A 56,825-nucleotide genomic window follows, 5' to 3' on the forward strand; every position below is an offset into this window, starting at 1 on the left:
CCAGACAATCCCACGCCAGAGCCGGCCCCCACATCACATAAGCCCATACAAACAATCCAGCCCCGCACCGAGAACACGGTGCGGGGCTGGAAGAGGTTGTCGTGCAGCTACTTCAGCAAGGATCGGTCACTTCAACGCCGCCAGGTTCGCAACGGATTTCTTGACATCGGTGTCCAGAGCGCGCGCCACCACCGATCCCACTGGACCGAACAGCACACCCCCGCCGAATTTCGCGTCGAGCGTCAGCTCCGATCCGCCCTCGGCCTCACGCACATGGACGGTCAGCGAGATTCGCACCCCGCCCTTGCCGCGTCCGGACATCTCGATCAGCTTGGGCTCGTCGTATTGGGTGAAGGTCCAGTTGATCGTGTTCTTGAAGCCCTTCACCTTCACCAGCGACTCCACTTCGGTGCCCTTGCCGACCTTCTTCGGTGGTGGGCTGCACCACCCACCATGGATGGTCATCCACTCGTCGAAGCGGTCGAGCGCGGAAGCCTTGTCCCACGCGCCCTGCGGATTCTCGGGCATCTGTACCGAGACACTGATCGTCGCCATGAGATCGAGCCTGTCACAACTTGCCCGCAGGTTCTGACGTCGGCCACTAACCTGAGACGATGGCCACGCTCGAGATCGAAGGACGGAAGGTCTCCGTCACCAACCTCGACAAAGTGCTGTTCCCCGACACCGGCACCACCAAGGGCAACATCATCGAGTACTACGTTGCCGCCGCGCATGCGATGCTGCCGCACCTCGTCGGCCGCGCCGTGACCCGCAAACGTTGGCCGAACGGCGTCGACCAGTCCTCGTTCTTCGAGAAGAACCTCGCAGCATCGGCACCCGACTGGCTCGATCGCCGGTCGATGCAACATTCGGATCGCGTGGTCACCTACCCACTGTTCTCCACCGCAGCCGATCTGGCGTGGCTCGGCCAACAGGCAGCCATCGAAGCCCATGTGCCGCAGTGGCGATTCGACGGCACCGAGCCCGGCCCCGCCACCCGCATGGTCTTCGATCTCGATCCCGGTGATGACGTCGACCTCGCCCGATGCGCCGAAGTAGCCTGCGAGATAAGGGATCTGATCGGCGATATCGGCATGACGGCGTATCCCGTCACCAGCGGCAGCAAGGGAATTCACCTGTACGTTCCGCTCGAGAAGCCATTGTCGACGTCGGGCGCGTCCACCGTCGCCAAACGTGTTGCCACGCTGCTCGAAGAGCGCTCGCCGGATCGGGTGACCGCCACCATGGCAAAGGCGAAGCGCACCGGGAGAGTGTTCGTCGACTGGAGCCAGAACAACGGCAAGAAGACGACGGTGGCACCGTACTCACTCCGCGGGCGAGCACTCCCCACCGTCGCGGCACCTCGCACCTGGGACGAGCTGGAAGCGCCTGGCCTGCAACAGCTTCGGTTCGAGGAAGTGCTCGAGCGCCTCACCGATGTCGGCGATCTACTCGCCGACCTGGATCCCGCCGTGAACTCGGACGAGAAGCAACCCCAAAGCGGCACCACCACAGACAAACTCGACAAGTATCGCAGCATGCGGAGCGCCGACCGAACTCCCGAGCCGGTGCCCGAGACCGCCGAGCCGCAGGGCAACAACGACACCTTCGTCATCCAAGAGCATCATGCCCGACGCCTGCATTACGACTTCCGACTCGAACACGACGGCGTCCTGGTCTCGTGGGCCGTCCCCAAGAACATCCCGGACGATCCCAAGCAGAACCGGCTGGCGGTACACACCGAGGACCACCCACTCGAGTACGCGACGTTCTCCGGTCGGATACCGAAGGGCGAGTACGGCGGTGGCGACGTATCGATCTGGGACAGCGGAACCTACGAGCTCGAGAAATGGCGCGACGACGAAGTCATCGTCGTCCTGAACGGTTCGAAGGCCCGCGGCAGGTTCGCCCTGATTCGCACCAAGGGCAACCAGTGGCTGATGCATCTGATGAAGGACGCACCCAGCGCAACGAACGAGGGCGCGACAACCGAGAATCCCCCACCCAAGAACATCTCGCCGATGCTCGCCACCGCCGGCGACATTCTGGGTCTCGGCGACGACGAGTGGTCGTTCGAGGGCAAGTGGGACGGGTTCCGCATCGTCGCAGAACTCACGCACGGGTCCATGACGCTGCGCACCCGCAGCGGCAACGACTACACAGAGAAGTTCGGTGCGCTTCAATCTCTGGCGGACGACCTTTCCGACCACGACGCCGTCGTCGATGGAGAGGTCGTCGTGTTCGACGACAACGGCATCAGCAGCTTCGAGATGCTGCAGAACGCGAACCGTGACGACATCCGTTTCATCGCCTTCGATCTGCTCTACCTCGACGGCACCTCACTGCTGCGTAAGAAGTACTTCGATCGACGACGGCTGCTCGAGCTTCTCACCACCGGACTCGACTCGGTGCTGGTGCCTCCGCAACTGACCGGCTCCGCCGCGGATGCCGTCGCCGAAAGCCGAGAACGGGGGTGGGAGGGCGTCGTCGCCAAGCGAACCGACTCCGTCTACCAACCCGGCAAGCGCGCCCACACGTGGATCAAACACAAGAACTGGCGGACGCAGGAAGTCGTGATCGGTGGGTGGCGTCGGGGCCAGGGTCGTCGCGCGGGCGGGTTCGGCTCGTTGTTGATGGGGATCCCCGACGGCGACGGCCTCCGCTACGTGGGTCGCGTCGGGACCGGGTTCGACGATCGCGCACTCGACACTCTCGCCGCCCTTCTCACGCCTCTCGAGACGTCGGACAGTCCCTTCTCCTCGGCGCTGCCCACCGCCGACAGGAACGGTGCGGTGTGGGTGGAACCGACTCTCGTCGGCGAGGTCCGGTTCTACGAATCGACCGAATCGGGTCATCTACGGCATCCGAGTTGGCGCGGTCTGCGCCCCGACAAGGCACCCGACGACGTCGCTCCCGAATAGCGATACCGTCACGCCCGACACGACGTTCGGCACTTTCGAGAGAAACCGGCACGGAGACCGTTCTTCTGTTGCCATAGAATGTCCGAGTGCGTACCGTTCGTCCTATCGTTTCCGGGGGGAGCGTAACGAGTCACGCTCTAACAGCTATACCGATTTGCGGGCCGGCTCTACGGGGGCTTGCCGGATCATCGGAACGCGCGTCGTTTCGATTCAGGCACGGAGGGGTTTAACACATGCGGGTTCTCAAATTGGCAGGCGCTGCCGGAATGACGGCGGTAGCACTGCTGTGTTCGTCGGTCGTCGGCGCAGGTCAGGCGGCGGCGGAGCCACTGATGCCGACCCCCATCGCGGACGGGTTCGGTGCGCCGCCTGCGGATCTGGACGCCCTCCAACCGGGCGATGTGATCTCCAGCCGACCCATGCCCCCGCCGCCCGGATTCTTCGATATCGACGTGTGGCAGCTGAAGTTCCGCTCGACCGACTCGGCGGGTGATCCCATTGCTGCAATCAATACGATTATGGTTCCGCATAACAAAGCGCCCAACGGCCCATTGCTTTCTTACCAACACATCATCAATGCACTCGGTCTCGAATGTGCACCTTCACAAGCACTCTGGTCCAATGACCCCAATTTGGCGATTCGCGAGGCACCGGCACTGAACGCTGTCCTGCAGCGCGGCTGGACTGTCGTCATCGCCGATCACCTCGGACCGAGAAGCGCCTACGGTGCCGCCAAGCTCGGCGGGCAGATCGTGCTCGACAGCATTCGCGCCACTCAGCGCTTCGAGCCCATCCAGGTTCAGCAGAGCCCGGTTGCGTTGGCCGGCTACTCCGGCGGCGGCATGGCCACGGCATGGGCGGCGGCGTTGCAGAACGATTACGCACCCGAGCTGAACATCGTCGGCAGCGCGAACGGTGGCGCTCCGATGAACCTCGAGCGCATGGCCCGCGATCTCGGTTTCGCCCCGCACCCCATGTTCGGCCTCGCGTTTGCGGCCGCGCTCGGTATCGAACGCGAGTACCCCACCCGCATCCCGATCAGCTCTCAGCTCAACCCGGTGGGTAAGGAGATCGAGAGCAAGATCCAGAACGGGTGCACCAACGACATCATCGCTGCGGGCGCAGGCAAGAGTGCCATGGAGGTCGCCGGCACGCTGGACCTGATCAACAGCCCGGAGATGATCGCCGCCGTCAACGAGAACAGCGTCGAGTTGTATCCCGGAGTGCCGAAGGCCCCGTATTTCGAGTGGCACAGCCCCACCGACGCGTTGATCCCGGTCAGCGCAATCGACAACACGATCGCCCGATACTGCCGCGCCGGGGTGCTGGTGACCGAGGTCAAGGTGCCCAGCAACGATCACCTGACCGCTGCAGTGCTGGGCCTGCCGCAAGCCCTCGAATGGATCGACCAGCGATTCGCGGGTGTGCCTGCCACGACCAACTGCTGATCGCACCACCGACCTATGGCACGTGATCGAAGCCTCGATAGGTCGGTTAGGCTAACCTCGCTCAGTTACTGCGCGAGGAGATCACATGAAGAAGTCTGTCCAGCTCGTCGCCGCCGGTGCCTCAGTTCTGGCACTGGCGGTCGGCTGTTCGTCCGACAACACAACCGCCACATCCGGTGACTCCGGAAGCGAGGCGGGCTTTCCCGTCACCATCGAGCACCATTTCGGTGAGACGGTCGTCGACGCCGAGCCCACCCGCGTGGTGACGATCGGGTTCAACGAGCAGGACTTCACGCTCGCTCTCGGAGTCAAGCCTGTGGCGACGCGCGGCAACCTGAGCTACGACTACCGCCAGCGCCCGTGGGCCCAGGAGGCACTGGGCGGCACCGAGATTCCCGAGGTCGGCAGCACCGACCTCAACCTCGAACAGATCGCCGCGCAGGCACCCGATCTGATCCTCGGGCCGTACTCCTTCATCGATCAGGGCCAGTACGACCAGCTTTCGGGAATGGCTCCGACGATCGCCGACATCGGCGGCTACGACAACGTGCCCGCGGCAACCTGGCAAGAGGAGTTCGCGGTCGTCGGCAAAGCCCTCGGCAAGAGTCAGGAAGCACAGGACCAGACGGCCACGCTCGAGCAGAAGTTCGCCACCACCGAGGCCGAGAACCCCCAGTTCACCGGCAAGTCACTGTCTCTCGCGTTCGTCATGGACGACGGCAGCTACCTACTGCTCGGCAAAGACGACATCCGGGCGCTGTTCTTCACCGACCTCGGCTTCGAGATTCCCGACGCATCCGAGACGATAAGTCCCGAGAACCTCGGGCGTCTCGATACCGACGTACTCGTCATCGCCGGCCAGAGCCGCGAGCAACTCCAGGCGAACCCACTGATCGCGGCCCTCGACGTCGTGAAGCAGGATCGAACCGTCTACATCGGCTCGTTCAGCACGGATCTGCCTTCGGCTCTTGGCTATTCGAGCCCGCTGTCGCTGGACTACGCAATCGACGGATTCACTCCGATGCTCGCCGCGGCAACCGACGACGACCCGTCCACAGTGGTGCCGGCGCCCTGAAGTGCCTGGTCCGACCTGCCCGACTGAGCGAACTGCGTCCGATGCAGCTCCTCGTAGCGGCCTCCCGCCGCGAGGAGCTCGTCGTGCGTGCCTCGCTCGGCGATTCGCCCGTCCTCGATCACCAGGATCACGTCGGCTGCCCTGATGGTCGACAGTCGGTGCGCGATCACCACCGAGGTCTTCCCTTCCAACGCCTCGGCCAACGCCGCCTGCACCGCGGCCTCGGACGTGGAATCCAGTGACGCCGTGGCCTCGTCGAGAATGACGACCCGTGGCTGCGCGATCAGCAACCGCGCGATCGTCAGGCGCTGACGCTCACCACCGGAGAGCCGGTATCCACGCTCACCGACGACCGTGTCCAGGCCGTCGGGCAAGGAGCGTACGAGATCTGCGAGCCGCGCCCTCGACAGGGCATCCCACACTTCGTCGTCGGTGGCATCGGGCCTGGGCAACAACAGGTTGGACCGGATGCTCTCGTGGAACAGGTGACCGTCCTGGGTCACCATACCGACTGTGCCGCGGACTGATTCGGCCGTCAGATCTCGCACGTCGATACCGCCGAGGCGGACAGCGCCGCCGTCGACGTCGTACAGGCGGGCAATCATCTGGGCAATCGTGGACTTGCCGGCACCGGAGGTCCCGACCAACGCCACCATCTGGCCCGGCTCGGCGCGGAACGACACACCGTGCAGAACCTGTTCTCCGCCGCGCGAATCCAAGGTCGCCACCTCTTCCAGAGAGGCGAGCGAAACCTTGTCCGCCGAGGGGTACGCGAACCGGACATCGTCGAGTTCGACGGCCACCGGCCCCGCCGGCAGGGTCTTCGCATTGGGCTTGTCGGTGATGAGCGGAACGAGATCGAGCACCTCGAAGACCCGCTCGAAACTCACCAGTGCGCTCATCACCTCGACGCGCGCGCTCGCCAGCGCGGTCAGGGGAGAGTAGAGCCGCGCAAGCAGAAGTGACAGTGCCACAACCGAACCCGGGTCTAGTGACCCCCGGAGGGCATAGAAGCCGCCCAAGCCGTACACCACGGCCAGAGCCAGCGCCGAGACCAGCGTCAGTGCCGTCACGAACACCGTTTGCACCATGGCACTGCGAACGCCGATGTCGCGCACGCGCCGGGCGCGTACCGCGAACTCGACCGATTCCTGCTCGGGATGACCGAACAGCTTCACCAGCGTCGCGCCAGGAGCCGAGAATCGCTCGGTCATCTGCGTGCTCATCGCCGAATTATGCGCTGCCGCTTCACGCTGCAGCCGCGCGAGGCGTCGACCCATTCGTCGCGCGGGAAGCACGAACACCGGCAGCAGAATCAGTGCGAGAAGCGTGATCTGCCAGGAAATTCCGATCATGACCACCAACGTCAGCGCCAACGTCACCAGGTTGCTGACGACCCCGGACAGCGTGGTGCTGAATGCACGCTGCGCTCCGATCACGTCGTTGTTGAGCCGGCTCACCAGCGCACCGGTACGCGTTCGCGTGAAGAAGGCGATCGGCATGCGCTGGACGTGGTCGAACACCGCGGTCCGCAGATCCAGGATCAAGCTTTCGCCGATGTTCGCCGAGAGCCACCGATTGATCAGACCGACCACGGCGTCCACCAGAGCGATCGCCGCGATGGCGATTGCCAGCAGCACCACCACGCGCAGCTCGCGCCCGTCGACGATGGCGTTCACCACCCGGCCTGCCAGTACCGGCGTGGCCACCGCGAGAACAGCGGAGGCCACGCTCAGCACCAGGAACCCGCCGAGAGCGCGACGATGCGGTGCCGCGAACGTCAGGATCCTGCGGGCTGTCTCCTTCGAGAACGACGACTGGGTATCGGGCCTGTTCATCGACCGATACATCTGGTTCCAGGCGGTCATCTCCATATTCATGCCAGCACCCTCATGTCATCACCCTCATGTCGTCGATCTCATGTCATCACGGTAGAACCTCGACATAGCTCGAGGTCAAGCGCGGCTCCCGTCGCCACGATCAAGCCGCCGCGGACGCTGCCACCGGTTCTAGCGCCAGCGCCAGAATGTCGGCGACGTCGGTCATCGGACGGACGTCCAACGCTTCCAGCACTTCTGCGGGCACGTCGTCCAGATCCGGTTCGTTGCGAGCCGGAATGAACACCGTCTTCAGCCCCGCTCGTTGCGCAGCGAGCAACTTCTGCTTCACCCCGCCGATCGGCAGCACTCGACCGTTCAACGTGACCTCACCGGTCATGCCGACATCCGATCGCACCGGCCGTCCGGTGGCCATCGACACCAATGCCGTCACCATGGTCACGCCTGCCGACGGGCCGTCCTTCGGCACCGCGCCCGCCGGAACGTGCACGTGAATGCTGCGATCGAGCGATTCGGGCGTGACGCCGAATTGTGCTGCGTGCGAACGCACATAGGACAGCGCGATCTGCGCGGATTCCTTCATCACATCGCCCAACTGACCGGTGAGCTTCAATCCGGGATCGCCGTCGGTCGAGGCCGCCTCGATGAACAGCACATCGCCGCCGAGTCCGGTGACCGCCAGACCCGTTGCCACACCTGGCACTTCCGTTCGCTCGTGCGCCTCGGGCGTGAAGCGTGGACGACCGAGGTAGGTCACCAGATCCGGCTCGTCGATCTGCAGAACGTCGGCGGTACCCGCGAGTTTCGTCGCCACCTTACGTAGGGCCTTTGCCAACAACCGCTCCAGCTGCCGCACCCCGGGCTCGCGGGTGTAGTCGGCAGCGATCTTGCGCAGTGCGGCGTCGGTCACCGTCACCTCCTCGGACGTGACTGCAGCCCTGTCCATCTGACGGGGAAGCAGGTAGTTCCGTGCAATGACGACCTTGTCGTCCTCGGTGTATCCGTCGATGGTCACCAGTTCCATGCGATCGAGCAACGGGCCGGGAATCTGGTCGATCACATTGGCCGTGGCGAGGAACACCACGTCGGACAGGTCGAGATCCAGATCGAGGTAGTGATCACGGAACGTGTGGTTCTGCGCCGGGTCCAGCACCTCGAGCAGGGCGGCACTCGGGTCGCCGCGGTAGTCCGAACCGACCTTGTCGATCTCGTCCAGCAGTACAACGGGATTCATCGATCCCGCCTCACCGATGGCCCGCACGATTCGGCCCGGCAGTGCGCCGACGTAGGTGCGACGGTGCCCACGGATCTCGGCCTCGTCTCGAACTCCACCGAGAGCGACGCGCACGAAGGTACGGCCGAGCGCACGTGCGACGGACTCGCCGAGCGAGGTCTTGCCTACCCCGGGTGGGCCCGCGAGCACCATGACGGCACCGGATCCGCGCCCACCGACGGACTGCAGGCCACGTTCGGAGCGTCGCGCACGGACCGCCAGGTACTCCACGATCCGATCCTTCACATCGTCGAGTCCGTGATGATCCGCGTCGAGGACGGCACGCGCAGAATCGATGTCGGTGTTGTCGGTCGTGGTGTTGTTCCACGGTAGGTCGAGCACGGTGTCGAGCCAGGTACGGATCCAGCCCGATTCCGGACTCTGATCACTCGCGCGCTCCAGCTTGCCGACCTCGCGGAGCGCCTGTTCGCGCACCTTCTCGGGCAGATCGGCGGCCTCGACGCGGCCACGATAGTCGTCGGCACCGTCGGGCTCGTCCTCGCCGAGTTCCTTGCGAATGGCGGCCAGCTGCTGCCGGAGCAGAAATTCCTTCTGGGTCTTCTCCATCCCCTCGCGTACGTCGCCGGAGATCTTGTCGTTCACCTCGACCTCGGCGAGATGGGCCTTGGTCCACTCGATCAGCGAATCCAGACGCGTTGCCACATCCGGGGTTTCGAGAAGGTCACGCTTCTGCACGTCGGTGAGGTAGGACGCGTAACCGGCCGTGTCGGCGATGGCACTCGGATCCGTGAGCTTGTTGACCGAGTCGATCACCTGCCAGGCGTCTCGGCGTTGCAGCATCGCCACGACGAGCTGTTTGTATTCGGCCGCAAGGGCTTTGAGGTCATCACTGGCGGCCACGTCTGCGACGGTCTCGGCCTCGACCCACAGGGCGGCACCGGGACCGCTGACTCCGTGGCCGATGTGCGCGCGGCGCGTAGCCTTGATGACGGCGGCCGGTCGCCCGTCGGCCAGGCGGCCCATCTGCACGATCGTCGCGAGGACTCCGTACGCGGCATAGCGGTCTTCCAGACGGGGTGCGACGAGCAGCGTGCCGTCATTGCTCGCCTTCGCCGCATCGACGGCGGCGCGCGCGGCCTCGTCGAGTTCGACGGGCACCACCATTCCGGGCAGGACTATCGGGTCGGTCAGGAACAGTACGGGGACACGAACGGTTTCGGTCACTTCTCCTCCAAAGATTGAGCTATTGGGACTCAACTTCGAAAGCAGTAGTGATGTTCCCGCTGCTGGCCGGTGTTCTCCGTGGGCAGAACACCGGCCGCCACCGTCTTCACATCAGGGCGACTACTTCAGCGCGCTGACCAGCTTCTCCGCGAGCGGACGCGTCGAGGCCGGGTTCTGTCCGGTGTACAGGTTCCGGTCGACGACCACATGCGGCGACCATGCGTCGGCGTTCTCGAACTTCGCACCGTTCTCACGCAACCGGGTTTCCAGGAGCCACGGGGCCTTGTCTGCGAGCCCGGCCTGGGTCTCCTCCTCGTCGGTGAAGCCGGTGAGCTCGTACCCGTCGAACGCCCAGGATCCATCGGAACGCACGGCAGGAAGCAGGGCCGCCGGCGCGTGGCACACCGCGGAGACCACCTTGTCGGCGTCGAGGAAGTCGACCACCAGCGCGCCGAAGCTCTCGGACACGGCGAGATCCTCCATCGGTCCGTGACCGCCGGGAACGAACACGACATCGAAGTCCGACGCCTTCTGCTCCTCCAGAACTGCGGGGGAGGACAGAATGGACTCGATGGACGCGAGGTAGCTCTTCTGATCCGCCACCTTCTGCTCGTCACCGCCGTTGGCGTCGACCGCCAGGCTGCCCTCGTCGACGACCGGCGCCTTGCCGCCCGGTGTGGCTACCGTGACGTCCCATCCTGCGTCGACGAAGGTGCGGTGGGATTCGACGAGCTCTTCGGCCCAGTACCCGGTGGGGTGCTTGCTTCCGTCGTTCAATGTCCAGTGGTCGGCAGCGGTTACCGCGAACAGCAAAGTAGTCATGATCGACGCATGCCACCAAGACCCACTATCGAAACACGATGTGGATCACTACTCGCTTGTCGAACCGATCACCACAACGGCGTCGAACATCTCGGATTCGCTGATACTGGCTGCGAACCCAGCCTCGCGAACGGCCTCCAACGTCGAATTCGCCAGCAGGGCACTGGTTTCGATGAGCAGACTGCCCTGCGGAGCCAGCCACTCGTGGGCGTGCGCCGCTACCCGCCGATGGAGACGAGCACCGTCCACGCCGCCGTCGAGTGCGATGTGCGGCTCGTGAAGTCGCGCCTCTCTCGGCATCAGCCCGATCTCGCCCGTCGGGACGTACGGGGCGTTGACGACTATCGCGTCGAATCTGCCGTGCAGCTCCGGCGGCAGCGCGTCGAACAGGTCGCCGCGGTGCACCGTTCCTCCGACGGCCTCCAGGTTGCGTTCGGCGCACTCCACCGCCGCGGCGTCGACATCGGCTGCATGCAACTCGGTGACGCCCGGAACCGACAGGCCGATCGCACCGGAACCACAACACAGGTCGAGGAGCGTCGAAGGATGCAGTGCTGCAGCGCATTCGACGAGGAATTCGGTGCGGCGGCGGGGAACGAACACACCCGGTTCGACGGCGATGCGTCGACCACAGAACCACACCCACCCGACGACGTGCTCGAGCGGTTCACCGGCGACGCGTCGCCCCAGCAGGTGGGCGAGCTCTGCCGGGTTCGAGGCGGACTCGACGAGGATGCGTGCTTCCTCCTCGGCGAACACACACCCGGCAGCGCGCAGCGTGGACACCACGTCGTCGAACCCTGGTTCCAACGCGCTCGACCTCCTGGATTGCTGTGCGTCCAGCTACCCCGCTGAAATACTGTAGCCCGGTATGTCGCAGTGAAGGAGAGGGCGATGAGCTGGGATGCCACAGTCCGTCGAATGTGCTTGGCGCTGCCCGAGACGTACGAGGAACGGGCCTGGGTCGGTGAGCGCTGGCGAATACGCGGTCGCACGTTTGCCCACCTGCTCGAGATTCGCGACGGTACTCCGCCGGCATTCGCGAAGGCCGCAGGCACCGACGGCCCAGCCCATGTCCTCATCTTCCGTTCTCGCGGAATCGAACTCGACGCATTGTCGAAGCGGGACGGCTTCTTCGCTCCGGGTTGGGGACCCGAGATCATCGGCATGAAACTCGACGGCTCCGTGGACCGCGTAGAACTCGGCGAGCTGATCACCGAGAGTTATTGCAACCGGGCACCGAAGAAGCTCGTCGCATTACTCGATCTACCCGAGTGAATCTCGTTTGACGCTGACGCACGCCGAGGGACACAGTGGACGCATGGCTGCCCCGAGCGAGAACTTGCTGGCCGATTGCGGCAGTTGTTTCGGGCTCTGTTGCGTCGCTCTGCCCTTCGCGAAGTCATCGGATTTCGCAATGGACAAGGCCGCAGGGGAGCCATGCCGCAACCTCCTGGAGGACTCGCGGTGCGGCATTCACTCGTCGCTCCGGGAGAAGGGTTTTCCCGGGTGCACGGTGTACGACTGCTTCGGTGCGGGCCAGAAGGTGTCGCAATCCACGTTCGAGGGACGGGACTGGCGGCAGCAGCCGTCGAACGCGTCGGAGATGTTCGCGGTCTTTCCGGTGATGCGTGATCTGCACGAACTACTCTGGTATCTGGCGGATGCACGTGGTCGGACATCGACCGAAAGCCTGCACACCCGGATCGCCGGCGAGTACGACGAGCTGGATGCGCTCACGTCGGCGACTCCCGAGATCCTGATGTCGGTCGACATCTCCGTCCTGCGCTCGCGAATCAACGACGTGCTGCTCGATGCCGGCGACCAGGTGCGCGCCGAGGTCGTGGGCAAGAAGACGAACTACCGCGGACGCGACATGATCGGCGCGAAGCTTGCCGGTGCCGATCTGCGCGGCGCGAGCTTGCGCGGCACCTACCTCATCGGAGCCGACCTGCGCGGGGCCGACCTGCGACTGGCGGACGTGATCGGTGCGGATCTTCGCGGTGCCGACCTCAGAGGCGCAGACCTGCGCGGCAGCATCTATGCCACGCAGTTCCAGATCAACGCCGCACGGGGTGACCGAGCAACACGGCTACCCGAATCCCTGACCCGTCCGAGTCACTGGGCCTGACCATCAGCCGAGTGATCTACCGGTCTGCTCCAATGCTGCTTGGACGACCGTGAGCGCCTTCGGACCTACACCGTGCAGTTTTCTCAACTCGGCCGCCGACACACCTGCGAGGTCGTCCAGGCACAGGTAGCCCGCCGCGCGGAACGCCCGAGACGCAGGATTTCCGGTCCCCTTCGGAAAGGCCGGATGTTCACCGCTTTCTGCTGTGCTCACGGGCGCATCCTAAAGCAGACCGGTAGCCTGACGCCGTGCCTGAAACCAAGCAGAGACGCGTTGTCATCACCGGAGCGAACACCGGTATCGGCTATTTCACCGCCTTGGAGTTCGCGAACCGTGGCGACCACGTGACGCTCGCCTGCCGTAACCAGGAAAAAGCCGAGTCCGCAGCCGCGAAGATCCGAGCGGAGGCACCGAACGGAACCGTCGACACGGCGAACCTGAATCTCGCCGACCTGGCCTCGGTGCGGGAATATGCCGCGTCGGCTCCCGAGTCGATCGACGTACTGATCAACAACGCAGGCGTCATGATGCCGGCCTCGCGGACCGAGACCGAGGACGGATTCGAGCTTCAGCTCGGCACCAATCACCTCGGCCACTTCGCCCTGACCGGCCTGCTGTTTCCCAAGCTCGCCGACGACGCGAAGATCACCACCATCGCGTCCGTCGCGCACCGTCAGCGCCCCAAGCTCGACTTCGACAATCTTCAGCTCGAGCGGGGCTACAGCGCTCAGCGTGGGTACGCGAACTCCAAGCTCGCGAACATCTTGTTCGCGCTGGAATTGCAGCGTCGGATCGACAAGGCCGGCTCCAAAGTGACCAGCAATGCTGCGCACCCAGGCATCTCCTCGACCGAGCTGTACTCGAGCCCGGACGGCTTGGGCAGCAACAAGATCCTGGCGGCACTGGCACCCATCGGACTGAAGTTCATCTCGCAATCCGCCCGTGCCGGAGCACTTCCCACGATCTATGCCGTCGACGTCGCAGGCGGCGGCACCTACAGCGGCCCCACATCGCTGTTCGAGTCACGCGGCAAGCCGGGCCCGGCGTCGATGACTCGCATGGCGCAGGATCCCGCACTCGCGGCAAAGCTGTGGGACGTCAGCGAGAAGTTGACCGGAGTCGGCTACCCGCTCTGATCCTCCAGCCGCGCCGTTACCGCGCGGGTTCGGGCAGCGGAAGTCCGCGCTCGCTCATGACAGTGCGTACGCGGTCGGAATAGTCGGTGATCAGACCGTCGACGCCCAGGTCCATCAAGGCACGCATCGTGTCGGGGTCGTCGACTGTCCACGGGATCACCCGGATTCCGTGGTCGTGGGCTGAATCGACCATTGCCTGGGTGACGAAGAGCTCGAAGTCTGGGTCGCCGACCTTGCCGCTCTGCGGGTTTCCCTGCACCGGCGAGTAGGCGGACGCTCCGAACGAGTCGATCGCGGCAATCGCGTCCCCACCGAAATCGTCGATGTCGATTCCGCCGAGCCAGGGTGACGAGCCCTCCTGGCCCACCTGCAAGAAGTCACCGTTGGTCAGCGCAACCACCGGCACCTCGGGCGCGGCGTCTCGGACCAGTTTCAGCGCGCCCCAGTCGAAGCTCTGCACAGTGATCCGGTCCAGCATGTCTGCTTCCCTGATCGTCCCCAGCACTGTGTCGACGAACTGCTCGCGTGGAGCGGTTTCGGTAGGGCTGCCTGCCTCGACCTTGGTTTCGACGTTCAGCTTCACGTCCGGCGCGTCGACCGACTTCACCAGATCCAGCACCTCGGTGAGCGTCGGCATGCGAGCACCGGGCACGCGTCGTTGCTCCGGGTAGTCCGCGAGCGGCAACGCACCGCAATCCAGTGTGCGGATCTGCGCGAGAGTCAGTGTGTTGACGAACTTTCCGACGTACGGAAAGTCCGGGTCTCCCGGCATGGATGCACCGGTGTCGATGCACTTCTTGTCGGACACCTTGCGGTCATGCGTGACGATCGCGACGCCGTCCTCGGTGATCTGCGTGTCCAATTCGAGGGTGTTCACCCCCAGTTGCAATGCGTTGCCGAACGATTCGATCGTGCTCTCGGTGACCAAGCCGAGACCGCCGCGGTGCGCCTGCAGGTCGAACGAGCCGAGTGGCGCCGCGCCACCTTCCGTCAATGCCGGGTCTGCGGTCGATTCGGTTCCGCACCCGGCCAGAACCAGAGCCGAAACGCATGACACAGCCATGTATCTACCGAATCGCATGGTCGGCGAGACTACGGGAGGTCGGTGTCCATCGAGTTCCCGCGCAGTGAACGCCCGGCACCCGCGAGGTAGACCGCGATCGGCAGTCTCAGCGCTGCAATGTCTTTCGATGTCCGACGACCGAACACCACGTCGGCAATCAAGCCCTCGCACAGCGAGACGAGTCCGTCGCCGTGGGCGGGTTCCTCGAACAGCTCCCGGGCCAGTTCGAGCGAAAAGAACGAGCGCGCCAGAACGTCTCGAACATCCTGCGCAACAGCAGGATCGAGCATCAGCGCGTAACGAGCCCGCAGCTCGGTCATGCGATGGGTGAGCGCACCGTGGAGATACTGCCCTACCACCGTGGCCACATCGGTCTCGTTGTCGGCAATGTCCACGAACGACGCATGTGACATCTCGACCAGTCTGGCGGCCACCGCAGCGAGCAGGTCGGACTTGGTGCGGAAGTAGTACGAGGTGGACCCGGCCGGGTAGTCGAGCGTCGAGTCGATCGCGCGGTGGGTCAGCGCGCGCAGACCGTCGCGAGCAACGACGACGAGCGCTGCGTCGGCGATGGCGGTTCGGCGATCCATGGGCGTGAGCCTACACACTCCCTCTACAAATGTAGAGCCTGTCGGCGTACGGTTCGGTTTATGAGGCCGACTCCGCCGCGATGCACCTTCGACACCGACTTCATCCTGGACGATGCCCAGCCCGCAGCAGCCGACGCGCTGTCCACGCCCGGCACGAAGGGCCTCTATCTGTGGGGTCCGGTCGGACGCGGTAAGACCTGGCTGCTCGATACCTATTTCGAGAACATCGACGTCACGGCCAAAAAGCGCGTCCATTTCCACAGCTTCTTCCGCGACCTGCACGCGGCGTACTTTCGCCGCAACTTCTCGATCGACGCGGCCATCGACGACATCCTGTCGACAGAATCGTCTCCTGCATCACTGCTGTGCTTCGACGAATTCCACGTCCACGACATCGGCGATGCCCGCCTCATCACCCGCATGCTCGACGCGCTCTTCGCTCGCGGCGTCGTCCTGGTCGTCACGTCGAACTACGCGCCCGACGAGTTGCTGCCGAATCCGCTGTACCACCCGACGTTCCTGCCGACGATCGAGAAACTGAAGGAAGAACTCGACGTGGTCTGCGTCGACGGTCCCGTCGACTACCGTTCCGGCGGCGCCAGCGGATCGCGATTCGCTTCGGGGAGTTGGAGTCTCGAGCCGGTCTTGGGTGGTCATACGTTTGCCGAGTTGTGCTGCGCCGCTCGTTCGACAGGTGACTACCTCCAGATGATCGAGACGGCAACGAGTGTGACGATCACAGAGATTCCGGCTCTTGCGAGTGTCGACGAGTTCGCCGCTCAGCGCTTCGCGAATCTCGTGGATGTCCTGTACGACCGGGACGTACGGACCGACTTCCACGCTCTCGTCCCGCGGCATGAATTTGCCGTCGGGTGTGCCGGTCTCGACACCGATCGATTGGTCAGTCGGCTCAGTGAATTGGGGTCTCCTTAACGCCAGTGCGCGGCGGACAGCGTCCGGATCCCCGGCTCGCAGTAGCTCTTCGCCGCGAGCGAGGAGAACAACCTCGTTGCCGTCGAGCGCGAGCCCGCGGCATGCCAGTCCGGCCCGTTCCCACAGTAGAACGAGCTCGAGTATCAGCCGCGCGAGAGTGGCGTCGGGATTGCGGCCGATGCTCCACGACCAGTTACTGACTCGAATTCCGGCGTCTCGGGCGAGCGATTCACCCAGCCGCGCGCCTGTCATCAACGGGTACGGGTCGTCGATCACCGGCACGAAGGCCGAGACAAGCAACTGCGCGGCAAGATCTCTACGATCCTGCCGAAGCAGTGTCTGCACTTCGATCGCCTGCGTGTTGTCTTTCTTGGACACACGGGCAGCTTAAGTGCCGTCGGGGTGAAACTCAGCCAACGGCGTTCCGCGCTCGGTACGGTCATCGAAGTCGCGCGGCTGTCGCGCTCGGTGTAGTTGCCGCAGCCGCGCGACTGGACTGAAGAACTACTTCAGCACAACTAAGCCAGGGATGTGCCAACGACCATGACGAAAAACGAAGACGCACATGCCGGAAAGCCTGAGGCCGTCGAGGAACCGGGAATCGACTATCTCGAAGAACCCGTGATCGATGGGCCGGAACCTCGGACCCGCGCAGAGTTCGTGCGGGACTCGAAACCGGACTCGAACACGGTGCGACAGCTCCCTCAGCCCATCGGCGAGGAGGGAAGCGCCGGCCTCGGAGATGAGTCGGTGGCGGAGCGCAATTGACCGCCACCGCCGTCGAATGCCCGAACACATCCGACGAGAAGCGAACTGCGCTCTAGTGCGTCCGGGACATCCACCCCGTGGAACACGGGTGCTTGTTCTTCATCGGCTCGGCGAAGCACAACGGGATCGCGACATCGGATACGAAGAGTTGGGCGTGGACCGGTATCTGTTCGTGCAGCGCTTCTGACTCAACGCCTCGCAGTGCGCGTCGGTGCACGCACGCTGAGACGAAGCTATTCCGCAGCAAGCAGTTTGGTCATCACGACTTCGTGCTCATGGGGAGCCAAGGGGTAGGGAACTCTGTCACCGGTGGCGCTGAATCCTCTGCGCCGATAGAAGGCCTGGGCGCGTTGGTTGTGCTCGTGCACCTCCAGTGTCAGCTGGTCGTGCCCGCGTTCGCCGGCCCACCGCTCGATTTCGAGCAGCAACGCTTCGGCCAAGCCTTCGCCGCGCAGGAGAGGCGTCACGTAGACGCCGAGCAGAAACGTCCTACCGTCCTCGACCCGCGCCCGCATGATCCCTACCCACCGACCCGCGTCGTCCACCGCGGCGAAGCCACACGAGAACGCAGAATTGGTTTCGGCGGCTCGCCGCACCCAGTCGTCATCCGATTGCCGCGACGCAGCATCGAGAGTCTCGACGAACGCCTTCGGCGAGTCTGCCAACATCTCGAGCCGAAGAGCGCGGAACAGCGGCCAGGACTCAGCCGTGACGGGAACGATGCGAAACGCCATGACGTCGATGCTAGGGAAAGAGTCAGGCCGAGACGGACCCACAAATTAAGGGAGACACCCACTACTGACGGCGGTCGGGGGCGACAGCAGCAGCGGGTGTCTCATTGACCATTCGGGGCCCGTCACCGGGTGGATGGGTATCGGATGGGAAATTCTTTCGAAGTTTTTTCACCCGCCCGGGCATAGCCTGTGACCATGCCTTTCACAGCAGCGAACCACTACGAGTTCAGTGGCGACGACATCACCGGAACCGTCGACGCCCATCGATCCGCCGGCGTCTGGGCGGCGCAGCTCGTCCTCAGTGGTGAGACGCTGGAATCCACGGACGTCACCCGCTCCGATCTGGGATTCGAGGTGCGCACCCTCGTGAAGACTCTCTCGGACGGCAACCGGACCCACCTACTCATCGTTCTGCCGCGTGTCACCATCGATACGGATGACGGCCAAGACGTCACGTTCACCTCCTACACAGTGCTCTACACCGTGCACGGCGGGTCCTCCGAGCAGCACGGCGCTGCCGAGTCGTACGACGTGCGTTCGCTCGTCGGAACCGCGTCGCTCGTCCAGTAGTCGATACGGAATAGCCCGGACCACGCACCGGTTGTACGACGTAGTCGATGCAAACGCATGAACTTTGTTCGGTAGGAGCGCACCATGCAGTTCGGAATTTTCTCTGTCGGAGACGTCACGACCGACCCCACGACAGGTGTGACGCCCACCGAACACGAGCGCATCCGCTCGATGATCACCATCGCCGAACATGCCGAAGAAGTGGGCCTCGACGTTTTCGCCACCGGCGAGCACCACAACCCGCCGTTCGTGCCGTCGTCGCCCACAACGATGCTCGGCTACATCGCGGCCCGAACCGAGAAACTGATTCTGTCCACGTCGACCACGCTGATCACCACCAACGACCCCGTGAAGATCGCCGAGGACTACGCGATGCTCCAGCATCTCTCCGAGGGACGCGTCGACCTCATCATGGGTCGCGGCAACACCGGTCCGGTCTACCCGTGGTTCGGCCAGGACATCGGTCAGGGAATTCCGCTGGCGCTGGAGAACTACCAGCTGCTCCGACGACTGTGGACCGAGGACGTCGTGAGCTGGAAGGGTAACTTCCGCACCCCGCTCGACGGGTTCACGTCGACGCCGCGTCCACTCGATGGCATTGCGCCGTTCGTCTGGCACGGGTCGATCCGCAGCCCGGAGATCGCAGAGATCGCCGCGTATCACGGTGACGGTTTCTTCGCGAACAACATCTTCTGGCCGAAGGAGCACTACATCCAGCTCATCGATCTCTACCGGGAACGCTACGAGCACTACGGCCACGGCCGTGCCGACCAGGCCATCGTGGGACTCGGCGGTCAGGTTTTCATGCGCAAGAACAGCCAGGACGCGGTGACCGAGTTCCGGCCGTATTTCGACAACGCACCCGTCTACGGCCACGGTCCCACGATGGAGGACTTCACCGAGCAGACGCCGCTGACGGTCGGATCTCCGCAGCAGGTGATCGAGAAGACGCTCGCATTCGCGGACTACTTCGGCGACTACCAGCGTCAACTGTTCCTGATGGACCACGCGGGTCTGCCGTTGAAGACCGTGCTCGAACAGCTCGACATCCTGGGCGAGGACGTGGTGCCGGTACTGCGGAAGGAATTCGCTGCCCGACGCCCCGAGGGTGTTCCGGAGAATCCCCCGACTCACGCGTCGATGCTGGCGGAGAAAGAAGCAGCTGTTGCCGTCTGACACAGAGTTGTCGATCGAGGCCTGGGAGGCACTGTTTCGCTCCCAGGTCGCCCTGATGCGCCGGTTCACGGCCGACGACATCTGGGATCCGATCGGCATGCGTGAGTACGACGTGTTGTTCACCCTGAGTGCCAGTCCGAATCACAGACTCCGATTGCACGAACTCAACGACGAGATCCTGCTCAGCCAACCGTCGCTCAGTCGGATGTGCGACCGCCTCGCAGCGTTGGGTTACGTTGCCCGAGAACCCGATCCGTCGGACAAACGCGGGACGGTCATCTGCCTGACCGATGCGGGAGCACACGTGCAGACGACGATCGGACGGAAACACGCCGCCCGCATCAGACGGTACGTCGGCGATGCTTTGAATGCCGACGAGCTGAAGACACTCCACAGTCTGTGCACCAAGCTCAGACTCGCCCAGACCGACATCCGGGAGAACACATGATCCAGGTCCTCACCCCTCGTGAAGTTCCACTCGGCGGTCCCCGCGCCATGAAGGTTCGACGCACCCTGCCCCACAAGGACCGATCCCTCATCGGCGCATGGTGTTTCGCCGACCACTACGGCCCGGAACGCTCGCGCATGGATGTCGCACCGCACCCGCACACCGGATTGCAGACGGTCAGTTGGCTGTTCTCGGGCGAGATCGAGCACCGCGACAGTGTGGGTTCGCATGCCATGGTCCGGCCCGGCGAACTGAACCTGATGACGGCCGGGCATGGCATCAGTCACTCCGAGGTCTCCACCCCGCAGACCGACATCCTGCACGGCATGCAGTTGTGGGTCGCCCTTCCGGCCGTATCCCGTTTTGTTGCACCGACATTCGAGCACTACGTGCCCGAACCGGTCACTGCACCCGGACTCGCCGCCCGGGTGTTCCTCGGCACCGTGCTCGGCGAGACCTCGCCGGTGTCGACGTACACCCCACTGCTCGGGGCAGAGATGGTGCTCGACGCCGGCGCGCGGGTCACTCTCGAAGTCGACCCGACGTTCGAGCACGGGATCATCGTCGACCGAGGATCGTTGACCCTGGCCGACGCCGATCTGAGCGCTGCCGAACTGGGTTATGTCGAACCCGGTGAACACGAACTGCACCTGCACAATTCGACGCAGGAGCCGGTTCGGTTCCTGCTACTGGGCGGCCCGCCGTTCGGCGAGCAGATCGTGATGTGGTGGAACTTCGTCGGCCGCAGTCACGAAGACGTCGTCGAGTATCGAGCGGCCTACGAGGCCGAGAATGGCCAGTTCGGCACAGTCGAGGGCTATCCCGGGCCGCGGCTCCATGCGCCCGAACTTCCGAACGCCCGCATGAAACCTCGCGGCTGACTACCGAGCACGGCCGTCAGAACAGCGTCGCGATCTCCGGCTCCGAGGACTGCGGTGCAGCACTCCCAGCAGGCTTGGTCACGGCCGGCTTGGATCCGGCGTTTGCACCCGCTGCTGCGATGGCACGCGCAGCTTCGCCTGCCAAGGCGTCGGCTGCTTCGTTGAAATGATTGCCGACGTGTCCACGGACCCATCGGAACCGTACGGGCCCTTCACGGTCGGTGATGGCCCGCTCGATGTTCTGCACGAGCTCGAGGTTGCGTACCGGAGTGCCGCTCGCCGTCTTCCAACCCTTGCGCTTCCAGCCGGCGAGCCACTCGGACGCACACTTGATTGCGTACTGAGAATCGGACTCGATCAAAAGCGGTTCGGGGCCGGGGTGAGCCAGAACTGCCTCGAGCAGGGCACGGAGCTCGGCTACCTGGTTGGTGCCCGAGGGCTCACCACCGGAGTTGCTCGGCCCCGTGTGATTGACCCACGCCCACCCGATTGCTCCGCCGGGGTTACGCAGACACGAGCCGTCCGTACTCACGATGATCACGGTCTCAGACCCTACGTCGGGCCACCGACAAACTCCGGGTGACTCGCTCGAGAACATCGAGTTACTTGGCGGCCGTCTGCGCTGTGCCGAGAACCGATCTCGGCGAACCTGGTCACGACGTGCCGGTACCCGTGGCCCTTCGGCCGTCGAGGGTGAGCAGCACGAACGCCACCGCTGCCAGCGCCGCGATCAGCGCCGAGAACACCAGACCCGCAGTCACCAGTCCCCACTCCGTCGCCGCAGCCCCGGCTCCGATCACCGGGACCGAAATCGCAACGTAGAGCACGACGAAGAAGGTAGAGGTCACTTCGGCGCGCCGGTGCGGCGGAAGCTGCGCACCGATCGCGGCCATCCCGTTGCTGAACGTCACGCCCTGCCCGATTCCGCAGAGCAGCGCCGCGCACACCAACACGATCAGAGACGTCAGAAGCAGCGACGCGGCAAGCAGCACCAGACCGAACACCAAGACCAGGCATCCCCAGCGCTGAGCCGAGGTGGGATCGGCTGCGCGCAGCGTGATCTGGGCGGTAGCGGACGCGGCGAAGACGGCGAACACCACCGCACCCGTGATGGCGTGATTGTCGATCCCCAGCACACCGGCGATGAATCCGGGTGAGACGGCGGTGAACAATCCCAGTACCGCGAACCCTGCGAAACCACCCACCGCAGCGCGCAAGAACGTGCCGCGCACCTCCACCGGAACGGACAGACGCTGCACGTGCGGACGCGCACCGGCGACGACTCGGACGGTTTCGGGCGCGAAATACACCGCCGCTGCAGCCACGAGAAGCAGCGCGATGTCGACGAAGAACGTCAGCCGCAAGGGCTGCGGCAGGTATTCCACCAACAGACCTGCCACCAGCGGCCCAAGACCCAGACCTCCGATATTGGCGGCTGTGGCGATCGCCGGAGCCCGATCACGCCACGCGTCGGGAACCAGTTCGAGCAGGGTCACCGTGGCGGTACCCACGAAGATCCCGGCGGAGACACCGGACAACACGCGCCCGATCACCAGGGCCGTCAGCGAGTCCGCGGTCACGAACACCACGGCACTGACGAGACCGAAGGCGATGGCCGCCAGCAACATCGGACGCCGACCGAGCGAATCGGACCAGCGACCGAAGGCCAACAGTGCCCCGAGCACGCCGACGGCGTACGCGGCGAACACCAATGTGACGACGAAGACGGAGAACCCGAATTCGACCTCGTACAACGCGTAGAGCGGCGTCGGCATCGTCGTGCCCATCATCGCGACGACGAACGCGAATGCGACCCCGACGAACGATGCTGCCCTCGATCGAGTCACGGTTGTCCTCCTTGTCCGGGTACACGATATTTCCCGTCGACTCCGCCGAAGGTGTTGACTGGGCTCTGCCAGAGATACACCGTCGACGCTGGTCCTGACAGTCCGGGAGGTGACGAACCGCAATGTCCGACGCCACCGGGTCGAGCGGAACCGTACGCGTCGTCACGTCCGAGAAGCGGCTCGACGTGCGGATGTCGCTGTCGCCGTTGCGTCGGGGCCGCGGCGATCCCACCTACGAGTCGACGCCGGACGGCGGAATCTGGCGCACGTCGAGGATGAACTCGGGTCCGGTGACCTACCGTCTGACCCAAGCGTCGCCGACCAGCGTCCAGGCCCGAGCATGGGGCCCCGGCGCACTCGAACTGCTGGACGCGGTGCCCGCGCTGCTCGGCCACGGCGACGACGCCAGCACATTCGTACCGGAGCACTCGATTCTGCGAGAGGCTCACCGGCAGCTGCCGCACCTGCGTCTCGGCCGAACCGACCTGGTTCTCGAGGCGTTGATCCCGGCGATCATCGAGCAACGTGTACACGGCATTTCGGCGTTCGGTTCGTGGCGGTATCTGGTGAGCAAGTTCGGCGAGAGCGCACCGGGGCCGACTCCCAAGCCGATGTTCGTCTTCCCCACACCCGACGTGTGGCGTCGTATCCCCTCATGGGAATACCACCGCGCCAACGTCGACCCGGCCCGGTCGAAGACCATCGTTCGCGCCGCGCAGGCGGCCGGACGCCTGGAGGAGGCGTCGACGATGACACCCGAGGATGCGCAACGCAGGCTGCGGGCGATCCCGGGCGTCGGCATCTGGACCGCGGCAGAGACCGCGCAGCGCGCCCTGGGGGACCCCGACGCGTTGTCGGTCGGCGACTATCACCTGGCTGCGGTGGTGGGTTGGTCGCTGTTGGGCAGGCCCATCGACGACGCCGAAATGGTCGAGTACCTGCGGCCCCTGGCTCCGCATCGACATCGCGCAATTCGCTTGCTGTATCTGAGCGGGAAGGCCACCAAGCCGAAGTTCGGTCCGCGGACCGCTCTGGTGGATCACACGTGGCACTGAGCCCTCGGCTGCTCGTACAGTCGAGTTGTTCGCCAACGTAAGGAGTACTTCGTGGTTGCCATCGGCACGTCCGACCTCGACATCTTTCCGCTCGCCCTCGGCGGGAACACCTTCGGCTGGACCAGCGACGAGGCTGCGTCCTTCGAGATTCTCGACGCCTTCACCGCCGGCGGAGGCAACTTCGTCGATACCGCCGACTCGTACTCGGCCTTTGCCGACGGCAACTCCGGCGGCGAGTCGGAGACGATCATCGGCAAGTGGACTCACGCTCGTGGCAACCGCGACGACGTGGTCATCGCCACCAAGGTCAGCCAGCATCCCGACTTTCGCGGGCTGGCCCCGGACAACATCCGAGCGGCCGCCGACGCGTCGTTGACTCGGTTGCAGACCGACCGCATCGACGTCTACTACGCGCACTACGACGACGACAAGACCCCGCTGGTGGAGTCCCTCGCCGCGTTCGACGAATTGGTCACGGCAGGCAAGGTTCGCTATGTCGCCATCTCGAACTACACCCCGGCGCGGGTGCGCGAGTGGCTCGAACTGGCGAAGGAGAACGGGTTCGCCGCTCCGATCGCGCTGCAACCGCACTACAACCTGGTCGCCCGCCGCGACTACGAGGGCGAACTGCAGAAGCTGGCCGTCGATCACGACCTCGGCGTGTTTCCCTACTTCTCCCTCGCCGCCGGATTCCTGACGGGCAAGTACCGCACCCGCGAGGACCTGGCCGGCAAACAGCGCGAGCGGCTGACCACGGGATACTTCTCCGATGCCGGGCTCGATGTGGTGCAGGGCCTGCGTGAGATCGCCGAATCGCGATCCGCGGAGATTTCGAGCGTTGCTCTGGCCTGGCTGCTGGCTCGTCCGGGCATCACGGCGCCCATTGCCAGTGCGAGCAAGATTTCTCAGCTGCCCGCCCTGCTCGACGCACCGGCCTTGGCTTTGACCAGTCAGGAAGTCGAGAAACTGACGGTTCTGTCCGACGCCGTGGCATAGAACACGAAAGTTGTGGTCAGCAACCGGGAACAGAACGAGTTCCCCGGTTGCTGACCTTCGGGTGGCCCCAGCATCGAACACGTCTTCTACGGACACAGTCGTAACCAACACACCGGTGACCGACATCTCGGCTCCGGTGAGCGAGCCGACGTCGCGGGAGCGCCTGCGGGTGATCCTCGTACTCGGCGCGCTCATCGCCCTCGGTCCGCTGACCATCGACATGTACCTGCCGGCTCTACCAGCCATCGCCGACGACCTGAACACTCCGTCGTCCGCCGTGCAGCTCACGCTCGCCGGCACGTTGGTCGGGCTCGCCCTCGGCCAACTCGTCATCGGTCCGCTGTCGGACATCGTCGGGCGACGGCTTCCCCTGATCGTCGGTACCGGCGTGCACATCCTCGCTTCCGTGGCCTGCATCGTGGCCCCGAACATCGCCGTGCTCGGTGGCTTACGCGTCGTGCAGGGTCTCGGAGCTGCGGCGGCAGCGGTAGTGGCGATGGCCATCGTGCGCGATCTGTTCACCGGCCGCGCTGCCGCCACCGTGCTGTCGCGTCTGATGCTCGTCATGGGCGTCGCGCCCGTGCTGGCTCCGTCGCTCGGCGGTGCCGTGCTGCTGGTCGGATCATGGCGTCTCGTCTTCGCTGCGCTGGCGATCCTGGGCGTCGGCCTGTTGACGTTGGCGATCGTGTCGCTGCGCGAGACCCTGCCACCCGAGCGTCGTCGGGCCAGTGGCGTCATGCCGGTGTTGCGTACCTACCGCTCGCTGCTGCGTGATGCCCAGTTCGTCGTACTCGTCCTGGTCGCCGCACTGGCGATGTCGTCGCTGTTCGCCTACGTGGCCGGGTCTTCGTTCGTGCTGCAGGAGGAGTTCGGCCTCGACGAGCAGCAGTTCGCGATCGTCTTCGCTGCAGGCGCGATTTCGCTGATCGGTGCATCCCAGCTCAACGTCCTGCTGCTCGGACGCTTCGCACCGGTACAGATCGTCCTGTCGGCACTGTCGTTCGGCGTCGTCGCCGGCGGAGTCATGGTGGCGTTGGCGGTGACCGGGACCGGCGGTATGGCGGGATTCGTCGTCCCCCTGTGGTTCGTGCTGGGGGCCGTCGGATTCGTGATGCCCAACGCGCCTGCACTCGCCCTGTCCCGGCACGGCGAGGCCGCTGGTGGTGCTGCCGCACTTCTCGGAGCTGCGCAGTTCGGTCTCGGTGCCATCGTCGCGCCCATCGTCGGCGCACTCGGAAACGATGCGGTGGCAGTGTCCACAACGATGGTCGTGACGTCCGCTGCAGCACTGATCGCCCTGGGCGTCATCACCGCGCGGTCGTCCGCGCGGCAACCTGCCGAGGGAGCAGCGCCTACCCACTAGGGTGACCGCCATGACCGAACGCGAGCGCGATGCGCGCGGTAAACCTCTCAATGCCAGGCCTCGCGACGGTCTCGGGCGGCCACTCGCCCGCGGCGGAAGCGGAATCCCACGCGTGCCCGACGACGTACGACTTCCGCCCGGCGCAGCTCTCGTCGAGGCGCAGAAATTCCTCGATGCGAACATGCCGTTCCACGCACACGAAGTACTCGAGGGCACGTGGAAGAGCTGCCCGACCGACGAGCGTCCGTTGTGGCAGGGTCTCGCCCAACTCGCCGTCGGGCTGACGCACCTCTTGCGCGGTAACCGCATCGGTGCCGCGTCGCTGCTTCGACAGGGACACGATCGCTTGATCGGCTTCGAAGCCGACCCACCGCACAGTGTCGACGTCAGCGGCTTGTTGGCCTGGTCCGAAGGGCTGCTCGACGACCTGGAGACCGGAACCCTGCCGGTCTCCCCTGGCATTCCGATGCTGCGCGCCACCGATCCGCACCGGGGTGTGCTGGCACCCGATTCCGGCTCGAGCTAGCCTGAGACAATTAGGTAAGGCTAGGACAATCTGCACCGGAAGTGGGGTTCGTCGGCGTGACCGTGTTCGCACCGCTGAGAGTCGCACGACAGGGTCTCTCAGGCGGGGAGACCATCAGCCCAGCTCAGCTCGGACGCACCCTGTGCACCGAGGTCGCCGAACAGGTTCCGTACTGGGTTGCCGTCCTGACCCCCGCCGAGAGGCCTCTGCTCGACGCCCGATCGGCATCGGGTCGTTCCGAGCAGGCTTCGGTGACGCTCGAACTGCCCCAGAGCCATCACCGACCCCATGCCCTGCTGCTCGCGGCGCTCGGGTCGGCGGTGTGTACGTGGCAGAGGAACAATCGGCGTGGCTCGTCGGCCGGCGTCCTGGTGGATCTGGACCTCGACGCCACGAACGCGGTGCACCCGGTTCGCCTCCCCGCCGTCCACACCGACGCGCTCGCCGTGCCGGCGCACGGCAAGAACCTCGTCGACGATGTCGCGAGGAAACTGGACTCGGTGCCGAACGGCGGCCGCGACTACGCGCTCACCCGTAACTATCCCGCGCTCGCCTCACGTGCCGGGGCGCAGATCATCGTGCGTGACCACACATCGACGGAGCCGAAGGACGGGTACGCGATCGATGTCAGGATTACCGTCACGGACGCCGGTACCGCGGCGGCACGGGTCAGCTGGGCCGGCGAACTGCAGGGAGTCGACGAGCTGATCCGACTCTGGTGGGTAGCCGTCCACCACCTGACAACGATGGCAACCGCCGCTACAGGCTCTTCAGCAGCCTGACGTCGTCCTCGATGCCCTCGGGCGGTGTCTCGAGAATCACCGGCGCGTCGGCGGCCAATGCGACGGCAGTCAGGATTTCGGCGTCGATGGTTCCGGTGCCGAGGTTCGCGTGTCGGTCCCTGGCCGAGTCGAACTCGTCGCGCGAGTTGTTCAGGTGCACCAGATCGATTCGTCCGGTGATGGCCTTGATGCGGTCGACGACGTCGACGAGATCCTCGCCCCCGGCCCACGCATGGCAGGTGTCGAGGCAGAAGCCGGCACCGAACTCGCCGATCGCATCCCAGAGCCGGGCGATGTCGTCGAAGTGACGCGCCATCGCCGAATCCCCACCCGCGGTGTTCTCGACGAAGATCGGCACCGCAAAGCCGCCCTGCTCGGCCTGACGCTCGAAGAGCTTGCGCCAGTTGTCGATTCCCTTGGCGGTGTCCTCGCCCTCGCGGACGTGGCCGCCGTGGACGACCAACCCGATGGCCCCGATCTCGGCTGCAGCAGCCGCCTGCTCGACGACGGCCTTCCTGGACGGGATACGAATCCGATTGTTCAAGCTCGCGACGTTGAGCACGTACGACGAGTGCACCACCACATCGACCGAGCCGGTCAACAGAGCCTCGCCCTGCGGGTGTGGTTCGAGCTTGTTCCACTTCTGCGGATCGGTGAGAAACATCTGGACGAGATCGACACCGAGCGCCTCGGCGGTACCGAGAGGGTCGGTGCTGTCGCGGACGTGTGCTCCGATGCGCATGACGTCCATCATAGGGGTCGTGTTCAGGGTCTCCCCTGATAGCAACCGGCGCAGAACACTGAAACACTGGAGCGTATGAGCGACATTGCCGCGCGCGCGGTCGACGTATCGAAGGTCTACGGTTCCGGGGACACCCAGGTGCACGCACTGTCCGGGGTGAGCGTCGAGTTCGCTCGCGGAGAATTCACCGCCATCATGGGCCCGTCGGGTTCGGGCAAGTCCACCCTCATGCATTGCCTGGCCGGATTGGACACCGCGTCGTCGGGCACGGTGACCATCGGAGACACCGAGCTGACGGCGCTCTCCGACAAGGAGATGACCGGATTGCGCAGGGACCGAATCGGATTCGTGTTCCAGGCATTCAATCTGGTGCCCACACTGACCGCGCTGGAGAACATCACCCTGCCACTCGACATCGCGGGCCGCGCCCCGGATCAGGGGTGGCTCGACACCGTCGTCGACCGACTCGGCCTCCGCGATCGCCTCGATCACCGACCCAGCGAACTCTCGGGCGGGCAGCAACAGAGAGTGGCGTGCGCCCGCGCGCTCGCCGGCCGACCCGACATCGTGTTCGGCGACGAGCCCACCGGCAACCTGGATTCCCGTTCCTCCGGCGAGGTCCTGTCGATTCTGCGCACTGCCGCAGACGAATTCGACCAGACCGTCGTCATCGTCACCCACGATCCACGCGCGGCCAGCTATGCGGACCGCGTCGTGTTTCTCGCCGACGGTGCCGTCATCGATCAGCTGAACTCGCCCACGGCCGACGCCGTACTCGAGCGGATGAAGAAGCTGGAGACGGTCCGATAATGGCGCATTCTGTCTCCAACAAGCCTCCACGACAAAAGTCGGCGGGCAATCCGATGCGCAAGGTGTCACTGAGAAACCTTGCAGCACACAAGGTTCGGTTGGCACTGACGGTTCTGTCCGTGGTCCTGGGCACCGCGTTCGTCGCGGGTTCGTTCGTCTTCACCGACACCCTCCAGCGCACCTTCTCCTCGTTGTTCGCCGATACTGCGCAAGGCGCAGACGTCCGAGTGAGCCCGGAGGACGCGCGCTCGAGCGGGGTGCCCAACGAGGACATCGCCGCGATCTCGGCCCTGCCGAACGTGCGCGCCGTGTCGCCGTACGTCGGCGGACAGCTCGTACTGCTCGGCTCCGACGGTGCCGCCGTGCAATCCGGTGGGGCGCCGACCATCGGCGAGTCCTACCTACCGGAAGACCAACGACTGGGCGATCCGACGACCTTCGTCGACGGCTCGGCTCCCACCGCTCCCGGGCAGGTCGCGATCAATGCCGGCGGTGCCGAGCGCGCCGGGTTGAAAGTGGGCGACGCCACCCAGGTGCTCGTGCCGTCCAAGGGCATCACCGATATCACGATTTCCGGAATCTATTCCACTGCAACAGAATCCGGCGGCTACATCGGAATCCAGTTCGTCCAGAGCCAGGCGAACGAGTTGTTCACCGACGGGGCCCACGTGCAGTACATCGACGTCGCGGGTAACGATCTCACCGCACAGGGGCTCACGCAGAGCGATCTGCGGGACGAGATTTCCGCGGCGCTCCCCGGCCTGAAGGTGCAGACGGCCGCGGACGTACAGGAAGAGACCCAGGCCGAGGTGGAGTCGGCCCTGTCGTTCATCAATTACTTCCTGCTCGCCTTCGGCGGAATCGCACTGCTCGTCGGCACCTTCATCATCTACAACACGTTCTCGATGATCGTTGCCCAGCGAGTCCGTGAGCTGGCGCTGCTGCGGGCCATCGGGGCCAGCCGCGGCCAGGTCAGCCGCTCGGTGGTACTCGAAGCACTCGTCGTCGGCGTCATCGGCAGCATCCTCGGCTTCGCGGGCGGAGTCGGGCTGGCCTACGGCCTGCGCGCACTGCTCAACGCCTTCGATCTGGGATTGCCGTCGGGGCCACTGGCACTCGAACCCCGAACCGTCGCCGTCGCCTTCGCGGTCGGCATCATCGTCACCGTCCTGAGCGCATACGCACCGGCGCGTCGAGCGGCCAAGATTCCGCCGGTCGCCGCGATGCGCGAGGAGTTCGCCTCGGCCGGCGACACCCTGCGCACTCGGACGTTCGTGGGCGTCGGGCTGGGAATCGCCGGCGCGGCTGCACTGGTCATCGGCGCACAATCGACCGGCGGAGCCGCGGCCGCGACGGTCGGGGCAGGTGCGGTCGCACTCATCGTCGCCACCGCACTGGCCGCGCCGTCCCTGTCGCGGCCCATCGTCGGTGCACTCGGTGCCGTCATCACCCGTCCGTTCGGAGCGATCGGACGGCTGGCAAGGACCAACTCCGTGCGCAACCCGCGTCGCACCGCGGCCACCGCCTTCGCTCTGATGCTCGGCCTCATGCTCGTCACCGTCATCGGCGTACTGGGGTCCACTGCGAAAGCCAGCGTCGATTCGCTCGTCGACACCGGTGTGGAGGCCGACTACATCCTCTCGGGCCCCCAGTCGATCGGCGTTCCGACCGGTGCCACCACAGCAGCGCAACAGGTGAACGGCGTCGACCGAACCGCAGTTCTGCACCCGGTGTTCGTCACGATCGCCGGCCAGGAGGAGTACGGAGCAGCCATCGACGGTTCGCCGGAAGGCCTGCTCGATCTGTCGATGGTCCAGGGCACCGCAGACCTCGACAGCAACGGCTTCTCGGTATCGGAAACCGAGGCCGCCGGCCGCGGATGGACGGTGGGCACCCAGGTCACCTTCGACACCGTCGACGGGGCTTCGGTGCCGGTCACCGTCACCGGGGTGTTCACCGACAATCCGCTGATCGGAAACTGGATCGTCTCGGGCGACATCTATCAGAAAGTGACGCCGTCCATCACTCGGTCGGATCTTCTGGTGCTCGTCAAGGCGGTGCCGGGGACCGATCTCGGGACGCTTCGCACCGACCTCGAGGCCGCCACCAAGCCGTTCGTCGTCGTTCAGGTTCAGGACGTCGAAGAGTTCAAGGGCAGCCAGGGACAACAGATCGACACCCTGCTCGCGGTGCTGTACGGATTGTTGGCACTGGCCGTCGTCATCGCCGTGCTCGGCATCGTCAACACGCTGGCCCTGTCCGTCGTGGAGCGTCGGCGAGAAATCGGGATGCTGCGGGCCATCGGCATGCAACGTCCACAGGTTCGCCGGATCATCTACCTCGAGTCGTTGCTCATCGCGCTGTTCGGCGCGATCGTGGGCGTCGTCCTCGGCATCGCCTTCGGCTGGGGATTCGTGCAGACCCTGCGCGACGAGGGCCTGGGAACCATGACCGTCCCCTGGGGTCAGGTGGCGTCCATGTTGGTGGGATCCGCCGTCGTAGGAGTTCTGGCCGCACTGTGGCCTGCTGTGCGGGCGGCTCGCACGAAGCCTCTGGAGGCGATCGCAGACCTCTAGCACTCCCGAATACTCCCGAACCCGACCGGGCATTTCGCAACGACACCTATTTGTTGTGAAATGTCCGGTTTTTGGCTTGCGCCGAAAGGTGATGCACGTCTACCTTTGAGACGGTAAAACAGTCTTCAAGTAGGTTTGCAGTCCGCAAACCAACTCTGACATCACGGGTCGGGCTCGTGCAAGGAGAATCATGTCGGTTCAAGACATCGATGCACCCACCCGTCCCGCACTGGCTCCACTGTGCCGGCCCGAGAGCCGCGACACGCTGATGGCGCGCTACCGGGAAGTCGCTCACGTCCTGCCGGACGCCGTTGCACTCTCCGTAGGCGGAACCTCGCTCACCTTCGACGAACTGCTGCACCGCGCATACTCGCAGGCCCGGAAGATCGCCACCCTCTTCCCCGGGGACTCTCGGCCGCTTGCCGTCGATACCGACGACACTCCGATCTCGATCGTGCTGATGCTGGCCGTCGTCGCCTCCGGTCACCCTCTCGTGCCCCTCGATCCCATGCTTCCCGCCGAGCGACGCGCCACGATCATCGACCGAGCCGGTGCGACGGCGATCGACGCTTCCACCGTTGCCGAGACCGTGGATTCCTGCGTGCCGCTACCGACACTGTCGGGTGATCACACCGCGGTGATCAACTACACCTCGGGATCGACAGGCACCGCCAAGGGCGTGATCCTCAGCCATCGCATGTGTCTGACCAAGGCATACGAGGTCGCCACCGCGTTGTCGGTCGGCCCGCACGATCGCATCGGAAATTCGCTGCCGGTCAGTTTCGGTGCCGGGTTGAACACGCTCTTCGCAGGGCTGCTCAGCGGTGCCGCGGTCCACTGCCGAGACCCTCGGTCGGGTGTCCCGTCCGACACCGCCGAATGGATCGTCGAACAGTCACTGACCACGCTGCACTGCTCCTCGTCACTTCTGCGCACGATCGCGGCAGCCGACCACGGGCACGCTGCCGTGCCCAGTCTGCGCGTGGTCACCACGTACGGGGAGTCCCTGCATTCCGACGACGTCGACAATTTCAGGCAAATGTTCGACGGGCGAGCCACGGTGGTGAACTGGTACGCGACCACGGAGGCGGGTGCCGTCGCCTACAGCGAGTTCCCTCCGGAGCGAACGCTGCCGTCCGGCTTCCTACCGGCCGGAAGGCCCATCCCCGGCAAGCTCGTAGAGGTCGTCGCCACCGACGGCTCGGTGTGTGTGCCCGACGCGATCGGCGAAGTCCGAGTCACGTCCACCTGCCTGGCCGACGGTTACCTCGGCGATGCCGGTCTGGATTCCGAACGATTCGCCGCCCTCGACGGTGGCCTGTTCCGGTACCGAACCGGCGATCTGGGGCGTCTGGACGAACACGGGACGCTGCATCTGGCCGGACGCATCGACGACGCCGTCAAGGTTCGCGGCTACCTGGTCGAGCCGGCCGAGATCGAGGCAGCCCTGCGAGCCATGCCGGAGATCGACGAGGCCGCGGTGATCGGCAGACACTCGGGTACCGACACCGACCTGGTGGCCTACGTGTGCTCGGCGGGATCGGCCAAGCGGCCCTCCGTCGGCGAGATCAGAGCGTCGCTGCGCCGGACCTTGCCGGAATGGATGGTGCCCACGCACATAGTTGCGCTCGACGCGATGCCGCGCAACGAACGCGGCAAGCTCGATCGCAGGGCATTGCCCGAGCCTGCGGATCGGCGGGTCGAGCGAACAGCGGCCGGGCCCACCGAATACATCGTCGCCGAGGCTGCCCGGGCTGCCATCGGCCTGGACTCCATCGGCCGAGACGAGGACTTCCTGGCTCTCGGCGGTAACTCGCTGACGACAACGGCGATGCTGGCCCAACTGCGGGACACGTTGAAGGTCGATCTCACGGCGGAGGACGTGTTCGCGGCGACGACCGTTCGAACGCTCGCAACGACGGTCGATGCCCGCCTGCGAGACGCGGCCACCGTTCGTCGACGCACGTCGGGCGAACACGACGTGCTGGTGCCCCTGCGCACCGAGGGCAGCAAGGCACCGATCTTCCTGATCGGCGGAGCCGGCGTCGGCGCGATGGCATTCCTCAAACTCGTCAAGCACATCGACGACGACCATCCGGTGTACGCATTGCAGGCGCACGGCCGGGGTAAGCGCGGACGACCGGACCGCACCATCCGGCGAACCGCGAGGCGATACGTCGACGCGATACGCACCGTCCAGCCCGAGGGACCGTTCCATCTGGTCGGCCATTCGCTCGGCGGGTGGATCGCCATCGCGATGGCCGAGAGAATCCGAGACTGTGGTCTCGGATCTCCGCACCTGCTTCTGTTGGACACCCGGCTGTTTCGGCATCTGCTGGACAAGCTGCCCGGCGGTACCGACGTTCCGGCTGCACCTCCGGCCCAGACGCGGGAAGAAGCGGGCTTCCACCTCGGCCGCCTCGGCACGGCCGCTCTGTGGATCCGCATGCAGTTCGCCGGGTTGCTGCGGTACCCGACGACCATGGAATGGTTGGTCTTCGCAAGCATCGGGTACGTGGCGTTGAACAAGCACGTGCCGACTCCGTGGTCGGGCTCGATGACCGTGGTTCGCACAGCGGAGAACGTGAAAGATGCCCGGTCGTGGCAGACAGTTGCTCGTGGTGAACTGACTTTCGTCGACATCAACGGCGATCACGGTGACATGCTGAGCGAACCGATGGCCGAGGAGCTGGCCAAGATCATCGACGACACCGTCGGCAGCGGGCACTGAAGCCCGGCAGCCCGTAGGACGGTCTGTCGCGACCGCGGTACAGCTTGTACGTTTGTGCCAGAAGGCGCGACAGGTCCGAACTATTCGACAGGGAGGCCGACAATGAGTTCATCGTACGAATTGCAGTCCGTGGAACTACACAAGGACGTCCTGCGTTACGTCGACATCGGCGACGGTCCGCCCGTGATCCTCGTGCACGGCCTGCTCGGGTCGCATCAATCGTGGGCCCCCCAGCTCGAGCGCCTCGCGCACAAGTACCGGGTGATCGCGCCGGACCTGTTCGGGCACGGCGAGTCCGACAAGCCGACCGGTGACTACTCGCTGAGCTCGCACTCGGCCACCATTCGCGATCTGATGGATCACCTGGAGATCGACTCCGCTCCCCTGGTCGGTCACTCCCTCGGCGGCGGCATCATCATGCAGCTGACGTATCTCTTCCCCGAACGGGTCGATCGCCTCGCTCTGGTCAGCAGTGGCGGCCTCGGCCCCGAAGTGAGCCTCCTGCTCAAGGCCGCGACGCTGCCCGGTAGCGAGTTGGTACTGCCGCTGCTTGCGTCCGATTGGTTCCGCAAGAACGCCGAGGGCGCACTGTCACAGCTGGGCAAGTGGGGCCTTCCGGTCAAGCCCGGTCCGAGCATGGCCGAGACCTGGCGATCGTTCCGGTCGGTCGCCGACCGCTCCACTCGCGAGGCCTTTCTGGCGTCGACGCGAGCAGTGGTCGGCCCGCGCGGTCAGACCGTGAGCGCCAAGCAGCATTTCGAGAAGTTCGAGTCGATCCCGTCTCTGCTCGTCTGGGGCGGTAAAGATCGCATGATTCCCGCCAAACACGCGGACAACATCCGACGCGAGGTGCCCAACAGCCGCGTCGAGATCTTCCCCGATGCCGGCCACTTTCCGCAGCTCGACGAGCCCGATTTCTTCTTCCGACTTCTGGACGAGTTCCTGGACTCGAACGGGCAGGGGAAGGACGTCGCGGCAGGGACCGACGCGCGTGAAGACATCACTCCGGCAGTCATGCCGCTGCAACGCCCGTGAGTGTCATCCCGATGTTCCCGCTCGGGAGCGTGCTGCTTCCCGGCGAACGTCTACCGCTGCACATTTTCGAGCCTCGCTACCAGGCGCTGGTACAAGACTGTCTGAAGCAGGACGACCCGAGCTTCGGCGTTGTGCTCATCGCGCGTGGCCACGAGGCCGGGGGCGGCGACGTTCGGCACGACGTGGCGACGGTTGCGCACATCATCGGACACGAGGCCACCGGTGACGGCAGGTACCTACTCGAGTGCGTCGGCGGCGAACGGATCCGGATCGACGCCTGGCTGCCCGACGATCCCTACCCCTTGGCAGACGTTCGACCGTGGGACGACGAGGACGCCGAGTCGGTGATCGCCGATACCGAATTCGACACCACCTGGGCGCGGGTCGAGGATCTGTACGAGCTCATCGGCCGACTCGAATCCACCGAAAACATTGCCACTCCGGGCTTTCCGGACTTTCTGAGCCTGCCGATCTCGGCCGCCGAGAAAATCTGGTCGCTGGCTGCACTGATTCCGATGGGTCAGTCCGATCGCCTCGACATTCTGTCGGCACCGGACGCCCGGGCCCGCAAGACGGCACTCGACGACGCCATCGAGAACGTCACGGCCGTCGTGCAGTTCAGACTGCAACCCTGATACGTACGAAACACGTCAGGCCCGACACGATGTGTCGGGCCTGACGTACGTAGTAGCGGGGACAGGATTTGAACCTGCGACCTCTGGGTTATGAGCCCAGCGAGCTACCGAGCTGCTCCACCCCGCGCTGTGTGTTCACAACCGTACATGCCATCCCGGCAGTCTCCCAATCGCCTGGTCAACGCTCTACGGTTCTCGGTATGCCCACCGAGTCTTCGCCTGTCCTGTCGTATCCGTTCGATGCCGTCGCACAGATCACGCTGAGCAACCCACCGGTCAACGCGCTGACCCGTCCGGCGACGCGGCGGCTGCATGCCGTTCTGCGAGAACTGGCTCGGGACGCCACGATTCGAGCGGTGGTCGTCACCGGCGAGCGGGTGTTCAGCGCCGGTTCGGACATCTCCGAAATGCCGGAGATGCAGAACGACGGTGACGTGCTCGCGCGCAAGAGCACCCTCGAGAACGCCACGCTCGATCTGCTGGCCGCACTGCCGCTTCCGACGGTCGCGGCGATCGACGGATTCGCGTTGGGCGGCGGACTCGAGATGGCGCTGTGCTGCGATCTTGTCGTCGCCGATGCAGGAGCTCGACTCGGACTGCCGGAGATCGACCTCGGCGTCATCCCCAGCAGCGGCGGATCGATGCGCGCGCTGCGCCGTGTGGGTCAGGCCCGCGCAGCCGAACTCGTCTTGCTCGGCGAGCCGATCACCGCCGAGACCGCGCTCGAGTGGGGTCTGATCAATCGGGTGGCGCCGCGCGGTGCATCGCTGTCGGTCGCCTTGGACCTGGCGCAGACGCTCGCTCGGAAATCCCGTTCTGCGGTGCACGCGAACAAGCGAGCACTCGAGCTCACCTTCGGGCCATCCCCGTACGAACCGGCACAACGGGCATTGCCGGTGTTCGAGGAAGCATTCGGGTCGACGGACGGGCGGGAAGGCGTGCGCGCCTTTCTCGCCAAGGAGTCACCGAGATTTCGATAGGCGTCGCTCCGCGAGAATCGTTGCGCCGGTGACGATCTCCCAACCGATGATGGTGTAGACCGAGATCCGCTCGAACGTTCCGCCGCCGAGGATGCCCGTGTCGGCGAGAAACAGCGCGAAACCTGCCAGCCCCGCGACACCGGCCAGGGCGCTGCCCGCCGTGTACCACCGCGGCGCTCCGACGCGGCCGCCGTACCGGCCTGCAGCCAGGAGCACCAGATTTCCGCCGATGATGGCCATACCCGCGCCCGCCGCGTGCGGTGCCGACGCTCCGTCGACCGAGGCATGCGCGAGCCCGACCACGATGCTGCCGACGCCGTGCACAACCGAGGTACCCAGCACGATCCACCGCGCTCGACCCTCGAACAACACCGACAATCCGAGGCCGGCAAGAACGAACAGCGTGCCGTCGACCACAAAACCGGTGTTCATCACCGAGTGCCACGGTGAGATGTCCGGAATCCCGAGGTCACTGATGTTGTTGCGCGCGTAGCTGTACGGCCGATCGGTCCAGCCCAGCGCCGCAACTGCTTCGGCGGCCAGATAGGTCACCCCGCCGACGAGAAAGGCTCCAGCGGCCGGCACCGTAGTTCTCTTCACAACTGCAGTATTCACTGCCTACTCGACCCCGATGCACCCGGCGTGTACCGATTGGTACAGTACCGGCTCATGAGCGATCGCCACGACGTGGTGCCGATACTCGCAGGGGTGTTCCGCGACCACGGGTTCGACGGTTCGTCTCTCGCGGTCATCAGCAGGCAGACCGGCCTGGGCAAAGGCAGTCTCTACCACTACTTTCCGCGCGGCAAGCAGGAGATGGCCGAGGCCGTCCTCGACGACGTGGAGCAGTGGTTTCACCACAACGTGTTCGAGCCGCTGCGGCACGGCACCGATGCCGCGTCGACCACGCACGACATGTTCGAGCAGACCGCCCGCTACTTCCGCTCCAATCGCTTGGTGTGCCTGTTCGGGGCGTTCACACTCGGATTGGAGCGCGCGGCCTTCTCCGGACGCGTCGCAACACATTTCGCGCACTGGATCGAGGCACTCACCCCGGTACTGAATCGCCTCGGACACGGCGAGTCGGCGGCCGAACTGGCCGAGGAGATCGTCGCCGGCATCCAAGGTGCGTTGGTGCTCTCGCGCGCATCGGACGACGAGACGAGATTCGATCGACTGTTGTCGCGGCTGGAAGCATCGGCCGCACGTCTGCCCGCAGGAGTGCACGCATGACGCGCGACGACACGACACCCGAGCCCGCTGTACCCGAAGCCTTGACGCCCGAGCCCGCACCCGAGCTGAGGACTTTCCGCATACGAGAACTGCTGCGGCTGATCGTCATCGGTTCGGTGTTGACGTACTTCCAGGTCGTCGCGATCGGACGCTGGGTTCGTGCGCCCCGACGCGGGTGGCCGGTACATGCATCGGAGGCCGTCGTCGACGCGTTCTTCGCTCTCGGACCCACATTCGTCAAAGTCGGGCAGCTCATGGGCTCGTCGCCGGGTCTGTTCCCGAAGGTCCTCGCCGATACGTGCCTGCGGTGCCTCGACGAGGTTCCACCGTTCCCCGGCTCGCAGGCACGCGCGGTGATCGAGGCCGATCTCGGCCGCGGAATCGACGATCTGTTCTCTTCGTTCGACGACGTGCCGCTCTCGTCCGCGTCGGTTGCTCAGGTACACCTGTGCGTGCGCCGCGACAACGGGCGCGAAGTGGTCATGAAGGTGCAGCGCCGGGGGATCTACCACCGCATGAAGATCGATCTACGGATCGCGTACCTCATCGCCCGCGGGCTGGAGAAGTTCATTCCGTTCTTCGCCACCGCCAATGCGTCGGCCATCATCGTGGACCTGCATGCTGCCACCTTCGCGGAACTGGACAGCGCCGTGGAGGCCAAGCGGCAGGACAGCTTTCGCGCGGCCATCGGCGCGTTCGGAGACAACGAGCACGTCACCGCGCCCGAGGTGTTCCTCGACTACTGCGGCGGCCGTGTCATCTGTATGGAACGCATGCACGGTTCGCCACTCGACCGCTACGAGCCCGGGGAGCAGTCCGAGCTCATCGTCCGCCGAGCGGCCAAAGTCTGGATGGAAGCGCTTGTGCTGCACGGCCTTTTCCACGGCGACGTGCACGCGGGCAACGTGTGGGTGCTCGACGACGGCAGGGTGGCGTTCCTCGACTTCGGAGTCATGGGCGAGGTGGACGAACAATGGCGCGCGCTGCTACTCGACCTGTTCCATGCCACCGTGATCGACGGCGACTTCACCCGGCTCGCAGGCACCGTCAAACGCCTGGGAATCGTTGCACCACAGATGGGTTCGGACGCCGAGGTCGGGGCGATACTGCAGTCGGTCTTCGCTCCGATGCTCTCGACGACCCTCGCGCACTTCAGTCTGGCGGACTTCATCCGAGCCCTGGTGAACATGGGCAAGCAGTACAAGACGTCGAGCCCCGAGGAGTTGATCCTGGTGGCCAAGCAACTCGGCTACTTCGAGAGATACGCCATCGAACTCGCACCCAACTGGGCTCTTGGCACGGACCCGTTCGTCTTCAAGAATGTCTTCCCCGCCGAGATAGCCGCCTTGGCCGAGGCGAGGGGCGTCGAACTGCCGGAGTGACCCGGCAGCCCGCACACCCGATCACAGACTGAAGTCGAGCACCACTTTACCTGCGGCAGTGCGGTTTTCCAGTGACGCGATGGCCGCAGCGGCATCGGCAGCCGGGAACACAGAGGGCTCGGGAGCGACGAGCGAACCGTCGGCGAGCAGCGGTTCGATCTCGGCCCACTGGGTGGCAAGGTAGCCCGGCCGCGTCATCCACCACGCGCCCCAACCGACGCCGACGACATCGACGTTGTTGAGCAGTAGCCGATTCACCTTCACCGTCGGAATCTCACCACCGGTGAAGCCCAGCACCAGAATTCGACCCGACGGTGCGAGCGATCGGATGCTGTCGGTGAACCGATCGCCGCCCACCGGATCCACGACCACATCGACGCCGCGTCCGCCGGTCAGTTCCTTGACCGCGTCCTTCCACCCGTCGACGAGAACGACGTCGGTGGCTCCGGCGGAGCGGGCGATGTCGGCCTTGGCCTCCGAGCTCACGACGGCGATCACCCGGGACGCACCGAGCACCGGAGCCATCCGCAGCGCCGAGGTTCCGATACCGCCGGCGGCACCGTGCACCAGCACCGTCTCGCCCGCCGCCAGCCGGCCGCGTTCACGCAGCGCGAAGTGCACCGTCAGGTCGTTGAACAACAGCCCAGCCCCTGCAGTGAGCGATACCGACTCCGGGAGTGCGAACACCGTATCGGGTGAGACCACGGCGACCTCGGCCATACCGTCGCTCAAGCCCGTCAGCGCCGCGACGCGATCGCCTGCCGAAAAGCCGGACTCCGCCGGTGCCGACCGGACGACACCGGCGATCTCGCTTCCGGGGACGAACGGCAATTCCGGCTTGTACTGGTACAGCCCACGGGTGAGCAGCGCATCGGGAAAGGCGACGCCCGCGGCATGGACCTCGATGACCACCGACCCGTCGCGCGGGGCAGGTTCGTCGATGTCCACCACGCTCACCGAGTCGGGTCCGTCGAGGCTGGAGATCTGTACCGCGCGCATGAATGGTCCTCTCGGTCGGGATCGTTCCCTGCACGCCACCGTACAAAACAGCCGAACTCACCGCGGCTACCGGCATGCGGTACCGGCTGGCCGAATGGGTCATTCCGCAGGCTCCACTCCTGCACTACTGGGTCGTTCCGCAGGCTCCTCTCCTGCTGTGCTCCAATCGAAGGGTGAACACCACTCCCCTCACCGTCGTCCAGCCCGACGGAACCGCCCGCGGCGGCGTCATCGTCATCCAAGAAGCCTTCGGCGTCACCGACCACATCGTCGACGTCTGCAATCGGGTAGCGGCCGCAGGGTGGGTCGCGGTCGCTCCGCATCTGTTCCACCGGCAGGAGGGCGTCACCGTGCTCGACTACTCGGACATGGACTCGGCCATGGCGGCCATCGGGAAATTGAAGGCGGATGAGGTGGACTCCGACGTGGACGCGGCGGCGAGTGCGCTCGCCGAACTCGGATTCGAGCCCTCGTCCATCGCGATCGTCGGCTTCTGCATGGGCGGCACTGTCGCGTTCCATACCGCTGTCCGACGGCAACTCGGTGCGGCATCGACGTTCTACGGAGGTGGAATCACGAAGGGCCGCTTCGGTTATCCCGCGATGGACTCGGTGGGCGACGCACTCCAGACACCCTGGCACGGATTCTTCGGAGATCTGGACGAGGGCATTCCGTTCCAGGACGTCGAGACGCTGCGCGAGATCACCGCAACGGCCCCCGTCGACACCGAGATCACCCGTTACGCCCACGGCAAGCACGGGTTCCACTGCGACGACCGCCCCGCCGTGTTCGACGCCGACGCCGCGGCCGATGCCTGGGGCAAGACTCTCGAGTGGTTCGACGCCCATGTCGCACGCTGAACAACCGCGCTCCGACGCCGAACTTCTCGAAGAGACGGAACGCATCGTCGCCTTCTGGACCGAGTTGTCGTTGCCCGGCCTGTTCGACGTCCACACACACTTCATGCCGAAGAACGTGATGGACAAGGTGTGGAGCTACTTCGACAGTGCCGGGCCGTTGACCGGCAGCGTGTGGCCCATTTCGTATCGCTTTGCCGAAGACCGACGGCTGCAGGTCATTCGCGGATTCGGGGTGCGCAAGTTCACCTCGATGATCTACCCGCACAAGCCGTCGATGGCGGCGTGGCTCAACTCGTGGGGTGCCGATTTCGCGGCGCGTACTCCCGACTGCCTGCAGACCGCTACCTTCTACCCCGAGGACGGTGCCGCCGAGTACGTCGAGCAGGCATTGACGAACGGTGCCCGAATCTTCAAGTCGCACATCCAGGTCGGCAACTACTCACCGAACGATCCCTTGCTCGACGGCGTCTGGGGCGCGCTCTCGGACGCGCAGGTACCCGTGGTGATCCACTGCGGCTCCGGTCCGGCACCCGGCACCCACACCGGACCGGAGCCGATTGCCGAGCTGCTGCAACGATTCCCGAAGCTGCCGTTGATCATCGCGCACATGGGCATGCCCGAGTATGTCGAGTTCCTCGATCTGGCCGATCGCTTCGAGAACGTTCGACTGGACACCACGATGTCGTTCACCGACTTCTCGGAGGCGGGCGCACCGTTTCCGAGACACGAGCTGCCACGGCTACTCGATCTACAGAATCGCATTCTGTTCGGCAGCGACTACCCGAACATCCCTTACCCGTATCTGCACGCCCTGCAGGCGGTGCGCCGACTCGACCTGGGAGACGACTGGGTTCGCGCAGTGTGCTGGGAAAACGGGGCCACACTGTTCGGCTGAGCACCCAGGGCAGAGCAGTTCTCTACACCCAGAACTCGGCGATACGCCCGGCGATGGCATTGCCCTGCGCTCGTCCGGCCACGGCTGCAGCGGATCGGACGGCGACGTCGGTGGCGTCGGGTCCGATGGCCGCCGACGAATTGGCGTCGGGTGCAACCACTTCCACTTTCGAGCCACCCTTCACCAACCGCTCTCGTTCGATGTCGAAGGGATCGTGCTCCAGGTCGAGTGCGCCCACCCTGAACACCAGCACCTTCTCGAAACCGACTGCCAGATCAGCGTTTTCGCTCGCGCGGATACCTCCGTCGACGTAACGATGATCGCCGATCGTCACCGGCGGCCACATTCCCGGGATGGCGCAGCTCGCGGCCACCGCGTCGACCAGCTGAACGCCCGAGCCACGATCGAGTACCCGATGCCGGCCGGTCAGCGCGTCGACGGTGACGATCCGCAGGTCGCGGATCGGCCATGAGTGCGACGGCAGCCGTCGCTCGATGATTGCCCTGCGCTCACGCTCGGTGATCGTCGAGGCCGCCAGCGCCTCGCTGCCGATGCGTCGGCGAGTGTCGATGGCACTGCCGTCCGAATTCTGGGCCGCCCGAGCCAGCATGGAGACCAGCTCGTCGATGGTTGCCTCGGCGTGCGGCTCGTCGTCCTGTTTCGATTCGTCTGCCTGACGCTCGAACAACTCGGCCAACGTGGCACCGCTCGAGATCTGCGCTGCCACCGAGGAGCCTGCCGATGTTCCCAGCAGCATCTCGGCATCGGTGACGTCGGCTCCGGATTCTGCCAATCCCAGTAGGACACCCGTCTGCCACGCAATACCTGCGACTCCGCCGCCGCCCAATACGAGTGCTCGCCTGGTCATGGCCTTACTCCCTTCATCGAAAAGATCCGTCAGGAACTTACAGCGCTGGTCTGTACTCGCGGACGCAGCCAGGCGATGAGGTCGTCGAGGACGCGCTCCTTCTCCGGTTCGTTGAACACTTCGTGGAACAGCCCGTCGTACTTCTTCAGGGTCAGGTCATCGGATCCGGCCAGCTCGGCGATGAGTTCGCTGCCGGAGACATCGGCCAATCCGTCCGCGGTTCCGTGCTGAAGCAACACCGGGATCGTCAGCGACGGCAGGCGCGCCGGGAAACTGTCGCCGGCACCGAGCATCGCTGCGGCCAGGCCCGCCGAAACGCTGCCGTGGTAGCCCAACGGATCGGCAACGTAGGCGTCGACGACGTTCTTGTCCCGCGAGACCAGGTTGGGGTCGAGCTTCAGTACGGGAGCGGCCGGTACCAGGCGCCCGAGGATCTTGCCCACCGCCACCAGGGCTTTCGGTTGCCCGACGCTGGGAACCACTGCTGGGCCGGACAGCATCAGCCCATCGAGGTCGGCCTGATGGTCGAGGGCGTAGGACAGTGCGATCGCGCCGCCCATGCTGTGGCCGAGCAGGAAAGTGCGCTTGTTCGGGTACTCGTCGGCTGCGATTCCGAACAGCGTGTGCAGGTCGTCGGTGAAGTCGGACCACTTCGCCAATGCCACCCGCTTGCCACCGGAGCGCCCGTGCCCGCGGTGATCGGGCGCGTAGACGACAAGGCCGAGAGAGCCGAGCCGTTCGATGACGTGCCGGTACCGGCCCGCGTGCTCGGCCAGGCCGTGGGCCAGCACGACAACCCCGGTCGGTGTGTTCTCGGCTGCAGTCTCAGGGGTCCAGACGTCGTAGACGATTCGGGTTCCGTGGACTCCGGTGAACGACGAATCGACATGCTTCATGCGGTCACCGTACAAGGGTGGCGGGTCGTGCGACGGCCCATCGGCGAACCCGCAAAGATTCGCTCGAGTAACTATCCTGGCCGAGCGGGCGATGTCATTGTGAGACGCCACTACCTCCGAACCTCCGCCCGAGGTTCGGCCACAAACCAGGAGTTACGAATCCAGAATGCGTGATCAGTCCGCCACCAGCACGTCGCCTCGGTGGCGCGACCCCAAGCGCTACCTGTGGCCGCTGGGATTGACGATTCCGTTGAGTCCGTTCCTGGCCTGGGGTCTGGTGACCCTCCTCGGTCCCGGCGCTTTCTGGACCCTCGGCCTGATGATCATGGGCATCGCGTTGCCCCTGGTGGACAAGTTCGCCGGTGTCGACCGCAGCAATCCCCCCGACGAGGCCATCGCTGCGCTGGAGAAGGACCCCTACTACCGGTGGTGCGTCTACCTGTTCCTGCCGCTGCAGTACGCGGGACTCGTTGCCGCCTGCTACCTGTGGGCGCACGGGCCGCTGGGGGTTCCCGAGCGAGTCGGCCTGGCCATCACCGTCGGCATCGTCGGCGGAGTCGGCATCAACGCCGCCCACGAACTCGGCCACAAGCGTGCCCGCCTCGAACGATGGCTCTCCAAGGTGACGTTGGCACAGACTCTGTACGGCCACTTCTACGTCGAACACAATCACGGCCACCACCTCCGCGTTGCCACCCCGGAGGATCCGGCATCGGCGAAGTTCGGCGAGTCGTTCTGGAAGTTTCTGCCGCGCACCGTCGTGCACGGCCTGCGATCGGCCTGGGAGCTCGAATCCCGACGCCTCGCCCGGCAAGGCCTGTCGCGGTGGTCGCACCGAAACAATCTGTTCAACGCCGCGGCCATGAGCGTCGCACTGTTCGGCGTACTGATCGCCGTCTTCGGCACCGTGATCGTGCCGTATCTGGTGCTGCAGGCCGCGATCGCCATCGTTCTGTACGAGGCGGCCAACTACCTCGAGCACTACGGGCTGTTGCGGCGGAAGCGGCCCAGTGGGCGATACGGCAAACCGACTCATCGGGACAGCTGGAACAGCGATCACCTCTGGAGCAATCTGTTTCTGTACCACCTGCAGCGACACAGCGATCATCACGCGAATCCGGTGCGCCGCTACCAGGCCCTGCGCACCGTCGACGAGTCCCCGCAGCTACCGGCCGGGTACGCCGTGATGATCTTCTGCTCGCTGGTTCCGCCGCTGTGGCGCAGAGTGATGGATCAGCGACTGATCGATTTCTACGGCGGTGACGCGGACCTCGTCAACGTCGATCGCTCCGACCCGAGGGCAGTGCGGAAGCTCGAGCAACTGTGCGTCGAGCGAGCCGAGGCGCACCGATAGTTCACACCGCCGCGGGTTCGTCGGTCTGCGCGCGCAGATAGCGACCGAAGTGCGGCACCGTGAATGCGATGGTGCCGCGCTCGGCCGAGTAGATCAGGCCCTTCTTGATCAGGCCGTCGCGGGCCGGGGACAGTGACGCCGGCTTGCGCTTCAGTTCGGTCGCCACGGCCGAGGTCGGCACCGAGCCGTCGTCCACCGACAGTTCGGCCATCGCGCGCATGTATTCACGCTCGGCAGGCGTGGCGCGTTCGTAGCGAGAACCGAAGAATCCGACGGCCAGTTCCTCTTCCGCCGTCGGGGCGGCGACGCGTACGTCCTCGACGGTGATCGGGGTGTCGGCCGCAAGATCCCAGGTCGCCTTGCCGTAGGCCTGGACGAAATACGGGTAGCCGTCAGCGGCCGCGTACAGCGCGTCGAGGGCGTCGGGGTTGAATTCCACGTCCTCTCGATCGGCCGGTGCGATCAGCGCCAGGTCGGCCGCGGCTCGTTCGAGCCGACCGATCCGGTGGTAGCTGAACAGGCGCTCGGAGTAACTCTTGGATGCCGACAGCACCGCAGGCAGGTGCGGCAAACCGGCTCCGACGATGATCAGCGGGGCGGCGTCCTGACTGAGTTCGTGGCAGGCCGCACACAGCGCGGAGATGTCTGCGGGCCCGAGGTCCTGCATCTCGTCGATGAAGATGGAGATGCCCACGCCCACGTCGCCGGCCAGCGCGGAGGCGTCGAGCAGCAGTTCGACGAGGTCGATCTCGATGTCGCCGGAGTCGGCGCGGCCGGTCTTGGCCGGGACGTCGATGCCTGGTTGCCATCGCTCCCGCATGCCCTTGTCGGCGGTGGAGCGCAGAGCGAAGGCCTTGAGCACCCCGAGGAATTCGTCGACGCGTTCGGGATCGCGATGCGAGGCCGCGATACCGCGGACCGCCATGTGCAGGGCCGAGGACAGCGGTCGACGCAGTTCCTGGTCCGGGCGGGCCTCGATCTTCCCGGTTCCCCATCCGCGGGCGATGGCTGCGGACCGGAGCTGATTGAGCAGCACCGTTTTCCCGACGCCCCGCAGACCGGTGAGAACGACACTGCGCTCCGGTCTGCCGCGGGTGATGCGTTCGAGCACCACATCGAAGGCGTCGAGCTGCTTCTTTCGGCCTGCGAGCTCGGGTGGGCGCTGGCCGGCGCCGGGAGCGTAAGGGTTACGCACGGGGTCCATGGGGCCAAAGTTACAACGAGTCGTGCGATATATGCGGACATCTAGCTCGTGTCCTAGAGATCTGTATTCACTCGATACTTGCGCGCGGCTGCGACGAAGGACTACTTTCTGGGGTGTGAAGCGCATTCTCGTAGTACGCCGCCGTAGCGGGGTCTGATTCGGACCGACCCCTCGCTGCGGGTCGTCGTGCTCTCTCGGTCCTCCCTTCACATTCGGAAGACCATCCTCATGAATGCACTTGCTTCTTCTTTCGCCACAGATCCCTTCCATGCCCGTTTCGGCTGCGCCCTACCGCGCACGATGCGCGACGAGATCACCTGGCAACACAAGTCGTGGGCGAATTTCACCGAACGCTTCTCACCCACCACCGGACCGCTCCGACTGGGGTCGTGGACTGCCTGCAGGGCACCTGGTGGCAGGACCGAATTCGACGCCACCTTCGGTATCGGCGACACCATCATCAACTGTGCCGCAACGACATACGGGCCGATCGAGGCACTGTCGTCGATGTTGCACGATGCCGGATTCCGCATCGAGATTCTCTCGTTCCACCAGCAGAGCATCGGTTCGGAGACGGCCACATTCGTGCTGGCCGAGCGTGACGGTCGACGCGAATGGTCGATGGGCATGGATGCCGACGCGACCCTGTCGTCCATCAGGGCAGTCATCGCCGGCGCCAACCTTTTGGATCGGTAGCGCTTTCTTCGCCTGTCTAGCACTTGCGCAAGACAGGCGAAGATCTCGCTAGGGCATCTCGATCGTCTCGGCTCGGCGGACTTCGGCCAGTGCGCGGCGCAGGTAGGTCTCGGCCCTGGCGCGGCGCACCGCGAGTAGGTCCGCGACCACCAACAACGCGTGCGCCGGACGGGGCCTGGAGCGGGATTGCTCTTCCGTATCTGCGACACCCAGGGCTCCGGTGAGCACCTCGACGAACCCGGCGATATCCAGATTCGGCAGCCAGTGTGCGCCTCGTACGGTGCGGCCGAGCACCTCCTGGACGTTCTCGCCGTTCCATCGCTATATACCTCTTCCAGCAACGTGCGTACCATTTCGGCATGCACGTGACCGGCTTGCGCCGAGTCCGAGCGGCCCAACAGCTCGACGGCGTCGTCGAACGCGATCGGATCCCCCGCCGCAACAGCGGCCAGGGCATCGTTCGTGGCATCGGCGATCCGTCGAACCTCGGCCGGCCACTCGGCAGGCCACGTGATGGGGACGGTGCTCGGGGGAACTGCCGCTGGGGAGGGGTCGGTCATTGCAGAAGTCTCTCATTCGCGACCGACATGGTTCCTTTTACCTGTAACCGGTGTTTATACTAAGTTGCGCTCTGTGGCATCGGCCACACACGCGGAGTGGAGGAGGTGGACTCGATGAGCCAACGGAAGACTGTTGCATCGGATCCCGGCGAAGTGATGCTGCAAGCCAGGAACGTCAAGTTCGACTGGAGCGATCTGCCGATGCACTGGGTGCCGGGCGATCCGTACACCACGCACGTTCTCAACGTGCTGCACCTGTTGCTGCCCGCAGGCGAGCACTGGTTCGTGGACACCTTCAAAGAAGCTCTGCCGTACATCGACGACGAGAAGCTGCGCGACGACGTCATCGGTTTCATCGGGCAGGAGGCCGTTCACGCCGAGGCGCACACCGGCGTGCTCGTGCACCTGCAAACCAAGGGCCTCGACCCGACACCGTTCACCGACCAGATGGAGTGGGCCTTCGGCAAGGTCCTCGGATCCGACTCGGTGACCAGTCTGCGATCGAAGAACAACCTGGTCGAGCGACTGGCTCTGATCGCCGCCATCGAACACGTGACGGCATTTCTCGGCGACTGGGTGCTCAACGCCGACGGTCTCGACCGCGCGGGCATCCACCCCACCATGCTCGACCTTCTGCGCTGGCACGGTGCCGAAGAGGTCGAGCATCGCTCGGTCGCCTACGACACGCTCCGCTACTTCGACAAGCGCGAAGTTCGTCGGCTGCGCACGTTCGTGGTCGTCGTGCCGTTGATGGCGTACATCTGGATGCGCGGGATCATCTTCTTGATGAAGAACGATCCGGAGCTGCAGTCGGCACCGAAATCCGTACGCAAGCCGCGCTCGGCGCTGTGGAGAAAGTCGGTCCGCCGCGGCACCCTGCCCGCGCTGACGCACGTCGGCCGCAGCATGTCGCGCTACCTCAAGAAGTCCTACCACCCCAGCCAGGAAGGCTCCACTGCCCAGGCCGTCCGGTACCTGGCGTCCTCCCCGGCCGCGCAGGCTGCGGCGAGGTGAAGCTCACCTCACGCCGCGTCCCACGGCTGCTCCCCAAGGATGCACCGCCGGATCTGCGCGGACGCGGACGCCCGGATCGTTCGATGCAGCTGCTAGGCACATTCCTCAACGGGTACATGCAGGCGGCTGCCGGCGCGGAGTACAACGATGCCGTCGCCGGACACAATCCCGATTCCGCATTGCGATTGGTCGTCACAGAACGCGAGATCGTCGCCGAGGACAACGATGTCGCTGCCCTCACCCTCGCGTCGCCGACGGGCGAACAGCTCCCGATCTGGCATCCGGGCTGCCACCTCGATCTGCACCTACCGTCGGGTCGCCGTCGGCAATACTCTTTGTGCGGCAACCCATCCGATCGTAGTTCCTATCGCATCGCGGTGCGCCGAATCCCCACCGGCGCAGGCGGGTCCATCGAGATGCACGGACTGCAACCCGGCACCGAGGTCACTGTTCGCGGTCCCCGCAACGGTTTTCCCTTCGTCGGCGACGGCAGTGCACTCTTCATCGCCGGCGGGATCGGAATCACTCCCATCATCGCGATGGTCCGTGCCGCACGGATTCTCGGCATGGACTGGCAGTTCGTCTACTGCGGTCGCTCCCGCGACACGATGCCCTTTCTCGACGAGATCGAGAGCTGGGAATCGGACCGCGTGTTCGTCCGGACCGACGATGTACACGGATACCCCGGTGAGGGCGAACTGCTCGAGCGCGCCCCAGCCGGCGGTGCCGTCTACTGCTGCGGCCCCACCCCCATGCTCGACGCCGTCCGCCGCGACTTCCGTCAGTCCCCGGCCACCGCACTGCATTTCGAGCGCTTCGGCCCGCCGCCGATTCTCGACGGCCGACCCTTCGAGGTGCAGCTGATCAGCACCGGAGCCGTGCTCGACGTAGCCGCCGACGCCTCCGTATTGACCGCGGTCAAGGAACAGAAGCCCAATATCGCGTACTCGTGCCAGCAGGGCTTCTGCGGTACCTGCAAGGTGCGTGTGCTCTCCGGTGAGCCCGAGCACCTCGAAACGCGATTGACCCCCGAAGAGCAGCGCGATCACATGCTCATCTGCGTCTCCCGCGCACGCAGCGGGCGTCTCGTACTCGATCTATAGAACGGAAAATTGTTGAGCAGCAATGCGGTTCGTACGACGGTCGTCAACGAAGGAATTCGGTTGGCGGTGTTCGAGAGCGGAAACCCGAACGGCGATCCGATCGTCCTCGTGCACGGCTGGCCCGATACTCACGAACTGTGGAGTCACATCGTGCCCCAGCTCGAGGATCGCTTCCGGGTGATCAGCTACGACTCCCGCGGTGCAGGCGAGAGCACGGTGCCCACCGAGCAGTCGGCGTACAAATTGGCGCGGCTGGCATCGGACTTCTATGCCGTCGCCGATGCGGTCAGCCCCGATGCTCCCGTTCACGTGCTCGCTCACGACTGGGGTGCCGTGGAGGTATGGGAGGCGGCAGCTCAACCGCAGGCGAAGGACCGAATTCGTTCCTACACATCGATTTCGGGACCCAATCTCGACCATCTCGGTAAGTGGTCGCAGTCGCGGCTCCGCAAACCCACTCTCACCGGCATCAAGCAGGTCCTCGCCCAGACACGGGCGTCCTGGTACACCGTCACCTTCCACATCCCCGGCCTGTCGACGCTGCGGATCAAGCGACAGTTCGCCAAGGGTTGGCCGGCGTTCCTCCAGGAGTTCTCGGGAGTCGACCCGAAGCTCGTCACCCAGAACTCCACTCTGTGGTCGGATGCCACCAACGGCACCAATCTGTATCGGGCCAACATCATTCCGCTGCTGACCAATCCGCGGGATCGATACATCGACATCCCCGTTCACCTCATCGTCAACACCGAGGACGTCGCGGTGCGTCCGTACCACTACGACGACACCGGCAAGTGGGTGAAGAACCTCACGCGCAACGACATTCCGGCGGGGCATTGGTCGCCGATCTCCCATGCCGACGACATCGCAAGTCTGACACAGGAATTCATCGACTCGCTGGGCTGATGGGTCAGGGGACCAGTACCAGCTTGTGACGGGTGCGTGGGGCTCGCTCCCATGCACTCGCGACCTCTGCCAGTGGCACATTCTCGTATTCCACTGCGATCCGCCCGCTGACGGCCCAGTCGGTGAGGGTGCGATACGCCTGCGAGGTTGCGTCGGGTCCGTAGTGCATCGGCATGAATCCGACGATGCTCGCCCCGAGTGATCGCAGGAGCTGCGCAGGAACGGTGACCTCGGCACCGGCTCTGTCGCCGATCTGTACCAGACGAACGAGCCGGTTGCCGGCACGTAGTGCGGCCAGAGCGACTGCGCCCCAGGTGTAATCGACGATCACATCCGCGCCGGAGGATGCCTGCCCAATGGCCGTGCTCAGCTCGTCGACGCTCCTCTCACCGATGGCAACCGTCGCCGTGGCCCCGAGATCACGGGTGGATTCGAGTGCGGCCTCATCGCGCCCCACGACCGTGATCGATCCTGCGCCGAGTAACCGCGCAGCCTGAACCGCGAGGCGGCCGACCACCCCGGTACCTCCGAGGATCACCACGTTCTCCCCTGGCGTCATGCGACCCCCATGGGTCAGTGGCATCAGCGCCGCAAGGCCGGCATTGCCCAGCGTCGCGGCGGTCGAGAAGTCCAGTCCGTCGGGTAGTTCGACAAGCGACGACGTCCGTACCAACGCCTGCTGAGCCATCGAACCGTAGGGCGAGACCGGCAGGGAGAAATAGACGCGGCGACCGTCCTGCGTCGTACCCGCGCCTTCGATGCCGCTCACAGTCGGCAGCGACCGAGGGCTCAGGTAGTGCGTGCCCGCGGCGATGACGATGTCGACGGCATTAAGCGTCGCAGCCGCCACGTCGATCACCTCAGAACCCTCCACAGGTGCTGGTTTGTCGTGGTCCGTGTATGTCGGTACCCCGAATTCGGTCAGAACTACTGCCTTCATATCCGGCCTTTCGACGAATTCTGATTCAGTGAATCTCGATTCAGTGTGTAGCGTGACTGCCGAGGTGTCAACAGGAAAGGGAACAGCGGTGGCAACCACTGGTCGCGCACAACAGGCCGAGCAGACTCGAATCGAACTCGAGAATGCCGCACGCGCCGTCTTCGCCCGGTCCGGGTACCTCAACACCAAGATCGTCGACATCACCCGCGAAGCAGGCCGGGCCGCAGGGTCGTTCTACAACCACTACTCCGGCAAGGACGAGCTGCTGTTGGCCCTCGCCGAGCAGATCGGTGAGGACGCCGACGTCATCGTCGCGGCGCAGGATCCTTCCGCTCGCGATCACCCCACCATGCGTCCGCATCTGGAGGTCTTCTGGCAGTTGCTCACACGGCACCGGGTCGTCATCGATGCGCTTCGAGACGCCGCACTGGTGAGTCCCGAGTTCGCCGAACGGGTACAGAGATTCACGCAGGTCCAGTTCGAGCCCTGGGTCGAACGCCTCGGCACCTTCGAGAAGGCAGGAGTCGAGCTACCGGCGTCCCCCGCCACCACTGCGGTGCTGATCGGCGGTGCGGCGGAGAATTTCGCCCGGCTGTGGCAGGGCTCGCCCGAGGACGGTCTCGACGCTCTGGTGACGTTCGTCGATCGGGGAGTCTTCGGGCCGGCCGCTCAGTGAGCGAGGTGCCCGCGAAGCGTCGACGAGGTGTAGTCCGCACGAAAGAGACTGCGCTGCTGCAGAATAGGGACCACCTGATCGACGAAGTCGGTGAGCGAGTCCGGGTAGCGCGGGCACATCAGGTTGAATCCGTCGGCACCGCGACCGATCCACGATTCCATCTCGTCGGCGATGGACTCCGGCGTGCCGATCATGGTGGCGTGCCCGCCCCCGGCCGCCAGGGTGCCGAGCAGTTCCCGCACGGTGGGAGCGTCCTTCTCGATGATCCGCAGAATCGTCTCGTAGCGACCCTGCGGTCCGGTGAACTCGGCGGCCGGCGGTAGCGGCGGCACCGGTTCATCGAGTTCCCAAGCAGTACAGTCCTGTCCGGTGAAGGTCGACAACATTGACAGCGACTGCTCGGTGGGGAGCAGCCGATCCAGTTCGGCCTTCTTGCGTCGAGCCTCGTCCATCGTCGAGCCGATGTACGTCACCAAACCCGGCATGATGCCCACGGCTGTACTGTCGCGGCCGGCTCGATCGATTCTCGACTTCACGTCGTCGTAATAGCTTTGCGCTGCAACGAGATCGTAGGCGACGGCATAGATCGCCTCGGCGTACTTCGCAGCGAGATCACGACCCGGCCCCGACGCCCCGGCCTGGAACAGCACCGGCCGACCCTGCGGTGAACGCGGCACCGTCAACGGGCCGTCGACGCGAAAGTGTTTGCCGTCGTGATCGATGGCATGCACCTTGGCCGGGTCCGCATACGCTCCAGCGCGATCGAGCGTCAACGCGTCGGCATCCCACGAATCCCACAGCGCCAGAGCGGTATCGACGAACTCTTCGGCGCGAGCATAGCGCTCCTCACGAGCCGGGATGACATCCATCCCGTGATTGCGTGCCTCGGCGTCGAACATGGAGGTGACGACGTTCCAGCCCACCCGGCCGCTGCTGATGTGATCCAACGACGCCAGCATGCGCGCGGCATGGAACGGCGTGTAGAACGTCGAGGACACGGTGGTGACCAGCCCGATATGGGTGGTCGCTCGTGCCATGGCCGACAGCGCGGTGATCGGTTCGAGAAACCAGGTCCCTGCCCCGGCCGGGTCTCGAACCGAATGTCCGTCGGCGAAGAACACCGCGTCGAACTTGCCCCGCTCGGCGAGCTGGGCAAGTTCCTCGTAGTACGAGATGTTGCCCAGGTCCTCCACTCGTGAATCGGGATGACGCCACGCCGCGCTGTGGTGGCCGCAGCCGTAGAGAAACGCGTTGAAATGCATGTCAGTCCTTGACCAGGCCGCCGTCGACCACCAGATTCTGGCCGGTCACCGACCGCGCCCACGGCGAGGCGAAGAACAACAGGGCATCGGCGAACTCTTCCGGGGTGGTGACCCGTTGCAGCGGGGTCGAGGCCGCGATGAAATCGAACACCTCGGCCGGGGTGGCGGCACTGGCGTCGGTGGTGCGCAGCAATCCACCCGAGACCATGTTGACGGTGATGTTGTCTGCGCCGAGGTCCGCGGACAGAGTACGGGTCAGCGAGAGCAGTGCGGCCTTGGACGCGGTGTAGTCGTGGTACGGCACCACCGGATTCTGGAACAAGTTTGTGCCCACGTTGATGATTCGGCCGAAGCCCACCTCACGCATACCCGGCAGCGCCGCCTGGGTGGTGAGCAACGCTGCACGGACACTGCCGCGCAGCTGAGCGTCGAAGCGGTCCCACGTGATGGTGTCGGCTTTGGGCCTCGCATCACCGTCGAACGAGAAGTCGGCCAGTGCGTTGTTGACGACGGTGGTGATCGGAGTGCCGAAATGCTCACGCGCCGAGTCGAACACCGTGGCCACCGCACGCTCGTCGGTCACGTCGCCCTGAACCGCGAAAGCATTTCCGCCGAGGCGGTCGGCAAGCGCTTCGGCGGCTACTTTGCTGGTGCGGTAGTCGATCACCACGCGTGCGCCCTCACCGGCGAAAGCAGCGGCAATCGCTGCTCCCAATCCGCGGCCGCCGCCGGTGATCAACACTGTCTGCTCGTCGAATTTCATGCGCCTCGCCTCTCGTTCGAGGTCGGGACCGTCACGAGGGACAGGAAATACCGAAACGTCACGACATTCCCTTCGCTGGTCCTAACCAGATCAGGTTCGACGGGTGTGTTCTCAGCCCCTGGGGGCACCCCGTGTCGCGCTCGACTGTACCCACCGGTCTCGGTAGGGCAATGCATTGCCGTCTATACAACTCTCTAGTACAGGTGATAGATAGCCGAATACAGCGATGACAAGTTACTGTGCCGCCATGGCCGAACGCGTCTACCTGGAGTATCGCCTCGACGAGAACGTGATTTTTGTACTCGACCACCGCACGGTCGAAGCGTTCGACGCCGCCGTGAGGACCGCAGCCGGCGGGCGCTGTCGGTGGCACGTGGATCAGCTCGGCGTGGACGCGAAGCCGACGCGAGACGGCACCAAGATCGTCCTCGGTCTGCGTGCATCCGACGGCAGCATCGGCTACGCGGGCGACCGAATGAAGTTCACCGTGACCGACGAACAGCTGCCGCATCTGCTGGCGTTCTTCGACCGCGCGAAGGCAGCCAGGACCCTCAGCCGATGACGGCCCAGCCGTGCGGCGGAACGCTCACCCGGCCGTCGTTCAGGTGCGCCTCACCGGCCAGTACTTCGCTACCCTGAGCCGGGTAGTCGATGGCGTCGTCGCCGAGGTTGAGCGCCACTGTCATCGAATTGTCTTCCCCGGACACGCGGTAGAGCAGCGCCGTGTTGGTGAGCTCGAGCGTCTCGGTGCGCGCGGAGTACAACCATGGATTACGACGCCGTACTCCGATCAGCTCCTGGTGCACGCGATAGACCGGCCAACCGTACGGGGCCAGATCATCCGGGGATTGTGGGTACTCGGGACGCACGTCGTCGTCACCGCCGACGCGATCTTCCTTGATACCGCGGAACGCCTGTTCGTCGCCGTAGTAGATCATCGGCATCCCACCCACGGTGAACAGAACCACCAACGCGTGCAGCAGATGTCGCTCGTCCTCCACTACGCTGGCAATGCGATTGACGTCGTGATTTCCGACGAACGTGGCCGGCACGAACGCGTCGAGCCACCCGTTGTGACGCTCCAACGCGTGTGAGAGCTCGAAGAAATTCTTCTCGCTCAGGCCACTCCAGATCGCCTTCCACAGTTCGTACTGGGTAACCGAGTCCAGCGTGGAGGCCGAGACGATCCGGTCGTAGTCACCGTGGATGACCTCGCCGAGAAAGTATGCATCCGAATGCTTCTCGCGAACCTTCGGCAGCACCGCGGCCCAGAAGCGTGGCGACACAGCGTAGGCAGCGTCGAGCCGCCAGGCGTCGACGCCGCGCTCGAGCCAGTGCGAGAGCACGTCCACGACGTACTCCTGCACGTGCGGGCTCTCGTGGTTGAGCGCAACCAGTTCGTCGTGGCCCTCGAAGTTTCGGTGCGTCGGCTCGTCCCCGGACCAGTCGAGGTGGAACCACTGCGCGGCCTCGGAATCAGGCCCCTCGGCCAGGGCCTGCCGAAACTTCGGAAAGCTCTGCGCCACATGGTTGAAGACACCGTCGAACATGACCTTCAGGCCCCGACCGTGTGCAGCAGCGATCAGGGAGTCGATGTCCTCGTCGGTGCCGAGCCTGCCGTCGACGTGGAAATAGTCGACCGTGTCGTAGCCATGCTTCTCGGATTCGAAGATCGGACCGAGGGCAATTCCCGACGCGCCGAGCTCCAGTGCGTAGTCGAGCCACTTCTCGATTCTGTTCAGCCGGTGCAGATCCGACTGCGATTCACCGTCCCAGCCGTGCACCGGCGCACCGGTGAAGCCGAGCGGGTACAGGTGCCACCAGATTGCGTGCTTCGTCCACTCCATCAGGACTCCAAGATCGAGTCGAGGCCCAGTTCGCCGGCACCGGTGTGACCCGACAAACTCGTCACCAGGTCGAATTCGGCTAGCAGACAACGCAATACGTGTGCAACACCTTCTTGCCCACCGAGCGCGAGACCGTACAGGAACGGCCGGCCGAGCAAGACCGCATCCGCTCCGAGCGCCAGCGCTTTGGCCATATCGGCACCGGTGCGTACACCGGAGTCGAACAGGATCGTCAGATCGTCGCCCACAGCCTCGACGATGGACGGCAACGCGTCGAGTGACGGCCTGGCACCGTCGATC

At 65.0% G+C, this 56,825-nt stretch carries 57 protein-coding genes, 1 tRNA gene and 1 riboswitch (1 of these 59 running past the window's edge); of the genes, 34 read left to right on the top strand and 24 right to left on the bottom strand.

The genetic code is table 11. The features are described 5' to 3' along the window. Nucleotides 1–126 precede the first annotated feature (126 nt). Complete coding sequence (locus CH294_RS08090) at nt 127–555, bottom strand: SRPBCC family protein (protein ID WP_032378553.1); 429 nt, start codon at nt 553–555, stop codon at nt 127–129. A gap of 59 nt (nt 556–614) precedes the next feature. Here CH294_RS08090 and CH294_RS08095 point away from each other — a divergent pair, with 59 nt between their 5' ends. The 3 genes from CH294_RS08095 to CH294_RS08105 all read left to right on the top strand — a co-directional run bounded on the left by CH294_RS08095 (nt 615) and on the right by CH294_RS08105 (nt 5,444). Further along, nucleotides 615–2,921, top strand: coding sequence for an ATP-dependent DNA ligase (locus tag CH294_RS08095; protein ID WP_094737595.1), 2,307 nt, complete (start codon nt 615–617; stop codon nt 2,919–2,921). Nucleotides 2,922–3,154: 233 nt separating this feature from the next. After that, nucleotides 3,155–4,369 carry a lipase family protein gene (locus CH294_RS08100; RefSeq protein ID WP_032378555.1) on the top strand — a complete coding sequence of 405 codons (1,215 nt, stop codon included), beginning with the start codon at nt 3,155–3,157 and terminating at the stop codon, nt 4,367–4,369. A gap of 85 nt (nt 4,370–4,454) precedes the next feature. Further along, entirely contained in the window at nt 4,455–5,444 is a 990-nt protein-coding gene (locus tag CH294_RS08105; protein ID WP_094608780.1) for an iron-siderophore ABC transporter substrate-binding protein, read from the top strand. On the opposite strand, the gene CH294_RS08110 is transcribed toward CH294_RS08105, so the two are convergent. From CH294_RS08110 to CH294_RS08125, 4 genes are all read right to left on the bottom strand, one after another. Further along, nucleotides 5,366–7,324, bottom strand: a complete 1,959-nt coding sequence (locus CH294_RS08110; RefSeq protein ID WP_170944641.1) for an ABC transporter ATP-binding protein — start codon at nt 7,322–7,324, stop codon at nt 5,366–5,368. The genes CH294_RS08105 and CH294_RS08110 overlap by 79 nt on opposite strands. A gap of 100 nt (nt 7,325–7,424) precedes the next feature. Beyond that, complete coding sequence (lon, locus tag CH294_RS08115) at nt 7,425–9,740, bottom strand: endopeptidase La (RefSeq protein WP_037151758.1); 2,316 nt, start codon at nt 9,738–9,740, stop codon at nt 7,425–7,427. Nucleotides 9,741–9,860: 120 nt separating this feature from the next. Continuing rightward, nucleotides 9,861–10,562 (bottom strand): type 1 glutamine amidotransferase domain-containing protein, encoded by a 702-nt coding sequence (locus tag CH294_RS08120; RefSeq protein WP_037151761.1) that lies wholly within the window; start codon nt 10,560–10,562, stop codon nt 9,861–9,863. Nucleotides 10,563–10,610: 48 nt separating this feature from the next. After that, the gene (locus tag CH294_RS08125; protein ID WP_094737596.1) at nt 10,611–11,372 is read right to left on the bottom strand and encodes a putative protein N(5)-glutamine methyltransferase; all 762 of its coding nucleotides are present in this window, start codon (nt 11,370–11,372) and stop codon (nt 10,611–10,613) included. Between the two features lie 84 nt (nt 11,373–11,456). Between CH294_RS08125 and CH294_RS08130 the strand changes: the two genes are divergently transcribed. Next, complete coding sequence (locus tag CH294_RS08130) at nt 11,457–11,840, top strand: MmcQ/YjbR family DNA-binding protein (RefSeq protein WP_094737597.1); 384 nt, start codon at nt 11,457–11,459, stop codon at nt 11,838–11,840. Nucleotides 11,841–11,883: 43 nt separating this feature from the next. After that, the gene (locus CH294_RS08135) at nt 11,884–12,693 is read left to right on the top strand and encodes a pentapeptide repeat-containing protein (protein WP_094737598.1); all 810 of its coding nucleotides are present in this window, start codon (nt 11,884–11,886) and stop codon (nt 12,691–12,693) included. A 3-nt stretch (nt 12,694–12,696) separates the two neighbouring features. Here CH294_RS08135 and CH294_RS08140 read toward each other — a convergent pair whose 3' ends face one another. Further along, nucleotides 12,697–12,906, bottom strand: coding sequence for a DNA-binding protein (locus tag CH294_RS08140; RefSeq protein ID WP_094737599.1), 210 nt, complete (start codon nt 12,904–12,906; stop codon nt 12,697–12,699). A 35-nt stretch (nt 12,907–12,941) separates the two neighbouring features. Here CH294_RS08140 and CH294_RS08145 point away from each other — a divergent pair, with 35 nt between their 5' ends. Beyond that, nucleotides 12,942–13,829 (top strand): oxidoreductase, encoded by an 888-nt coding sequence (locus tag CH294_RS08145; RefSeq protein ID WP_094703246.1) that lies wholly within the window; start codon nt 12,942–12,944, stop codon nt 13,827–13,829. Nucleotides 13,830–13,845: 16 nt separating this feature from the next. Here the strand turns inward: CH294_RS08145 and CH294_RS08150 are convergent, their stop codons facing one another. Both CH294_RS08150 and CH294_RS08155 read right to left on the bottom strand, forming a co-directional pair. Next, a complete protein-coding gene (locus tag CH294_RS08150; protein WP_249305150.1) occupies nt 13,846–14,892 on the bottom strand; it encodes a glycerophosphodiester phosphodiesterase family protein in 1,047 nt (348 codons plus the stop codon). A 29-nt stretch (nt 14,893–14,921) separates the two neighbouring features. Continuing rightward, nucleotides 14,922–15,482 (bottom strand): TetR family transcriptional regulator, encoded by a 561-nt coding sequence (locus CH294_RS08155; RefSeq protein ID WP_094737601.1) that lies wholly within the window; start codon nt 15,480–15,482, stop codon nt 14,922–14,924. A gap of 60 nt (nt 15,483–15,542) precedes the next feature. Between CH294_RS08155 and zapE the strand changes: the two genes are divergently transcribed. Both zapE and CH294_RS08165 read left to right on the top strand, forming a co-directional pair. Next, nucleotides 15,543–16,415 carry a cell division protein ZapE gene (gene zapE / locus CH294_RS08160; protein WP_094737602.1) on the top strand — a complete coding sequence of 291 codons (873 nt, stop codon included), beginning with the start codon at nt 15,543–15,545 and terminating at the stop codon, nt 16,413–16,415. Between the two features lie 543 nt (nt 16,416–16,958). Beyond that, the gene (locus CH294_RS08165; protein WP_094737603.1) at nt 16,959–17,183 is read left to right on the top strand and encodes a hypothetical protein; all 225 of its coding nucleotides are present in this window, start codon (nt 16,959–16,961) and stop codon (nt 17,181–17,183) included. A 233-nt stretch (nt 17,184–17,416) separates the two neighbouring features. On the opposite strand, the gene CH294_RS08170 is transcribed toward CH294_RS08165, so the two are convergent. Beyond that, entirely contained in the window at nt 17,417–17,917 is a 501-nt protein-coding gene (locus tag CH294_RS08170; protein ID WP_094737604.1) for a GNAT family N-acetyltransferase, read from the bottom strand. Between the two features lie 195 nt (nt 17,918–18,112). On the opposite strand from CH294_RS08170, the gene CH294_RS08175 reads away from it, so the two are divergent. From CH294_RS08175 to CH294_RS08190, 4 genes are all read left to right on the top strand, one after another. Then, a complete protein-coding gene (locus CH294_RS08175) occupies nt 18,113–18,487 on the top strand; it encodes a hypothetical protein (RefSeq protein ID WP_141216471.1) in 375 nt (124 codons plus the stop codon). An 84-nt stretch (nt 18,488–18,571) separates the two neighbouring features. Then, nucleotides 18,572–19,663: an LLM class flavin-dependent oxidoreductase gene (locus tag CH294_RS08180; protein ID WP_094737606.1), complete on the top strand. Its 1,092-nt coding sequence runs from the start codon at nt 18,572–18,574 to the stop codon at nt 19,661–19,663. After that, the gene (locus tag CH294_RS08185; protein ID WP_170944642.1) at nt 19,653–20,111 is read left to right on the top strand and encodes a MarR family transcriptional regulator; all 459 of its coding nucleotides are present in this window, start codon (nt 19,653–19,655) and stop codon (nt 20,109–20,111) included. Before CH294_RS08180 ends, CH294_RS08185 begins: the two co-directional genes overlap by 11 nt. Continuing rightward, nucleotides 20,108–20,992: a pirin family protein gene (locus CH294_RS08190; protein ID WP_094737607.1), complete on the top strand. Its 885-nt coding sequence runs from the start codon at nt 20,108–20,110 to the stop codon at nt 20,990–20,992. Before CH294_RS08185 ends, CH294_RS08190 begins: the two co-directional genes overlap by 4 nt. A gap of 16 nt (nt 20,993–21,008) precedes the next feature. On the opposite strand, the gene CH294_RS08195 is transcribed toward CH294_RS08190, so the two are convergent. Together CH294_RS08195 and CH294_RS08200 are read right to left on the bottom strand one after the other, a co-directional pair. Continuing rightward, nucleotides 21,009–21,533, bottom strand: a complete 525-nt coding sequence (locus tag CH294_RS08195) for a ribonuclease H (RefSeq protein WP_037151792.1) — start codon at nt 21,531–21,533, stop codon at nt 21,009–21,011. A 112-nt stretch (nt 21,534–21,645) separates the two neighbouring features. Next, the gene (locus tag CH294_RS08200; protein WP_037151795.1) at nt 21,646–22,839 is read right to left on the bottom strand and encodes an MFS transporter; all 1,194 of its coding nucleotides are present in this window, start codon (nt 22,837–22,839) and stop codon (nt 21,646–21,648) included. Between the two features lie 122 nt (nt 22,840–22,961). Here CH294_RS08200 and CH294_RS08205 point away from each other — a divergent pair, with 122 nt between their 5' ends. The 5 genes from CH294_RS08205 (at nt 22,962) to CH294_RS08225 (ending at nt 27,561) form a co-directional block, all read left to right on the top strand. Continuing rightward, nucleotides 22,962–23,894: a DNA-3-methyladenine glycosylase gene (locus tag CH294_RS08205; protein WP_094737608.1), complete on the top strand. Its 933-nt coding sequence runs from the start codon at nt 22,962–22,964 to the stop codon at nt 23,892–23,894. A gap of 51 nt (nt 23,895–23,945) precedes the next feature. Further along, nucleotides 23,946–24,890 (top strand): aldo/keto reductase, encoded by a 945-nt coding sequence (locus tag CH294_RS08210; protein ID WP_094737609.1) that lies wholly within the window; start codon nt 23,946–23,948, stop codon nt 24,888–24,890. A gap of 115 nt (nt 24,891–25,005) precedes the next feature. After that, nucleotides 25,006–26,253 carry a multidrug effflux MFS transporter gene (locus tag CH294_RS08215; protein ID WP_094737610.1) on the top strand — a complete coding sequence of 416 codons (1,248 nt, stop codon included), beginning with the start codon at nt 25,006–25,008 and terminating at the stop codon, nt 26,251–26,253. A 10-nt stretch (nt 26,254–26,263) separates the two neighbouring features. Continuing rightward, the gene (locus CH294_RS08220) at nt 26,264–26,779 is read left to right on the top strand and encodes a DUF309 domain-containing protein (protein WP_094737664.1); all 516 of its coding nucleotides are present in this window, start codon (nt 26,264–26,266) and stop codon (nt 26,777–26,779) included. Between the two features lie 56 nt (nt 26,780–26,835). Further along, a complete protein-coding gene (locus CH294_RS08225; protein WP_141216472.1) occupies nt 26,836–27,561 on the top strand; it encodes a hypothetical protein in 726 nt (241 codons plus the stop codon). On the opposite strand, the gene CH294_RS08230 is transcribed toward CH294_RS08225, so the two are convergent. Beyond that, complete coding sequence (locus CH294_RS08230; protein WP_037152447.1) at nt 27,539–28,303, bottom strand: deoxyribonuclease IV; 765 nt, start codon at nt 28,301–28,303, stop codon at nt 27,539–27,541. The two genes, CH294_RS08225 and CH294_RS08230, sit on opposite strands and share 23 nt — an antisense overlap. A 75-nt stretch (nt 28,304–28,378) precedes the next feature. Between CH294_RS08230 and CH294_RS08235 the strand changes: the two genes are divergently transcribed. The 5 genes from CH294_RS08235 to CH294_RS08255 all read left to right on the top strand — a co-directional run bounded on the left by CH294_RS08235 (nt 28,379) and on the right by CH294_RS08255 (nt 36,090). Then, a complete protein-coding gene (locus tag CH294_RS08235; protein WP_032378575.1) occupies nt 28,379–29,113 on the top strand; it encodes an ABC transporter ATP-binding protein in 735 nt (244 codons plus the stop codon). Nucleotides 29,114–29,166: 53 nt separating this feature from the next. Beyond that, nucleotides 29,167–31,689, top strand: coding sequence for an FtsX-like permease family protein (locus tag CH294_RS08240; RefSeq protein WP_094737665.1), 2,523 nt, complete (start codon nt 29,167–29,169; stop codon nt 31,687–31,689). Between the two features lie 190 nt (nt 31,690–31,879). Continuing rightward, nucleotides 31,880–34,420, top strand: coding sequence for an alpha/beta fold hydrolase (locus CH294_RS08245; RefSeq protein WP_094737612.1), 2,541 nt, complete (start codon nt 31,880–31,882; stop codon nt 34,418–34,420). 102 nt (nt 34,421–34,522) lie between these two features. Then, a complete protein-coding gene (locus CH294_RS08250) occupies nt 34,523–35,455 on the top strand; it encodes an alpha/beta fold hydrolase (protein ID WP_249305152.1) in 933 nt (310 codons plus the stop codon). Further along, nucleotides 35,452–36,090: an LON peptidase substrate-binding domain-containing protein gene (locus CH294_RS08255; protein ID WP_094737613.1), complete on the top strand. Its 639-nt coding sequence runs from the start codon at nt 35,452–35,454 to the stop codon at nt 36,088–36,090. Before CH294_RS08250 ends, CH294_RS08255 begins: the two co-directional genes overlap by 4 nt. A gap of 53 nt (nt 36,091–36,143) precedes the next feature. Here the strand turns inward: CH294_RS08255 and CH294_RS08260 are convergent. Further along, a tRNA-Met gene (locus CH294_RS08260) sits at nt 36,144–36,217 on the bottom strand. A 73-nt stretch (nt 36,218–36,290) separates the two neighbouring features. Between CH294_RS08260 and CH294_RS08265 the strand changes: the two genes are divergently transcribed. Continuing rightward, nucleotides 36,291–37,070, top strand: a complete 780-nt coding sequence (locus CH294_RS08265) for an enoyl-CoA hydratase-related protein (protein ID WP_094737614.1) — start codon at nt 36,291–36,293, stop codon at nt 37,068–37,070. On the opposite strand, the gene CH294_RS08270 is transcribed toward CH294_RS08265, so the two are convergent. Further along, nucleotides 37,053–37,670, bottom strand: coding sequence for a DUF998 domain-containing protein (locus CH294_RS08270; RefSeq protein ID WP_170944643.1), 618 nt, complete (start codon nt 37,668–37,670; stop codon nt 37,053–37,055). The two genes, CH294_RS08265 and CH294_RS08270, sit on opposite strands and share 18 nt — an antisense overlap. A gap of 69 nt (nt 37,671–37,739) precedes the next feature. Here CH294_RS08270 and CH294_RS08275 point away from each other — a divergent pair, with 69 nt between their 5' ends. Both CH294_RS08275 and CH294_RS08280 read left to right on the top strand, forming a co-directional pair. Beyond that, nucleotides 37,740–38,303 carry a TetR/AcrR family transcriptional regulator gene (locus CH294_RS08275; RefSeq protein ID WP_170944644.1) on the top strand — a complete coding sequence of 188 codons (564 nt, stop codon included), beginning with the start codon at nt 37,740–37,742 and terminating at the stop codon, nt 38,301–38,303. Then, on the top strand, nt 38,300–39,685 hold the full coding sequence (locus CH294_RS08280) for an AarF/UbiB family protein (protein ID WP_052058508.1): 1,386 nt from the start codon (nt 38,300–38,302) through the stop codon (nt 39,683–39,685). The genes CH294_RS08275 and CH294_RS08280 overlap by 4 nt, the downstream gene beginning before the upstream one ends. A 21-nt stretch (nt 39,686–39,706) precedes the next feature. On the opposite strand, the gene CH294_RS08285 is transcribed toward CH294_RS08280, so the two are convergent. After that, nucleotides 39,707–40,684, bottom strand: a complete 978-nt coding sequence (locus tag CH294_RS08285; RefSeq protein ID WP_032378580.1) for an NADPH:quinone oxidoreductase family protein — start codon at nt 40,682–40,684, stop codon at nt 39,707–39,709. Nucleotides 40,685–40,686: 2 nt separating this feature from the next. Between CH294_RS08285 and CH294_RS08290 the strand changes: the two genes are divergently transcribed. Beyond that, complete coding sequence (locus CH294_RS08290) at nt 40,687–41,544, top strand: dienelactone hydrolase family protein (RefSeq protein WP_094737616.1); 858 nt, start codon at nt 40,687–40,689, stop codon at nt 41,542–41,544. Beyond that, nucleotides 41,531–42,439 carry an amidohydrolase family protein gene (locus tag CH294_RS08295; protein ID WP_094737617.1) on the top strand — a complete coding sequence of 303 codons (909 nt, stop codon included), beginning with the start codon at nt 41,531–41,533 and terminating at the stop codon, nt 42,437–42,439. Before CH294_RS08290 ends, CH294_RS08295 begins: the two co-directional genes overlap by 14 nt. Nucleotides 42,440–42,461: 22 nt before the next feature. On the opposite strand, the gene CH294_RS08300 is transcribed toward CH294_RS08295, so the two are convergent. Together CH294_RS08300 and CH294_RS08305 are read right to left on the bottom strand one after the other, a co-directional pair. Then, a complete protein-coding gene (locus CH294_RS08300) occupies nt 42,462–43,307 on the bottom strand; it encodes a patatin-like phospholipase family protein (protein ID WP_094737618.1) in 846 nt (281 codons plus the stop codon). Between the two features lie 29 nt (nt 43,308–43,336). Then, nucleotides 43,337–44,203 carry an alpha/beta hydrolase gene (locus CH294_RS08305; RefSeq protein WP_037151821.1) on the bottom strand — a complete coding sequence of 289 codons (867 nt, stop codon included), beginning with the start codon at nt 44,201–44,203 and terminating at the stop codon, nt 43,337–43,339. Nucleotides 44,204–44,369: 166 nt separating this feature from the next. Here CH294_RS08305 and CH294_RS08310 point away from each other — a divergent pair, with 166 nt between their 5' ends. Continuing rightward, nucleotides 44,370–45,557, top strand: coding sequence for an alkane 1-monooxygenase (locus CH294_RS08310; RefSeq protein WP_094737619.1), 1,188 nt, complete (start codon nt 44,370–44,372; stop codon nt 45,555–45,557). 1 nt (nt 45,558) lies between these two features. Here CH294_RS08310 and CH294_RS08315 read toward each other — a convergent pair whose 3' ends face one another. Further along, nucleotides 45,559–46,761, bottom strand: coding sequence for an ATP-binding protein (locus CH294_RS08315; protein WP_094737620.1), 1,203 nt, complete (start codon nt 46,759–46,761; stop codon nt 45,559–45,561). 228 nt (nt 46,762–46,989) lie between these two features. Between CH294_RS08315 and CH294_RS08320 the strand changes: the two genes are divergently transcribed. Then, entirely contained in the window at nt 46,990–47,457 is a 468-nt protein-coding gene (locus CH294_RS08320) for an alpha-isopropylmalate synthase regulatory domain-containing protein (RefSeq protein ID WP_094703265.1), read from the top strand. A 48-nt stretch (nt 47,458–47,505) separates the two neighbouring features. Here CH294_RS08320 and CH294_RS28060 read toward each other — a convergent pair whose 3' ends face one another. Next, on the bottom strand, nt 47,506–47,751 hold the full coding sequence (locus CH294_RS28060; RefSeq protein ID WP_349290428.1) for a hypothetical protein: 246 nt from the start codon (nt 47,749–47,751) through the stop codon (nt 47,506–47,508). 380 nt (nt 47,752–48,131) lie between these two features. Here CH294_RS28060 and CH294_RS08330 point away from each other — a divergent pair, with 380 nt between their 5' ends. From CH294_RS08330 to CH294_RS08340, 3 genes are read left to right on the top strand one after another with little or no spacing between them, the layout of a single operon-like run. After that, complete coding sequence (locus tag CH294_RS08330) at nt 48,132–49,031, top strand: metal-dependent hydrolase (protein WP_094608849.1); 900 nt, start codon at nt 48,132–48,134, stop codon at nt 49,029–49,031. Next, nucleotides 49,028–50,134: a PDR/VanB family oxidoreductase gene (locus tag CH294_RS08335; protein ID WP_094703266.1), complete on the top strand. Its 1,107-nt coding sequence runs from the start codon at nt 49,028–49,030 to the stop codon at nt 50,132–50,134. Before CH294_RS08330 ends, CH294_RS08335 begins: the two co-directional genes overlap by 4 nt. A gap of 12 nt (nt 50,135–50,146) precedes the next feature. Beyond that, entirely contained in the window at nt 50,147–51,037 is an 891-nt protein-coding gene (locus CH294_RS08340) for an alpha/beta fold hydrolase (RefSeq protein WP_094737667.1), read from the top strand. A 4-nt stretch (nt 51,038–51,041) separates the two neighbouring features. Here CH294_RS08340 and CH294_RS08345 read toward each other — a convergent pair whose 3' ends face one another. Continuing rightward, nucleotides 51,042–51,896, bottom strand: a complete 855-nt coding sequence (locus tag CH294_RS08345) for a zinc-binding dehydrogenase (protein ID WP_249305154.1) — start codon at nt 51,894–51,896, stop codon at nt 51,042–51,044. A 169-nt stretch (nt 51,897–52,065) separates the two neighbouring features. Between CH294_RS08345 and CH294_RS08350 the strand changes: the two genes are divergently transcribed. Next, complete coding sequence (locus tag CH294_RS08350) at nt 52,066–52,653, top strand: TetR/AcrR family transcriptional regulator (protein ID WP_094737668.1); 588 nt, start codon at nt 52,066–52,068, stop codon at nt 52,651–52,653. Here the strand turns inward: CH294_RS08350 and CH294_RS08355 are convergent. Then, a complete protein-coding gene (locus CH294_RS08355; protein WP_094737622.1) occupies nt 52,647–53,915 on the bottom strand; it encodes an LLM class flavin-dependent oxidoreductase in 1,269 nt (422 codons plus the stop codon). The genes CH294_RS08350 and CH294_RS08355 overlap by 7 nt on opposite strands. Nucleotide 53,916: 1 nt before the next feature. Beyond that, a complete protein-coding gene (locus tag CH294_RS08360) occupies nt 53,917–54,678 on the bottom strand; it encodes a 3-oxoacyl-ACP reductase (RefSeq protein ID WP_094737623.1) in 762 nt (253 codons plus the stop codon). A 49-nt stretch (nt 54,679–54,727) separates the two neighbouring features. Beyond that, nucleotides 54,728–54,820: riboswitch (TPP riboswitch) on the bottom strand. A 105-nt stretch (nt 54,821–54,925) separates the two neighbouring features. Here CH294_RS08360 and CH294_RS08365 point away from each other — a divergent pair. Continuing rightward, on the top strand, nt 54,926–55,240 hold the full coding sequence (locus tag CH294_RS08365; RefSeq protein ID WP_094737624.1) for a hypothetical protein: 315 nt from the start codon (nt 54,926–54,928) through the stop codon (nt 55,238–55,240). Here CH294_RS08365 and CH294_RS08370 read toward each other — a convergent pair. Together CH294_RS08370 and CH294_RS08375 are read right to left on the bottom strand one after the other, a co-directional pair. Further along, nucleotides 55,230–56,525: an alpha-amylase family protein gene (locus tag CH294_RS08370; protein ID WP_094737625.1), complete on the bottom strand. Its 1,296-nt coding sequence runs from the start codon at nt 56,523–56,525 to the stop codon at nt 55,230–55,232. The two genes, CH294_RS08365 and CH294_RS08370, sit on opposite strands and share 11 nt — an antisense overlap. Then, nucleotides 56,525–56,825 carry the 3' end of an alpha-hydroxy-acid oxidizing protein gene (locus CH294_RS08375; protein ID WP_094608810.1) on the bottom strand. It continues 878 nt past the right edge of the window, so the window shows 301 of its 1,179 coding nt (coding positions 879–1,179); the start codon falls outside the window, past its right edge; its stop codon occupies nt 56,525–56,527. Before CH294_RS08375 ends, CH294_RS08370 begins: the two co-directional genes overlap by 1 nt.

The organism is Rhodococcus sp. 14-2483-1-1 (assembly GCF_002259335.1).
Lineage (GTDB): Bacteria > Actinomycetota > Actinomycetes > Mycobacteriales > Mycobacteriaceae > Rhodococcoides.

Bases quoted from the DNA above. Each gene is read 5' to 3' on its own strand.
- zapE (WP_094737602.1), top strand. From the start codon at position 15,543: ATGAGGCCGACTCCGCCGCGATGCACCTTCGACACCGACTTCATCCTG.
- CH294_RS08100 (WP_032378555.1), top strand. From the start codon at position 3,155: ATGCGGGTTCTCAAATTGGCAGGCGCTGCCGGAATGACGGCGGTAGCA.
- CH294_RS08320 (WP_094703265.1), top strand. From the start codon at position 46,990: ATGAATGCACTTGCTTCTTCTTTCGCCACAGATCCCTTCCATGCCCGT.
- CH294_RS08180 (WP_094737606.1), top strand. From the start codon at position 18,572: ATGCAGTTCGGAATTTTCTCTGTCGGAGACGTCACGACCGACCCCACG.
- CH294_RS08235 (WP_032378575.1), top strand. From the start codon at position 28,379: ATGAGCGACATTGCCGCGCGCGCGGTCGACGTATCGAAGGTCTACGGT.
- CH294_RS08275 (WP_170944644.1), top strand. From the start codon at position 37,740: ATGAGCGATCGCCACGACGTGGTGCCGATACTCGCAGGGGTGTTCCGC.
- CH294_RS08315 (WP_094737620.1), bottom strand. From the start codon at position 46,761: ATGGACCCCGTGCGTAACCCTTACGCTCCCGGCGCCGGCCAGCGCCCA.
- CH294_RS08355 (WP_094737622.1), bottom strand. From the start codon at position 53,915: ATGCATTTCAACGCGTTTCTCTACGGCTGCGGCCACCACAGCGCGGCG.
- CH294_RS08175 (WP_141216471.1), top strand. From the start codon at position 18,113: ATGCCTTTCACAGCAGCGAACCACTACGAGTTCAGTGGCGACGACATC.
- CH294_RS08170 (WP_094737604.1), bottom strand. From the start codon at position 17,917: ATGGCGTTTCGCATCGTTCCCGTCACGGCTGAGTCCTGGCCGCTGTTC.
- CH294_RS08095 (WP_094737595.1), top strand. From the start codon at position 615: ATGGCCACGCTCGAGATCGAAGGACGGAAGGTCTCCGTCACCAACCTC.
- CH294_RS08220 (WP_094737664.1), top strand. From the start codon at position 26,264: ATGACCGAACGCGAGCGCGATGCGCGCGGTAAACCTCTCAATGCCAGG.
- CH294_RS08110 (WP_170944641.1), bottom strand. From the start codon at position 7,324: ATGAATATGGAGATGACCGCCTGGAACCAGATGTATCGGTCGATGAAC.
- CH294_RS08245 (WP_094737612.1), top strand. From the start codon at position 31,880: ATGTCGGTTCAAGACATCGATGCACCCACCCGTCCCGCACTGGCTCCA.
- CH294_RS08090 (WP_032378553.1), bottom strand. From the start codon at position 555: ATGGCGACGATCAGTGTCTCGGTACAGATGCCCGAGAATCCGCAGGGC.
- CH294_RS08300 (WP_094737618.1), bottom strand. From the start codon at position 43,307: ATGACCAGGCGAGCACTCGTATTGGGCGGCGGCGGAGTCGCAGGTATT.
- CH294_RS08150 (WP_249305150.1), bottom strand. From the start codon at position 14,892: ATGGCTGTGTCATGCGTTTCGGCTCTGGTTCTGGCCGGGTGCGGAACC.
- CH294_RS08310 (WP_094737619.1), top strand. From the start codon at position 44,370: ATGCGTGATCAGTCCGCCACCAGCACGTCGCCTCGGTGGCGCGACCCC.
- CH294_RS08365 (WP_094737624.1), top strand. From the start codon at position 54,926: ATGGCCGAACGCGTCTACCTGGAGTATCGCCTCGACGAGAACGTGATT.
- CH294_RS08330 (WP_094608849.1), top strand. From the start codon at position 48,132: ATGAGCCAACGGAAGACTGTTGCATCGGATCCCGGCGAAGTGATGCTG.
- CH294_RS08190 (WP_094737607.1), top strand. From the start codon at position 20,108: ATGATCCAGGTCCTCACCCCTCGTGAAGTTCCACTCGGCGGTCCCCGC.
- CH294_RS08155 (WP_094737601.1), bottom strand. From the start codon at position 15,482: ATGGATCGCCGAACCGCCATCGCCGACGCAGCGCTCGTCGTCGTTGCT.
- CH294_RS08305 (WP_037151821.1), bottom strand. From the start codon at position 44,203: ATGAAGCATGTCGATTCGTCGTTCACCGGAGTCCACGGAACCCGAATC.
- CH294_RS08230 (WP_037152447.1), bottom strand. From the start codon at position 28,303: ATGCGCATCGGAGCACACGTCCGCGACAGCACCGACCCTCTCGGTACC.
- CH294_RS08370 (WP_094737625.1), bottom strand. From the start codon at position 56,525: ATGGAGTGGACGAAGCACGCAATCTGGTGGCACCTGTACCCGCTCGGC.
- CH294_RS08120 (WP_037151761.1), bottom strand. From the start codon at position 10,562: ATGACTACTTTGCTGTTCGCGGTAACCGCTGCCGACCACTGGACATTG.
- CH294_RS08205 (WP_094737608.1), top strand. From the start codon at position 22,962: ATGTCCGACGCCACCGGGTCGAGCGGAACCGTACGCGTCGTCACGTCC.
- CH294_RS08135 (WP_094737598.1), top strand. From the start codon at position 11,884: ATGGCTGCCCCGAGCGAGAACTTGCTGGCCGATTGCGGCAGTTGTTTC.
- CH294_RS08130 (WP_094737597.1), top strand. From the start codon at position 11,457: ATGAGCTGGGATGCCACAGTCCGTCGAATGTGCTTGGCGCTGCCCGAG.
- CH294_RS08290 (WP_094737616.1), top strand. From the start codon at position 40,687: ATGGTCCTCTCGGTCGGGATCGTTCCCTGCACGCCACCGTACAAAACA.
- CH294_RS08280 (WP_052058508.1), top strand. From the start codon at position 38,300: ATGACGCGCGACGACACGACACCCGAGCCCGCTGTACCCGAAGCCTTG.
- CH294_RS08240 (WP_094737665.1), top strand. From the start codon at position 29,167: ATGCGCAAGGTGTCACTGAGAAACCTTGCAGCACACAAGGTTCGGTTG.
- CH294_RS08105 (WP_094608780.1), top strand. From the start codon at position 4,455: ATGAAGAAGTCTGTCCAGCTCGTCGCCGCCGGTGCCTCAGTTCTGGCA.
- CH294_RS08285 (WP_032378580.1), bottom strand. From the start codon at position 40,684: ATGCGCGCGGTACAGATCTCCAGCCTCGACGGACCCGACTCGGTGAGC.
- CH294_RS08295 (WP_094737617.1), top strand. From the start codon at position 41,531: ATGTCGCACGCTGAACAACCGCGCTCCGACGCCGAACTTCTCGAAGAG.
- CH294_RS08360 (WP_094737623.1), bottom strand. From the start codon at position 54,678: ATGAAATTCGACGAGCAGACAGTGTTGATCACCGGCGGCGGCCGCGGA.
- CH294_RS08250 (WP_249305152.1), top strand. From the start codon at position 34,523: ATGAGTTCATCGTACGAATTGCAGTCCGTGGAACTACACAAGGACGTC.
- CH294_RS08165 (WP_094737603.1), top strand. From the start codon at position 16,959: ATGACGAAAAACGAAGACGCACATGCCGGAAAGCCTGAGGCCGTCGAG.
- CH294_RS08265 (WP_094737614.1), top strand. From the start codon at position 36,291: ATGCCCACCGAGTCTTCGCCTGTCCTGTCGTATCCGTTCGATGCCGTC.